Annotated in this window: 49 protein-coding genes and 1 pseudogene (1 of these 50 cut by a window edge); 16 read left to right on the forward strand and 34 right to left on the reverse strand. The window is 55.9% G+C overall.

Going from position 1 to position 57,259, the window contains the following annotated elements:
• The 6 genes and pseudogenes from AACY09_RS20985 to AACY09_RS21010 form a co-directional block, all read right to left on the reverse strand.
• Positions 1-205, reverse strand: a pseudogene (locus AACY09_RS20985) (C4-dicarboxylate ABC transporter); the annotation flags it as partial.
• A 128-nt stretch (positions 206-333) separates the two neighbouring features.
• A complete protein-coding gene (dctP, locus tag AACY09_RS20990; RefSeq protein ID WP_339490820.1) occupies positions 334-1,320 on the reverse strand; it encodes a C4-dicarboxylate TRAP substrate-binding protein DctP in 987 nt (328 codons plus the stop codon).
• A 335-nt stretch (positions 1,321-1,655) separates the two neighbouring features.
• Positions 1,656-3,041, reverse strand: coding sequence for a sigma-54-dependent transcriptional regulator (locus AACY09_RS20995; protein ID WP_339490821.1), 1,386 nt, complete (start codon positions 3,039-3,041; stop codon positions 1,656-1,658).
• A gap of 69 nt (positions 3,042-3,110) precedes the next feature.
• Positions 3,111-4,934, reverse strand: a complete 1,824-nt coding sequence (locus AACY09_RS21000) for a sensor histidine kinase (RefSeq protein WP_339490823.1) — start codon at positions 4,932-4,934, stop codon at positions 3,111-3,113.
• Between the two features lie 75 nt (positions 4,935-5,009).
• Positions 5,010-5,861, reverse strand: a complete 852-nt coding sequence (gene yghU / locus AACY09_RS21005; RefSeq protein ID WP_339490825.1) for a glutathione-dependent disulfide-bond oxidoreductase — start codon at positions 5,859-5,861, stop codon at positions 5,010-5,012.
• Positions 5,862-5,910: 49 nt separating this feature from the next.
• Positions 5,911-6,594 (reverse strand): haloacid dehalogenase type II, encoded by a 684-nt coding sequence (locus AACY09_RS21010; protein WP_339490827.1) that lies wholly within the window; start codon positions 6,592-6,594, stop codon positions 5,911-5,913.
• Positions 6,595-6,727: 133 nt separating this feature from the next.
• Here AACY09_RS21010 and AACY09_RS21015 point away from each other — a divergent pair, with 133 nt between their 5' ends.
• Positions 6,728-7,327 carry a TetR/AcrR family transcriptional regulator gene (locus AACY09_RS21015; RefSeq protein WP_339490828.1) on the forward strand — a complete coding sequence of 200 codons (600 nt, stop codon included), beginning with the start codon at positions 6,728-6,730 and terminating at the stop codon, positions 7,325-7,327.
• Positions 7,328-7,361: 34 nt separating this feature from the next.
• Here AACY09_RS21015 and AACY09_RS21020 read toward each other — a convergent pair whose 3' ends face one another.
• The 5 genes from AACY09_RS21020 to AACY09_RS21040 all read right to left on the reverse strand — a co-directional run bounded on the left by AACY09_RS21020 (position 7,362) and on the right by AACY09_RS21040 (position 12,411).
• Positions 7,362-8,450, reverse strand: a complete 1,089-nt coding sequence (locus tag AACY09_RS21020) for a DmpA family aminopeptidase (RefSeq protein WP_339490829.1) — start codon at positions 8,448-8,450, stop codon at positions 7,362-7,364.
• Entirely contained in the window at positions 8,443-9,303 is an 861-nt protein-coding gene (locus AACY09_RS21025) for an ABC transporter permease (RefSeq protein WP_339490830.1), read from the reverse strand. The genes AACY09_RS21020 and AACY09_RS21025 overlap by 8 nt, the downstream gene beginning before the upstream one ends.
• Positions 9,300-10,190 carry an ABC transporter permease gene (locus AACY09_RS21030; protein ID WP_339490831.1) on the reverse strand — a complete coding sequence of 297 codons (891 nt, stop codon included), beginning with the start codon at positions 10,188-10,190 and terminating at the stop codon, positions 9,300-9,302. Before AACY09_RS21030 ends, AACY09_RS21025 begins: the two co-directional genes overlap by 4 nt.
• Positions 10,187-11,305: an ABC transporter ATP-binding protein gene (locus AACY09_RS21035; protein WP_339490832.1), complete on the reverse strand. Its 1,119-nt coding sequence runs from the start codon at positions 11,303-11,305 to the stop codon at positions 10,187-10,189. Before AACY09_RS21035 ends, AACY09_RS21030 begins: the two co-directional genes overlap by 4 nt.
• A gap of 68 nt (positions 11,306-11,373) precedes the next feature.
• Positions 11,374-12,411 (reverse strand): polyamine ABC transporter substrate-binding protein, encoded by a 1,038-nt coding sequence (locus AACY09_RS21040; RefSeq protein ID WP_339490833.1) that lies wholly within the window; start codon positions 12,409-12,411, stop codon positions 11,374-11,376.
• A gap of 243 nt (positions 12,412-12,654) precedes the next feature.
• On the opposite strand from AACY09_RS21040, the gene AACY09_RS21045 reads away from it, so the two are divergent.
• The 3 genes from AACY09_RS21045 to AACY09_RS21055 all read left to right on the forward strand — a co-directional run bounded on the left by AACY09_RS21045 (position 12,655) and on the right by AACY09_RS21055 (position 16,634).
• The gene (locus AACY09_RS21045; protein WP_339490834.1) at positions 12,655-13,488 is read left to right on the forward strand and encodes a MurR/RpiR family transcriptional regulator; all 834 of its coding nucleotides are present in this window, start codon (positions 12,655-12,657) and stop codon (positions 13,486-13,488) included.
• 238 nt (positions 13,489-13,726) lie between these two features.
• Positions 13,727-14,968: an OprD family porin gene (locus AACY09_RS21050; RefSeq protein WP_339490835.1), complete on the forward strand. Its 1,242-nt coding sequence runs from the start codon at positions 13,727-13,729 to the stop codon at positions 14,966-14,968.
• A 67-nt stretch (positions 14,969-15,035) separates the two neighbouring features.
• Complete coding sequence (locus tag AACY09_RS21055) at positions 15,036-16,634, forward strand: argininosuccinate lyase (protein WP_339490837.1); 1,599 nt, start codon at positions 15,036-15,038, stop codon at positions 16,632-16,634.
• A gap of 104 nt (positions 16,635-16,738) precedes the next feature.
• Here AACY09_RS21055 and AACY09_RS21060 read toward each other — a convergent pair whose 3' ends face one another.
• Complete coding sequence (locus AACY09_RS21060; protein ID WP_339490839.1) at positions 16,739-17,950, reverse strand: cation:dicarboxylate symporter family transporter; 1,212 nt, start codon at positions 17,948-17,950, stop codon at positions 16,739-16,741.
• Between the two features lie 125 nt (positions 17,951-18,075).
• Between AACY09_RS21060 and AACY09_RS21065 the strand changes: the two genes are divergently transcribed.
• On the forward strand, positions 18,076-19,065 hold the full coding sequence (locus AACY09_RS21065; RefSeq protein ID WP_339490841.1) for a LysR substrate-binding domain-containing protein: 990 nt from the start codon (positions 18,076-18,078) through the stop codon (positions 19,063-19,065).
• Positions 19,066-19,073: 8 nt separating this feature from the next.
• Here AACY09_RS21065 and AACY09_RS21070 read toward each other — a convergent pair whose 3' ends face one another.
• The 3 genes from AACY09_RS21070 to AACY09_RS21080 all read right to left on the reverse strand — a co-directional run bounded on the left by AACY09_RS21070 (position 19,074) and on the right by AACY09_RS21080 (position 22,473).
• Positions 19,074-20,201 carry a glycerate kinase gene (locus tag AACY09_RS21070; protein WP_339490843.1) on the reverse strand — a complete coding sequence of 376 codons (1,128 nt, stop codon included), beginning with the start codon at positions 20,199-20,201 and terminating at the stop codon, positions 19,074-19,076.
• Positions 20,202-20,304: 103 nt separating this feature from the next.
• A complete protein-coding gene (locus AACY09_RS21075) occupies positions 20,305-21,390 on the reverse strand; it encodes a sugar diacid recognition domain-containing protein (RefSeq protein ID WP_339490844.1) in 1,086 nt (361 codons plus the stop codon).
• 156 nt (positions 21,391-21,546) lie between these two features.
• The gene (locus tag AACY09_RS21080) at positions 21,547-22,473 is read right to left on the reverse strand and encodes a LysR family transcriptional regulator (RefSeq protein ID WP_339490845.1); all 927 of its coding nucleotides are present in this window, start codon (positions 22,471-22,473) and stop codon (positions 21,547-21,549) included.
• 121 nt (positions 22,474-22,594) lie between these two features.
• Between AACY09_RS21080 and AACY09_RS21085 the strand changes: the two genes are divergently transcribed.
• From AACY09_RS21085 to AACY09_RS21095, 3 genes are all read left to right on the forward strand, one after another.
• Positions 22,595-23,653 (forward strand): tartrate dehydrogenase, encoded by a 1,059-nt coding sequence (locus AACY09_RS21085; protein WP_339490846.1) that lies wholly within the window; start codon positions 22,595-22,597, stop codon positions 23,651-23,653.
• A gap of 238 nt (positions 23,654-23,891) precedes the next feature.
• Positions 23,892-25,163 (forward strand): SLC13 family permease, encoded by a 1,272-nt coding sequence (locus AACY09_RS21090; RefSeq protein WP_339490847.1) that lies wholly within the window; start codon positions 23,892-23,894, stop codon positions 25,161-25,163.
• Between the two features lie 328 nt (positions 25,164-25,491).
• Entirely contained in the window at positions 25,492-27,120 is a 1,629-nt protein-coding gene (locus AACY09_RS21095) for a methyl-accepting chemotaxis protein (RefSeq protein WP_339490848.1), read from the forward strand.
• A gap of 187 nt (positions 27,121-27,307) precedes the next feature.
• Here AACY09_RS21095 and AACY09_RS21100 read toward each other — a convergent pair whose 3' ends face one another.
• The gene (locus AACY09_RS21100; RefSeq protein ID WP_339490849.1) at positions 27,308-28,666 is read right to left on the reverse strand and encodes an aldehyde dehydrogenase family protein; all 1,359 of its coding nucleotides are present in this window, start codon (positions 28,664-28,666) and stop codon (positions 27,308-27,310) included.
• A gap of 61 nt (positions 28,667-28,727) precedes the next feature.
• A complete protein-coding gene (locus AACY09_RS21105) occupies positions 28,728-30,209 on the reverse strand; it encodes a flavin-containing monooxygenase (protein ID WP_339490850.1) in 1,482 nt (493 codons plus the stop codon).
• 320 nt (positions 30,210-30,529) lie between these two features.
• On the opposite strand from AACY09_RS21105, the gene AACY09_RS21110 reads away from it, so the two are divergent.
• Positions 30,530-31,117: a TetR/AcrR family transcriptional regulator gene (locus AACY09_RS21110; RefSeq protein WP_339490851.1), complete on the forward strand. Its 588-nt coding sequence runs from the start codon at positions 30,530-30,532 to the stop codon at positions 31,115-31,117.
• A 27-nt stretch (positions 31,118-31,144) separates the two neighbouring features.
• On the opposite strand, the gene AACY09_RS21115 is transcribed toward AACY09_RS21110, so the two are convergent.
• From AACY09_RS21115 to AACY09_RS21130, 4 genes are all read right to left on the reverse strand, one after another.
• The gene (locus tag AACY09_RS21115; RefSeq protein ID WP_339490852.1) at positions 31,145-32,077 is read right to left on the reverse strand and encodes an SDR family NAD(P)-dependent oxidoreductase; all 933 of its coding nucleotides are present in this window, start codon (positions 32,075-32,077) and stop codon (positions 31,145-31,147) included.
• Positions 32,078-32,261: 184 nt separating this feature from the next.
• Entirely contained in the window at positions 32,262-33,824 is a 1,563-nt protein-coding gene (locus AACY09_RS21120) for a class I adenylate-forming enzyme family protein (RefSeq protein ID WP_339490853.1), read from the reverse strand.
• Position 33,825: 1 nt separating this feature from the next.
• The gene (locus AACY09_RS21125) at positions 33,826-34,980 is read right to left on the reverse strand and encodes an acyl-CoA dehydrogenase family protein (RefSeq protein ID WP_339490854.1); all 1,155 of its coding nucleotides are present in this window, start codon (positions 34,978-34,980) and stop codon (positions 33,826-33,828) included.
• 12 nt (positions 34,981-34,992) lie between these two features.
• Entirely contained in the window at positions 34,993-35,811 is an 819-nt protein-coding gene (locus tag AACY09_RS21130; RefSeq protein WP_339490855.1) for an IclR family transcriptional regulator, read from the reverse strand.
• Between the two features lie 287 nt (positions 35,812-36,098).
• Here AACY09_RS21130 and AACY09_RS21135 point away from each other — a divergent pair, with 287 nt between their 5' ends.
• The 3 genes from AACY09_RS21135 to AACY09_RS21145 are packed head-to-tail and all read left to right on the forward strand — an operon-like array spanning position 36,099 to position 40,207.
• Complete coding sequence (locus AACY09_RS21135; RefSeq protein ID WP_339490856.1) at positions 36,099-36,869, forward strand: enoyl-CoA hydratase; 771 nt, start codon at positions 36,099-36,101, stop codon at positions 36,867-36,869.
• Between the two features lie 3 nt (positions 36,870-36,872).
• On the forward strand, positions 36,873-38,390 hold the full coding sequence (locus AACY09_RS21140) for a 3-hydroxyacyl-CoA dehydrogenase (protein WP_339490857.1): 1,518 nt from the start codon (positions 36,873-36,875) through the stop codon (positions 38,388-38,390).
• A gap of 47 nt (positions 38,391-38,437) precedes the next feature.
• A complete protein-coding gene (locus AACY09_RS21145) occupies positions 38,438-40,207 on the forward strand; it encodes an acyl-CoA dehydrogenase C-terminal domain-containing protein (protein ID WP_339490858.1) in 1,770 nt (589 codons plus the stop codon).
• 56 nt (positions 40,208-40,263) lie between these two features.
• On the opposite strand, the gene AACY09_RS21150 is transcribed toward AACY09_RS21145, so the two are convergent.
• The 9 genes from AACY09_RS21150 to galB form a co-directional block, all read right to left on the reverse strand.
• On the reverse strand, positions 40,264-40,425 hold the full coding sequence (locus tag AACY09_RS21150; RefSeq protein ID WP_339490859.1) for a DUF2986 domain-containing protein: 162 nt from the start codon (positions 40,423-40,425) through the stop codon (positions 40,264-40,266).
• A gap of 288 nt (positions 40,426-40,713) precedes the next feature.
• A complete protein-coding gene (locus AACY09_RS21155; RefSeq protein WP_339490861.1) occupies positions 40,714-41,964 on the reverse strand; it encodes an OprD family porin in 1,251 nt (416 codons plus the stop codon).
• A gap of 117 nt (positions 41,965-42,081) precedes the next feature.
• Complete coding sequence (locus AACY09_RS21160; RefSeq protein ID WP_339490862.1) at positions 42,082-43,404, reverse strand: TRAP transporter large permease; 1,323 nt, start codon at positions 43,402-43,404, stop codon at positions 42,082-42,084.
• Positions 43,401-43,928, reverse strand: coding sequence for a TRAP transporter small permease (locus AACY09_RS21165; RefSeq protein WP_339490863.1), 528 nt, complete (start codon positions 43,926-43,928; stop codon positions 43,401-43,403). The genes AACY09_RS21160 and AACY09_RS21165 overlap by 4 nt, the downstream gene beginning before the upstream one ends.
• Before the next feature lie 46 nt (positions 43,929-43,974).
• Positions 43,975-45,030 (reverse strand): TRAP transporter substrate-binding protein, encoded by a 1,056-nt coding sequence (locus AACY09_RS21170; RefSeq protein ID WP_339490864.1) that lies wholly within the window; start codon positions 45,028-45,030, stop codon positions 43,975-43,977.
• A gap of 559 nt (positions 45,031-45,589) precedes the next feature.
• On the reverse strand, positions 45,590-46,486 hold the full coding sequence (locus AACY09_RS21175; protein ID WP_339490865.1) for an NAD(P)-dependent oxidoreductase: 897 nt from the start codon (positions 46,484-46,486) through the stop codon (positions 45,590-45,592).
• Positions 46,483-47,577 (reverse strand): 4-oxalomesaconate tautomerase, encoded by a 1,095-nt coding sequence (locus tag AACY09_RS21180; protein ID WP_339490866.1) that lies wholly within the window; start codon positions 47,575-47,577, stop codon positions 46,483-46,485. The genes AACY09_RS21175 and AACY09_RS21180 overlap by 4 nt, the downstream gene beginning before the upstream one ends.
• A gap of 2 nt (positions 47,578-47,579) precedes the next feature.
• On the reverse strand, positions 47,580-48,296 hold the full coding sequence (locus tag AACY09_RS21185; protein WP_339490867.1) for a 4-carboxy-4-hydroxy-2-oxoadipate aldolase/oxaloacetate decarboxylase: 717 nt from the start codon (positions 48,294-48,296) through the stop codon (positions 47,580-47,582).
• The gene (galB, locus tag AACY09_RS21190) at positions 48,293-49,027 is read right to left on the reverse strand and encodes a 4-oxalmesaconate hydratase (protein WP_339490869.1); all 735 of its coding nucleotides are present in this window, start codon (positions 49,025-49,027) and stop codon (positions 48,293-48,295) included. The genes AACY09_RS21185 and galB overlap by 4 nt, the downstream gene beginning before the upstream one ends.
• Positions 49,028-49,164: 137 nt before the next feature.
• Here galB and AACY09_RS21195 point away from each other — a divergent pair, with 137 nt between their 5' ends.
• Complete coding sequence (locus tag AACY09_RS21195) at positions 49,165-50,370, forward strand: LysR family transcriptional regulator (RefSeq protein WP_339490870.1); 1,206 nt, start codon at positions 49,165-49,167, stop codon at positions 50,368-50,370.
• 38 nt (positions 50,371-50,408) lie between these two features.
• Here the strand turns inward: AACY09_RS21195 and AACY09_RS21200 are convergent, their stop codons facing one another.
• Together AACY09_RS21200 and AACY09_RS21205 are read right to left on the reverse strand one after the other, a co-directional pair.
• Entirely contained in the window at positions 50,409-51,680 is a 1,272-nt protein-coding gene (locus AACY09_RS21200) for a gallate dioxygenase (protein ID WP_339490871.1), read from the reverse strand.
• 9 nt (positions 51,681-51,689) lie between these two features.
• Positions 51,690-53,045: an MFS transporter gene (locus AACY09_RS21205; RefSeq protein ID WP_339490872.1), complete on the reverse strand. Its 1,356-nt coding sequence runs from the start codon at positions 53,043-53,045 to the stop codon at positions 51,690-51,692.
• Between the two features lie 1,125 nt (positions 53,046-54,170).
• On the opposite strand from AACY09_RS21205, the gene AACY09_RS21210 reads away from it, so the two are divergent.
• Positions 54,171-54,452 carry a type II toxin-antitoxin system Phd/YefM family antitoxin gene (locus AACY09_RS21210; protein WP_339490874.1) on the forward strand — a complete coding sequence of 94 codons (282 nt, stop codon included), beginning with the start codon at positions 54,171-54,173 and terminating at the stop codon, positions 54,450-54,452.
• A gap of 11 nt (positions 54,453-54,463) precedes the next feature.
• Positions 54,464-54,748, forward strand: a complete 285-nt coding sequence (locus AACY09_RS21215; protein ID WP_339490875.1) for a type II toxin-antitoxin system RelE family toxin — start codon at positions 54,464-54,466, stop codon at positions 54,746-54,748.
• A 234-nt stretch (positions 54,749-54,982) separates the two neighbouring features.
• Here the strand turns inward: AACY09_RS21215 and AACY09_RS21220 are convergent, their stop codons facing one another.
• Positions 54,983-55,747, reverse strand: coding sequence for a 3-oxoacyl-ACP reductase family protein (locus AACY09_RS21220; RefSeq protein WP_339490876.1), 765 nt, complete (start codon positions 55,745-55,747; stop codon positions 54,983-54,985).
• Between the two features lie 120 nt (positions 55,748-55,867).
• Here AACY09_RS21220 and AACY09_RS21225 point away from each other — a divergent pair, with 120 nt between their 5' ends.
• A complete protein-coding gene (locus tag AACY09_RS21225; protein ID WP_339490877.1) occupies positions 55,868-56,788 on the forward strand; it encodes a LysR family transcriptional regulator in 921 nt (306 codons plus the stop codon).
• Positions 56,789-56,898: 110 nt separating this feature from the next.
• Here the strand turns inward: AACY09_RS21225 and AACY09_RS21230 are convergent, their stop codons facing one another.
• On the reverse strand, positions 56,899-57,259 hold the end of the coding sequence (locus AACY09_RS21230; protein WP_339490937.1) for a LysR family transcriptional regulator. Its footprint extends 536 nt past the window's final position; 361 of the gene's 897 nt are visible here — the last part of the coding sequence; its start codon lies beyond the right edge, outside the window; its stop codon occupies positions 56,899-56,901.

The raw sequence follows: 57,259 nt of genomic DNA on the forward strand, positions 1-57,259 counted from the left end.
TCATGGACTGGGCCATGTCGAGAATGTGATCACCGATCCAGAACAACGTCTCGCTCCCGCCTTCCCAGTGGTCTGCCCAGCTGTAGAAGAAGGTGTAGAGGTTGTTGAGGATTACGTAGGTAAAGGTAACTAGCGTCATCGCCCCTAATAGAAAGGCGATAAAGCCTTCTTCAAAGTGGTCCCAAACGCGCCGCAAGGCGTTCATCAATAAGATCTCCAAAGGTGAGGGGCGAAGACCGTGGTGACCGCGGTCTTGCGTAAAACCCCGGTAGCGCATGCCCGTTGAGCAGTGCGCTACCGGGTTCCGAGCCGCAGGGCGGCTAAGTCACCTTATTAGTTGGATGCTTCAGCGGCTTTGATCAGGTCAGCGCCGATGTCGCCTTCAAACTTCTTCCAGACAGGCTTCATAGCATCGCGCCACTCAGCACGTTGCTCTGGAGTCAGAGTGATGATTTCGCTGGTTTTAGCGTCGATGATACGCTGCTTGTCACCCTCGTTGAGGACTTCAGCTTGCTTGTTCACTTCCGCTGTTACTTCAACCAGGATTTTATCCAGCTCGGTGCGGACGTCGTCCGGCAGGCCGTTCCAGAACTTGGTGTTGGTGATCAGCATGTAGTCCAGTACACCGTGGTTGGATTCGGTGATGTACTTTTGAACTTCGTTGAACTTCTGGCTGTAGATGTTCGAGTACGGGTTTTCCGCACCGTTTACAACGCCAGTTTGCAGGCCTTGGTAAACCTCGGCAAAGCTCATTTTACGTGGGTTGGCACGTACGGCTTTGAATTGCTCTTCGAGCACAGCAGATGCCTGTACACGGAACTTCAAGCCGCGAGCGTCTTTTGGTTCGTGCAGTGGCTTGTTAGCCGACAGCTGCTTCATGCCGTTGTGCCAGTAGCCCAGGCCGGTGATGTTTTTCGATTCCATCGAAGTCAGCAGTTCCTGGCCTTGCGGGCTTTGCTGGAACTTGTCGACTGCGTGAATATCGTTGAACAGGAATGGCAGATCGAAAATCTGCAGTTTTTTGGTGTATTGCTCGAACTTGGCCAGCGATGGAGCGATCAACTGCACGTCACCGAGCAGCAGAGCTTCCATTTCTTTGCCGTCACCGAAGAGTGATGAGTTCGGGTAAACCTCTACCTTTACTTTGCCTGGCAGACGTTCTTCAACCAGTTTCTTGAACAGGTTGGCGCCTTGGCCTTTGGGCGTGTTGTCGGCTACGACGTGGGAGAATTTGATCACGATCGGGTCGGCCGCTTGGGCCATACCGGCGATGCTCAGCGACAGGGCACATGCGAGCGCCTTGGCAGTCATTTTGAACATGCGAATACTTCCTCTTGTTGTGTTTATAGCGTTGAGCGCTCTAGCGCAAAAAACGGGCGAACAACAACAAGTCTAGGCTGCTTGTCAGAAAATGACGGGCGCATGGCAGAGATTACCTGGCTTGTATTTGTTGTATCGCCTGCAAAGAATAGAGCAACGCTCATGCCAGAGTGTTGTTTGTGCGAAAAACAGCCATCCAATTTTCAGTTTTTGTCACGAACTGCCCGTTTTTAAGGGCTTGCACGGAATGCTGCAGTATAAGGGTGAATTTATTGCTGTGCATTTCATGCATAGAAGCAAATGGTTATTTACGGGTTCTGGCGGTTTTCCGCCAGTTACTCAGGGTTATCTGGCGAGCTTTCGCCAGTGTCCGCGAAACTCAGCCCGTGCTTGCGCAATTTGTCATGCAGGGTTTTGCGTGGCACACCCAAGGCTTCGGCGAGGCTGCGCATTGAACTGTGGGAACGGTTGAGTTCGGCGGCGATGATTGAGCGTTCAAAGCGCTCCACCTGTTCACTCAGCGAATCACCTTGCACGCCCAGTGCTGGCGGCTCATCGAGCACCTGTTCAAGTCCAAGGCCGAGGCCGAGGGCAAAGCGCTCGGCAGCGTTCTGCAGTTCGCGCACGTTACCCGGCCAGGTGTGACGGAGTAACTGTGCAGACTGTGCTGGCTGCAGTATCCGATTGGGCAGTGAATGGCGTGCGCTGGCGTTATCGGCAAAATGCTGGAACAGTAACAAGGTATCGTCGGCACGTTCGCGCAATGGCGGAATGCTCAACGGCGCTACGTTAAGGCGGTAGTAAAGGTCGGCGCGGAAGCGGCCGTGGTCGGCAGCCTGACGCAGGTCTTCCTTAGTGGCCGCGATGATGCGGATGTCCAGCGGGATTAGCTGATTGCCCCCCAGGCGTTCGACCACGCGCTCTTGCAGCAGTCGCAGAAGTTTGACCTGCACATCCAGGCTCATGCTTTCGATTTCATCGAGAAACAGGGTGCCGCCATTGGCAAACTCAAACTTGCCGATGCGGCGTTTTTGCGCGCCAGTGAAGGCGCCGGGCTCGTGGCCAAACAGCTCGCTTTCGACCACCGATTCGGCGAGTGCCCCGGCGTTGATCGCCACAAATGGCCCATCGCGACGATTCGACAGGTCATGCAGGGCGCGTGCGACCACCTCTTTGCCGGCGCCGGTTTCACCCAAAATCAATACATCAGTGCTGATGCTGGCGAGCGCACCGATCTGTTCACGCAGGCGTTGCATGGCCGGTGATTGACCGACTAGGCGTGCAGTCAACTGGTGCTGGTCGGTCAGTGCCAGCCGTAGACTGCGGTTATCCAGCACCAAGCGGCGCAGAGCCAACGCCCGGCGCACACTGTCGAGCAGGTCCTCACTGGCGAAGGGTTTTTCCAGAAAGTCATAAGCGCCCGCGCGCATGGCTTGAACCGCGAGCGGCACATCACCATGGCCTGTGATCAACAAAATAGGCAGCTCTGAGTCTTGCTCTTGCAACTGCTTGAGCAGTTGCAAGCCGTCGATGCCGGGCATGCGGATGTCACTGACCACAACGCCCGGCCAATCGCGGGCTATGTGCGTGGCGATGTCTTGCGCATTAGCCAGGCTGGTGACCTGCAAGCCCGCGAGATCAAGAGTCTGGCTTAGGGCTTGGCGCAGATGAGGATCGTCATCAATCAGCAAAACCTGAGTACGGGCGTCGAGGGTGGTCATGGAGCAAAACCTCAGGGTTGGTCATTATCGACTTGTAATAACAGGCAGACAAAAAATCTTAAAAAGTCTTCAGCTTTCGTTATCGGGCTGATGCGGTCTGTTCATCGTGCTACCACTGCGCAGCAGGTGCAGGGTCAGCACGGCGCCGCCATCTTTATGATTGGCCAAGCGTAACTCACCACCCAGGGCGCGGATTAGGGTTTCGCAAATGGCTAAACCCAGACCTAGGCCCTGGGCGCTGGTCTTGGTGGTGAAAAATGGCTCCAGTGCCCGCTGCAGAGACTCTTCGCTAAAACCGGGGCCATTATCACGCAAGTGTAGGTCCAGGGTCGTTTCGGTTATTTCGGCGCTGATCCAGATGCGCCGCGGTTGTGGGCGCTCACTCAAGGCATCCAAGGCGTTAGCCAGCAAGTTACCGAGCAGTTGACGCAGGCGGGTTTCGCCAGCCTGCACCCACAGTGTTGCGTCGGGCAGGTCGCGAATCAGTTCTACATCCATGGCTCTGCGTCGTTTGGCGAGCAAGGCAAGTGCGTCATCGATTGCCGGTTGCAGGGCTACTGTTTCCGGCGCATGCCGGTCGCGTCGAGCGAAGGCGCGTAAGTGCGCGATGATCGAGGCCATACGCTCAGTCAGCTGGCTGATCAGCTTGAGATTGTGCCGGGCGTCATCGTTGCGCTGGTGATCAAGCAATACCCCGGCATTTTCTGCGTAGCTGCGGATAGCCGCGAGCGGCTGGTTGAGTTCATGGCTGATACTCGCCGACATGGTGCCAAGGGCCGATAACTTACTGGCCTGAACCAGTTCATCTTGGGCCCGTACCAATTCTTGCTGGGCGTGTTCACGCTCAAGTACTTCGAGGCGCAGGCGGCTGTTCAGTTGCTCAAGGTCTTGGGTGCGCTCGAGTACGCGTTGCTCTAACTGCTGGCGCGCGTGGGCGTCGAGTGCAATACGCTCCAGGTAGTGGCGACGCCGTTGGATCAGCAGGCCGAGCAGTAATATCAGCATCAGCAGTGCGGCGCCACCGACCGCAACCGCGCTCCGTACCGGGCGGTCGAGGAGGGCGCGGGGGGCAAGAATGCTGACAGTCCAACCGATATTGTCGAGGACGCGCGATTGCTGCATCCAGGCGTCTGGCTGGAGGTTCAGCGGTGGCGGAGACTGGATCTGGTAGGGCTGGGTGTCGGCAATTGCTGCGCGCTCGGCATTATCCAGCGTCCGCGTTGAGTGAAACCGCCAGCCCGGATGCGAAGTCAGAATCACCACGCCATAATTGTCCGTCACCAGCAAGCGCTCCGGGCGATCGCCCCAGAGTGTTTCGGTGTGGTCAAGATCGACCTTCACTACCAATACGCCAATGACTCCGGTTGCATCACGCACGGCAGCCGCGAAGAAGTAACCGCGCTTACCGGAGGTGGTGCCTAAGCCAAAGAAGCGTCCCGGACGGCCCTGCAAGGCTTCACGGAAGTAGGGTCGATACGAGAAGTTACGGTCGACAAAGGAGTCATCTTGTTGCCAGTTGGAAGCGGCCAGGGTTTGACCGTTGGGCGCCATCAGGTAAATAACATCGGCGCCGGTTTGTTCCTTCAAATCGTTGAGCAAACGGTTGGCACTGTCACGCTTGATCGCCGAGTCGCTCTGGGCCAAGAGTTGGCGCAAAGTGGGTAGCTGGCCGAGAATCGGCGGCAATACTTCATAGCGGCTGAGGGTGCCCAGAAGGTTGGCAACGTAGAGGTCGAGAATCTGCTGGCGTTGATCAGACAGCTGTTGGCGGTAATAACGCTCGATGACAATTTGCAGCGGCCACAGTAACGGCGCGAGCATAAGCCCGAGCAGAACTAGGCTGCGCCAACGCAGGCGGCGGGGAACAGTTGGATGTGAAGGGGTTAGACTCATGCTGCGCATTATGCACAGAGCGCATTAAAAGCGCTTGCTCAGGCAAGTATTTCTGCCTGCCTGAGCCGCCTGTGGTCAAGCGATGTTATCGAAGTCGCTGGCGTCGTGACGCTCGCGCAGTTGCTCCGCTGGCTCACCCCACGTGCGATTAACCATACGGCCGCGTTTTACCGCCGGGCGGCTGGCAATCTCTTTGGCCCAGCGTTGCAGATTGGTATAGCTCTTGACGTCCAAGAACTCAGCCGCTTCGTATAGCCCGCCCAACGCCAGCACGCCGTACCACGGCCAAATGGCAATATCGGCAATGCTGTATTGCTCGCCAGCGATATAGCGGTTATTGGCAAGTTGCCGGTCAAGTACATCGAGCTCGCGTTTAACTTCCATGGCAAAGCGGTCGATGGGGTACTCAAGTTTGCTTGGCGCATAGGCATAGAAGTGGCCAAATCCGCCGCCCAGATAAGGCGCGCTGCCCATCTGCCAAAATAACCAATTGAGCGCTTCTGTACGGCTTTTCGACTCGGCTGGCAGCAAGGCACCAAATTTTTCCGCCAGGTGCAGCAGAATAGAACCCGACTCGAACAGGCGGATTGAGGTGGCGTCGCTGTGATCCATCAATGCCGGAATTTTCGAGTTAGGGTTGACCTCGACAAAGCCGCTGGAGAACTGGTCACCTTCTGAAATGTCGATCAGCCAGGCGTCGTATTCAGCACCTGAGTGACCCAGGGCCAAGAGTTCTTCAAACATCACTGTAACTTTCACACCATTGGGTGTGGCCAGTGAGTAGAGTTGAAAGGGGTGCTTGCCGACGGGTAGAACCTTGTCGTGAGTCGGTCCGGAAATAGGTCGGTTGATGCTCGCGAACTTGCCGCCACTTTCTTTATCCCAAGTCCAAACAGCAGGTGGGGTGTAAGCAGAGTTATCTTCCATTACGGGTTCCTCTTTTGCGCAGTAAGTTGAGAGCAGGCGCTCGATTCAATCAGCCTGCCTGAGTAATAATTTGCTCGGCCAGTTCGCTTAATTGACCCGCGCTAAAGTCGGGCTCGGGCACGCCGTCCGCTGGCAGCATCGCATTGTGCGGACGCTTGAGCAGGGCACCTTTGCAGCCCGCAGCTTGTGCACCAATGGTGTCCCAAAGATGACACGCGACCATGATCAACGCGCTGGGCTCTACCTGCATCTGATCGGCCACCAGTTGGTAGGTTTCCGGGGCGGGTTTGAATTTTTTTACTGCTTCAACGCTGAACGACTGTTCAAAGAACTCGCTCAGGCCGGCCAGTTCCAGGGCTGTAGGTGAAGGACTGCTGGCTGAGTTGGTCAGCGTTACCAGGCGAAAGCCGGCTTCGCGCAACCGCATCAGAGCCGGCGCCACATCGGCATGGGCTGGCATGGTGCTCAGGCGATGTTTCAGTTCACCAGTGTCGGCGTCGCTGATGGTTTTGCCATAAATCAGTCCAAGCATCTGTAACGCGCCAGCACCCAACTCGCTGAAAGGTTGGTAGAGGCCGCTGAGGGTCATGGTTTGTGAGTACAGAACTAGCTGGGCAAACCATTCACGCAGCACGGCTTTGTCATTGAATATGCGCTCGAACAGTGGCTCCAGGGTGGTGATATCCAGCAGTGTTTCGTTCACATCAAAGACGATGATGGGTTTCTCAGGCATTGGGAGTCCTCCTGCTGAATCCTTCTTGAAGGATCGTTCAAATATAGGTCCACGGTAATTGAGAGCTTGCCCTCGTTCAAGCTATAATTGAACGATTGCTCAAAATCAGTTTTCTCGAATTCCAAGGACCATCATGCCCCGTGCTGCCCGTTTTGATCGTCAAGTCGCCCTGGATCGTGCTGTTGAGCTGTTCTGGTCGCGCGGCTATTACGCATCATCGATGAAGCACATTGAACAGGCCCTGGATATGCGTCCAGGCAGCCTCTACGCGACCTTCGGCAGTAAGAGCGGTCTGTTTATCGAGGCACTGGATGCCTATGTCGCGCGCACCGGTGACAACTTTCATATGATGCTCGATTGCTCGCCGACTGTTCTTGATGGGTTAGCGGGCTATTTGCGCTCCGTTGTGCGCTCCTGCGATGGCAGCTCTGAGGCGCCAGCACAGGCCTGCATGCTGGTTAAGACCTTGCTTGAAATCAATCCGGAAGATGCCGAACTCCTGGCCAAGGTCGACGCTGTTCTGGCGTTGGTCGAACAGAGGATTTGCACTGCACTGGAGCAAGCCAAGGCGGCGAACGAGTTGCGCCCTGATGTCGATTGCCCAAGGCTGGCACGGCTGCTGCAGGCACAGATTATTGGTTTGCGCGTGTTTGCCGAACGCGATGTACCCGACGCACAGATCAATCAGCTCGCCGATGACATGACGAGCATGCTTGATGCCTACCGGGTTTGAGCGGCGCACCTGGGTCAAGGACGGCCGCTTGGATTCAGGTTTTTGCTGCTTGCATCATTGCCATCAGGCGTTGGCCATCGATCGCCTGACATAGACCTTGAGGTTTTTGCATGGGCGCATCTTCAGCGGCGAGCATGGCATTGAGAATGGCTTCTTCGGTGGCTTGCACCGCCGCCAGGTAGATTGCATCGAAGCACTCATCATTGAGGTAATCGAAATTCAGTTTGGTCGGCGAAAGCTGCGGCAATGGCCGTGGATTCGCCACACTGAAGGCGAGAAAAATATCCCCCGAGTTATTGCCGCCAGGTGTGCCGCCAAGTGCGATACCAAGACCGGCGCGCTGCGCCAGGCGCTTTAACTGATGGGGCAGCAAAGGTGCATCGGTGGCAATCACCACGATGATTGAGCCACGCTCGCGTTCCAGCCCTTCTGGTACGGCATCATCCCAGCGTTCGCCGACGGGCGTACCGAGCACTTTGAACCATTTGCGCTGGCCGTGATTGGCTTGCACCAAAACGCCGAAGGTATAGGTCTGGCCGTCTATCTCAAGACAACGCGAGGCGGTGCCTGTACCGCCCTTGAATCCATAGCAGATCATGCCGTTGCCACCGCCGACATTGCCTTCAGCGATCGCCCCGCTTGCGGCAGCGTTGATCGCGGCGAGGGCATCACTTTCGCCCACATGCTGGCCATTGATGTCGTTGATCACACCGTCATAGGTTTCGGCTACGACCGGCATGGCCCACAAATGCTCGGCTTGCCAGGCATCGGCAAAATGATTGATGGTCCAGCGCGTTGCGGCATGGTGGACGATGCCGACGCTGTGCGAGTTGGTGATGCACATGGGCCCAACAAAGTAGCCGCCATGCTCGATCCAGTGGGTGCCGGTCATTTCGCCATTGCCGTTGAGCGCATGAAAGCCCGCCCAGACAGGCTGCGGATCGGACTCGAAGCCGCGAGGTAAAATGGCCGTGACGCCGGTTTTCACCTGCTTGCCGCTGGCCACCACAGCATTAATGGTTTGGTAGCCAACCTTCACCCCAGGTACATCGGTGATTGCATTGTTCAGGCCGGTTTTGCCGGGCATCGGTAAACCGAGTTCGCGGGCGCGGAGCTTAGCCATGAGCGTCTTCCTTGGTTGTCGCGGGTTGACGACTGCGCAGGTATAAACCGCCTGCAGCGATAATGAATGAGGCAACAAGTAGCAGGGTGGCGATGGCGTTAATCTCGGGTTTGATACCCCGGCGGATCATGCCGTAGATGTACACAGGCAGGGTTGTGGAGTCGACGCCGGAGATAAAGTAGGTAATTACCAGATCGTCCATCGAAATGATGAACGCCAGCAAAGCGCCGCCAATGACACCTGGCAGAATCAACGGCAGGGTGATGCGGCGAAACGTGTGCAATGGCGATGCGCCGAGGTCTGCGGAGGCCTCTTCGAGGCGGTTGTCCATGCCGGCCAGGCGTGCGCTCACTACCAGAAACACATAGCTGATAAGAAAGGTGCAGTGGCCGATGATAATTGAGGTTTTGCCCAACGGCATGCCGATCCCGACGAAGAAAATAAGCAGTGCAATGCCGAGCACAATGTCGGGCATCAGCATTGGCATAAACATCAGCACGCGGTAGAACCCTTGCAGACGAAAGCGATATCGCGCCAAGGCAAGAGCCATAAAGGTGCCAGCAATCGTTGAAATCGCAGTCGTGCTCATTGCGATGGCCAGGCTGGTGCGCAATGCCGCCAGCAACTGGTCGGTGGACTCAACGTACATCTTGCTTGAGCCGAGTTCGTTGGACAGCCCAAACAGCGAGCGGTACCAGTCGAGCGAGGCCCCGCTCCAGATCATCATATTGATTGGGTTGGAGTTAAACGAGTAGACCACGATCAAGCCGATCGGCAGGTACAGAAACACAAAGAAAGCCAGGCTATAGCCACCCAGCAGGCCACGACCTAAGCGCGCGAGAAGGGCATTCATTGTGCACCTGCCTTGTTCCGGTTTTGCGCAACCACGTTGAGGATCAGGCACACCAACACCGCGACCATCAACAGCATCGCCAGTGCCGCGCCAAAGGGCCAGTTGCGTGCGGCCAGAAACTGTTGTTCAACCAAACTGCCGATCATCAACACCTGTGCGCCGCCGAGTAATGACGGAACGATAAAGTTACCGAGGCTGGGGATAAATACGATGATCGAACCTGCCGCGATACCCGGCAGCGTCATCGGAAAAATGATTCTCCAGAAGCTCTGCCAACGGCTGGCCCCCAGGTCGGCTGAGGCTTCAAGTAAACGACGGTCTAGCTTCTCGACACTGGCGTAAACCGGCATAAACATAAACGGGATAAAAATGTAGGTCATGCCGATCAACACGGCAGTTTCGGTGTAGATCAGGTTGATCGGGGTATTGATGCCCAGCGCCAGTAGCGTGGTATTAATAAAGCCGCTCGGGCGTAAAATCAGCACCCAGGCATAGAGGCGCACAATCAAGCTGGTGAAAAACGGCAGGGTGATCAGGAACATGCAGAAGTTGCGCATCTTCTCAGGCTGGCGGGCGACCCAGAATGCAGCGGGATAGCACACCAACAGCGTCAGCACGACAGTGATTGCCGCGAGCTTGAACGAGCGCAGAATGATCTCCAGATAAACCGGGTCGAACTCTTCAAGAGTGCCATCGGCCCAACCGAGGACACGACCGAAGTTATCTGGGTAAAAACTCCACTCGACGCCGCCGTAGAGGCCGGGTTCAAGCAGGCTGTAGGTTGCCATAATCGCCAGCGGAGTGAGGAAGAACAGGCCAATCACGAATGTCGCAGGGCTCAGCAGACCAATCAATTGCAGGCGTCGACGACCGGCTAAGCTGCTCATGGCCTGGCCTCGTCAATCAGATGTACGGCGGTCAGTGCATAACTTAATTGCAGGCTACTGCCCGGTTGCAGGCGGTGCAGGTCATGGCGGCCTGTATCGCGAATAACAGCCTTGACCTGAGTGCCATGCGCGGTGCGCAGGCTCACTTCAAAGTCTTTGCCGATAAACAGGGTTTGTTCCACTCGGCCTTCCAGTTGAGCGCTATCTGCGCCGTGGCTGTCGAGCTGAAACTGCTCGGGACGTAACATCGCCTGTAGCTTTTGCCCCACCTGCAGTTGCCTGGCGGGTACTCGCAAAAGGTCACCTTGTTCGTTGCGTAGCTCAGCCATATCTGCACAGATCGCGCTGACGCTGACGTCAAACAGGTTGCTCTCACCAATAAAACCTGCAACGAAGGCGTTTGCCGGACGATCGTAAATCTCTGTAGGTGTGCCTATCTGCTGAATGTGGCCGCCATTGAGCACGACAATGCGGTCCGACATGGTCAGCGCTTCTTCTTGGTCGTGGGTGACGAAGACAAAGGCGATGCCCAGCTCATGCTGCAGCTTCTTTAATTCGCGCTGCATGCTTTGCCGTAGCTGGCGATCAAGGGCCGACAAAGGCTCATCGAGCAGCAGCAGCGCCGGGCGATCTACCAATGCCCGGGCCAGCGCCACGCGTTGTTGCTGACCACCAGAAAGTTGCCCTGGTTTGCGCCGTTCCAAGCCTCCAAGACCGACCAGCTCAAGTGCCTCAGCAGTTCGCCGGCGCCGCTCGGACTTGCCAACGCCCTGTACTTCGAGTGCGTAACCGACGTTGTCGCCCACGCTCATGTGCGGGAACAGCGCGTAGCTTTGGAACACGGTGTGCACCGGTCGCTGATGAGCTGGCACATTGTTCATGGGTTCGTTTTGGATCAGCAGTTCACCGCCGTCCAGTTGCTCAAACCCACTGATGGTGCGCAGCAAGGTGGTTTTGCCGCATCCCGAAGGGCCGAGTAGGGTCACGAACTCGTTGGCGCCGACACTCAGGTCAACGCCATCGAGTGCGCGAACCAAATGACCTTCAGGGGCACGGTAGTGCTTCACGGCGCCACGGATCTCGACGACCGGCGCAATACGGGTGTAAACGCTCATGGATAACTCCGTCCCGGCCTCATGGCCGGGATTCACAGCGGGCGATCAGGCAGTGGACAGCCCTGGACTTAGTTGGCAGTGCGTACTTTGGTCCAGGTGCGGTCGTACAATTTCAGGCCTTTGCCGATATCTTGAAAAATTTGCAGCTTGGCCATTACATCCGCTGGCGGGTTGATCTGCGGGTCCTCGCGCAACTCGGCCGGGAGCAGCTTGAGCGCCGCTTTGTTTGGCGTGCCATTGGTTTGCTGAGCAGTGTTGAGTGCGGCGATTTCAGGCTTCAGGAAGAATTCCATGAAGCGTTTGGCGTTAGCCTTGTTCGGCGCATTCTTGAGCACGCACATATCTTCTTGATATAGGGTCGCACCCCCTTTTGGAATCACGTAGGCGAGCTTGTCCGGCTCTTGTTTGACGTACATTTCAGCACCGACGAAATACTGCGCGGCCACCGCATCACCCGACTGAACCATGGGCACGCTGTCATAAGTGAAGGCGGAGATTAACGGTTTGCGCTCCAGCAACCAGTCAGCCGCCAGTTTCAGGTCGTCACGGTTGATGCTATTGACCGATTTACCGTTCTCGATCAGGCCAACGCCAAGGGTTTCGCGCATGTCGTCGAGCATGATGACCTTTTTGCCTGCCTTGGCTTCGGCGAAGAAGTCATCCCAGGTCTCGATCGGTTTGGACACTTTGGTTTTGTTGTAGAAGATACCGACTGTGCCCCATGCGTAGGGCATGCAGTACTCGCCCTTTGGATCGGATTTAGCACGCAGGAATTGCGGGTCGATATTGGCAAAAGCCGGGCTCTGGTTGATGTCGGTCTTTTCCAGCAGTCCCAGGGCAGCCATGCTGTCGTGCATGTGCACTGAAGGGAAGACTATGTCGTAACCACTGGCACCGGCTTGCAGCTTGGCAAGCATTTCTTCGTTGCTGCCATAGGTGTCGAGTGACACTTTGATTCCGGTTTCAGCAGTGAAGCGATTTAGTACTTCAGGGTTGATATAGTCGCCCCAGTTATACAAGTGGAGCTCTTCAGCTGCCTGCGCAGCATTGACGACGAGAAGTGCGCCGAGCGCGGCGCAGAGGGTGGTTTTACGCAGTGCGAGCATGTTCCTGTTCTCCGTTTTGGGTCGCGCTGATTGAGCTTGACCCTGTAATTGTTGTTGCGGCAGGAAAAGCGAGACGGGTTGGTAGCAGGGTGTTGCGTCTTGTTGAGCTGCGCAGACTTACCCATGAAGCTGTTGACCGGTGTCTCTTTGCGTTACGCCTTGAGAGTAGAATATATTTATTCCAAAGATCAATAGTCTGACATATTGATTCCAGAACTTTTTATCATAACCAGGGACACCAGCATGCTCGACAGTAAGATGGAAGGCCTTGAAGGCAAGCTAACCCCAGCCGAGCGAACGCTGTGGGCCTATATCCAAGCCAACCAGGAAAAGCTTGCCTTTGAAACTGGCGCTACGCTTGCGAGCAAAAGCGGCGTCAGCCCGAATACGGTCAGCCGTTTTTTGCGCCGACTGGGTTACAAAGGCCTGAAAAGTCTCAAGGAAGAGCTCCGCGACGAAGTGCGGGTGCAGTCGTTGCTCAACACCACGCTGATCGAGCGGGTTCAGCAGCCGGAAGATTTGGTCTCTCACCTGCATCAAGAAGTGGCTGCACTCAACGAATTTGCCGACCAGTTAGCCAGTCAATATTGGCGCGATACCGTGGCCAAAGTCAGTCAAGCCGAGCGGGTGTTTGTCTGCGGATTTCAGACCATCCGCGGTTTGGCGGAGGATTTCGCCAACCGCCTCGCGCTGGTGCGTTCCGGTGTCGAATTTCTGGATTTGTACAGTGGCGTGCTTGGCCACTGGATCGACAGCCATGACCAGCGCTGCTGTGTGATTCTAATCGACATCGCGCCCTATGCTGATGCTGGAATTTCCTTCGCCAACAACTGCCTGAGGCAGGGTACAGACTTGGTGGTTTTTACCGACGAATACGGCATCGCCCGGCACATCGACACGCCCAGCATCATCACCATGAAGACTAAAACCGGGTTGATTCTGGAGTCGACTGGGGGCTTGACCAGTGCCTTGAATGTGCTGTTGCACTGTGTCGCAGCGCAGCACAAAGGCCAACTCAAGGAGCGTTTGGATGCTTATCGGGAGCGGGTAGCCAGCCTCAAGCTATACCGAAGCTAGTCCGAGGCAGTACCCGAAACCTCGGCTCGCAAGCGGATCACCCGCGTGAAATTTTTTACCATTACTCAGCCCATTCAAGGGCGGACCTTTGTTTGAGCGCAGTTTTATATGAATACTTAATAAGTATTGAATAGATACTTTACATATATTTTTAATCTCGATTGATTGTCTCTAGCATCTTGTTTGCTGCCACTTGCCTGACAGCTCAAATAAAAACAATCAAAAACGAGGCAACACCATGTCGAGATGCCAATCGCGTTTTCAAGCCGCGCTTGCCGCCAGTACGGCCCTTGCTGTTCCGCTTACTGCCAATGCGGCTTTCTTCGAAGACAGCAAGGCTACAGTCGAGCTGCGAAACTTCTACCTCAATAGTGATTACCATCAGGAAGGTGCAAGCCAATCTCTGCGGGATGAGTGGGCTCAAGGTTTCATCTTGGATTACAAGTCGGGATTCACCGAGGGGCCGGTAGGCTTTGGCGTGGATGCCATTGGTTTGCTCGGGGTCAAGCTGGACTCTGGACCCGACCGGCAAAACACTGGTTTGCTGCCAGTAGGTGATGATAAAGCACCGGATGAATACAGCCAGTTAGGTGCGGCGGCCAAGGCACGTATCTCCAAGAGTGTGCTGCACGTCGGCACCCTGATCCCGAAAATCCCCACTGTACTGCCCAATGATTCGCGGTTGCTACCGCAGACATTTCAAGGCGCGCAGTTGCAGTCTAAAGAGGTCGACAACCTGACGGTGGACCTCGGCCGTCTGACCCAGAACAGCTTGCGTAACTCCAGTGCCAACGATGACATTGCCGTTGCAGGTAAAGGCATCAAGGGTGGCCAGGACAGTGATGAATTCAACTTTGCCGGTGCCAATTACAAGTGGGATAAAAACCTGACCACGGGCTACAACTACGCGCACCTTGATAAAAACTACCGGCAGCACATTGCCAATATCAAATACAAATATCCTCTGGGTGACACGCAGTCATTTGAGACTGACATTCGCTATGCCTACTCCAGCAATGACGGCAAAACCAATGTCGACAACAAGGCCTTCGGTGCCAAGTTGATTTACAACCTTGGCGGCCACTCTTTTGGCGTCAACTACCAGGAAATGAATGGCGAAACCGGCTTTCCGCACATCGAAGGCACCAATTCATATCTGGTTAACTACGTGATGATCTCTGCCGACTTCGCCAGCCCGGAAGAGCGTTCCTGGCAGGCGCGTTACGACTACAACTTTGCGGCAGTTGGCATTCCCGGCCTGACTTTTATGACCCGTTATACCAGTGGTGACAACTTCGTTCGTTCACCCGGTCGCGAGGGCAAGGAGTGGGAGCGCAATACCGACATCGGTTATGTGGTGCAGAGCGGCCCGCTCAAGGATTTCGGCATCAAATGGCGCAACGGCACCTACCGCAGCAATGGCGGCAACGATATTGATCAGAACCGTTTGATCTTCAGTTACACCCTCGCACTGCTTTGAGCCGCGCCGCTATTGGCTGCCAGTCAGCTGGCCCTGATTTAACCGCTTTGTTCGGAAGGAATGCACCATGAAATTCAGAAAGAACCTGATCCACCTCGCTGTTGCCTATTCGCTTTTTATCTCGTTCGGCGCTCAGGCTGCCAATACTGCGGATCTGCCTTGTACAACCACCGCTGAATGCGCGGCGCAGGCCGAGAAGATCGGTGCAACGGTGGATAAGCACAGTGCCAAAGGTGGCGCCTACGAGGAGCAGTTCAGCTGGATGAACCGCATTAACAAAGCCTCGATTGTGATGCTTACTGAAGAAGGCATTGTCACGCCCAAGCTTGGTCATTTGATTGCCGGTGGGGTTCAGCATGTGATTGATCAGGCCAAGCAGCCTGGCGGCAAACGTCCGAGTGATGTATTGCAGGTCGAAAAAATCATGGTCGATAAAATCGGCCCTGAGGCTTCGTTGATTCACTCTGGCCGTAGCCGACAGGATATGTACGCCACCTATCGCCTGGCCGTACTGCGTGCTCAGGTTTTGGACTACAGCGATGCCTTGAACAAGGTGCGCGCGCGCATTCTGAAAATCGCCGAGAAGAATGTCGACACCCTGGTCCCGGCGTATACCAACGGTGTGCAAGCGATGCCAATCAGCTATGCGCATTACTTGTTGGCATTTGAAGCCTCGTTTGAGCGTGATGCTCAGCGCATCCATGAACTTTATGCACGTTTGAACCTGAGCCCGATGGGCACTGCCGTATTGGCCAATTCGGGTTGGCCGCTGAACCGTGAGCGTCTGGCCGATCTGCTGGGCTTTGATGGCTTGCGCGAAAACTCGCTCGATGCGGGCCAGGTGTCGACCTATGACATTCCGTTGGAAGCCGCAGGGATTGCTTCATCTTCGGCGATTAGGGTGGGCGCCATGATTGGTGATATCCACACCCAGTATCACCAAACGCGCCCTTGGCTGCTGCTTGAGGAAGGTTCAACCTACACCAGCAGCGCCATGCCACAGAAGCGTAACCCAGGGCTGCTGATGCGCACCCGCGAGTCGGCATCTGATGTGGTCGGCCTGGCCAACGCCACCACTGTTCGTGCGCATAACGTGACCACCGGCATGACGGACTACAAAGCAGCATTTGACTCGCTTGGGCTGTTTACTTCTGCCGTGCAGATGTACAAGCGTTTTGACAGCGTGCTGGCTGCTCTGGTGATCAATCCGGAGCGGGCGATGGAAGAGTTGGATGCCGACTGGACCACGTCAATGGAGTTGGCCGACACCCTTGAACGCGAGTACAAAGTGCCGTTTCGTATTGGCCACAGCTTTGCCTCATTGATTGTCGAGGAAGCGCGCCAGGAGGGTTATTACCCGAAAGACTTCCCTTACGCCGATGCACAAAAGCTCTTTACCAAAGCGGCCCAAAAGTACAAATGGGATTTGCAGAAATTGCCCTTGGATGAAGCGGCTTTCCGCGCGACCTTGTCGCCACGGGCCATGGTTGAGTCCCGCAAGGGCACTGGCGGACCTCAGCCAGCCGAAGTGAAACGCATGCTGGCTGAATCGCAGAAGACCCTCAAGGCGGATCGCGACTGGATGACCGATCACCGCCAGCACTTGCTGGATGCTGACGCGGCTCTGGACAAGGCCTTTGCTAAGTTGGTGAAAGCGTCCAACTAAGCGGCTGACCATGCAAAACGACCGGCCACGTGCCGGTCGTTTTGCTTTATAGGTCTGGTTGAGGCTGGCTATGGAATGGCGTGCGCCAATACCGCTGACAGCAGCTAACCCAACGCCTTTGCCAGTTTCTGTTGATCCAACTCCTTGTGCCAACTGGCCATCGTCAAGCAGGCGACGCAGTTGCCCAGCACGTTGGTCAGCGAGCGGCACTTCATCATGCGTTCTACTCCGATGAGAATCCCGATGCTTTCCAAGGGGACGATCTGCAGCATGCTGAGGGTGGCGGTCAGGGTGATAAATGCCGAGCCGGCGACGCTGGTGGAGCTTAGCGAGGTCAACAAGCTGACAAGCAGCACGGTAAGCAGGAGCTGTCCGTTCAGGTCGACATGAGCTGATTGGGCGAGAAAGATCACGGCGACCATCAGGTAGATATTGGAGCCATTGAGGTTGAAGCTGTAGCCGGTGGTCAGGGTTAAGCGCACGAGCTTGCTGTTGCATCCTGCAGCTTCGAGTTTGTCGATCAATCGGGGCAGCGCCGCCACAGAAGAACCCGTCGATGCGACCAAAAAGAGCTCTTCTTTGATATAGCCAATCAGTCGCCATAGGCTAATACCGCTTAACCTGAGTGCCAGCGTCATCACGATCAGGATATACAGCAGGCTCGCGGCGTAGGCGGTTGCGACGAACTTCGCCAGCGGGATAGAGGCGCCGGCGCCGTATACGCTGATGGTGAATGCGATGGCGCCGAACGCAGCCAGAGGGGCAAAACGAATGATGAACTGCATGACCCGAAACACCAGGCCAACAGAGGCATTCAGTGCCTGCCTGAGTCGAGTTGCCTTGTCGCCTGCGAGGCCGAGCACCAACCCCGCAACCAAGGCCGCGAGCAATACCTTGAAGATTATGCTGTGTTCGAATGCAGCACCCAGCAAGGCAGGAATCTGTGTAACTGAAATGCTTTTAACCAGCACCGTCGCATGCTGCATGCTTGGGTCCGCAGTGGGCATATCAACCCCAGGCTGCAACAACAGGGCGACGTACAAGCCACACACAAGCGAAAGCAGTGACATTAACTGCCAGTAACCGAGTGTTGTCAGGCTTAGCCTCAGGCTGGTGCTGTAACCGCGCAACCCGGCAACGCTCGAGGCAATAAGGACGAACATAACCAGCGGCGTAATGAGGCGTACCGCAGCAATAAACAGGTCGCTGAACAGCTTCATTTCGATCGCCAGACTCGGCTTCCAGACACCCAAAAGGCTACCAAGCGTTACAGCCAGCACCAGTTGAGCAAGACCTGATCGAGCAACTCTGAACATCAGTAATTCTTAATTATTATTAGTTTGAAACCCCAACGCCACTCGGGGCTTCGTATCCTATCCCATCACTGATGGATTCGGTATCGTGTGGCGCAGCAACTCACTCGACACATGGTGAACTGGTCATGGAATTGCGTCATCTTCGTTACTTCGTCATGGTCGCAGAAGAGCAACACTTCACCCGCGCTGCCGCGCGGCTGAACATGCAGCAGCCGCCGTTGAGTCAGCAAGTTCGTGCGTTGGAACAGGAGCTTGGTTTTGATCTCTTTGTCCGCCACCCCAAGGGTGTCGTTCTAACGGCTGGTGGGAAGGTCTTCCTGGGTGAGGCCAAAGAAATTCTACGCAAGGTTGAACTTGGCTCACTCAAGGCGGCGCGAACGGCACAGGGTATTGAAGGTACGCTGAGTGTCGGCTTCACCAGTTCGGCGGCTTCACATCCGCTGATTCCGCAGATAATCCGCAGCTATCGTGAGCGTTATCCGGGTGTGGATATCATCCTGCACGAAGGTAACGCCAGCGAGCTGACGGACAATGTGATGGCCGAGCACACCGACATAGGCATTCTTCGCGCGCCGATCGCGCACCCCAAACTGGCGCAGTATCACCCTTTGCTCAATGAAGAATTGTTGCTGGCGCTTCCGGATGGCCATGGGTTACTCAAAGGCAAGTCACCTTCGAGTGAGTTTAGTGTTTCCCTGGCCGAGTTGGTGAACGAGCGCTTTATTCTGGTTCGCCGTCCGGGGGCACCCGGTATGTACGCCAATCTTGTGCAGGCTTGTCGTAACGCCGGATTTGAACCGATCATCGCCTTTGAGGTGGAGCGGATGCTGACCAACGTCAGTCTGGTCGCGGCGGGCGCTGGCATCTCGGTGGTGCCGGCTTCAATGCGGGGTTTCCATGAGGGCAGCGTGGTCTACTGCCGCATCCGCGATGCCAAGCCCCGACTTGTCGCACCAATCACGCTGCTGTGCCGCAGCTTCAATCAGTCCCCGCCGATCATCAACTTTATCGAGCTGGCGCAGCAGCTCAGCACTCACTACCGCAAACGGCCGAGCCAGGGCGTGCGCGAGCTTGGCGATCAAGGCGTCGCCGCTTGCGCACAGCCGGGTGACTAGAAGTTGCCTTACAACTTGAGTACCCGAGCAATATCCCGTGCCCGCTCGCGCAACAGTTGTGGCGCCTGACTGCAAGCGTCCGCCAGCGACATGGGACCAGATGTGATCGAAAAAGCCGCATCAATGCCTTGGGCGTAGATATCGGCATATCCTGCACCAAGGGTGCCCGCCAAGACTATTACCGGCACCTGCTGTTGTCGGGCGATGCGCGCTACACCCAGCGGCGTTTTGCCATGCAGGGTCTGGGCATCAAAGCGGCCTTCGCCGGTGATGACCAGGTCGGCTCCGGCAACATGCTGCGCAAGCTGGGTCAGCTCCGCCACTACTTCAATGCCCGGCCTGAATTTGGCTTTGAGCAATGCACGTGCGGCAAAACCAATTCCACCTGCTGCGCCACTGCCAGGAAAATCGCGATGATCCTCGCCCAGTTGCTTCTCGATGCAATCTGCAAAATGCCCCAGCGCATGATCAAGGCTGCGAATCTGCTCATCACTCGCGCCTTTCTGGCCGCCGAAAATGTAGGACGCGCCATTCGGACCGCAGAGCGGGTTATCGACATCGGCCGCCAACTCGAAGCTTACTTCCGGCAAGCGCGAGTCCAAGCCTTGTAAGTCGAGTTTCTGCAGCGTTGCCAAGGCGGCTCCACCGGGCGGCAGCGCGGCACCTTGCGCATCCAGCAAGCGCGCGCCTAATGCTTCCAACATGCCCGCGCCGGCATCATTGGTCGCGCTGCCGCCCACGGTAAGGATGATGTGTTTCGCGCCCAGATCCAGCGCCTGGCTGATCAGTTCACCAGTGCCTCTGGTTGTGGTGACGCAGGCATCTCGCTGCTCGACAGCCAGCAATTGCAAGCCACTGGCTTCGGCCATTTCGATAATCGCCGTGTGCATTTCCGGCAGCCAGCCCCAGCGCGCCGCAACGGTATCGCCCAAGGGTCCGGTTACCTGACTAATCCGCTGCTCACCCGCAACAGCCGCGAGAATGGCGTCAACCGTACCTTCGCCACCGTCGGCCATGGGGCATTTGATCAGCTCGGCGTCAGGGTAGATTTCTTGCAGACCAAGCGCGATGGCATTGGCGACTTCGGCAGCGCTCAGGCTGTCTTTGAATGAATCGGGTGCGATTATTATTTTCATGGGTAACTCCAACTTAGGCGTGTCGCCATGCTGACACGCCTTTGCGGGCGTCGCTTTAGTAATACGAACAAAGCAATCATCGTTTCATTGTGCAAATGGACAGTTAATCGACGGGCAACAACTCTATGCCAAGGTAAAGTTCGACCAACTCGCTTAAGCGATTCACATCTTTACCGCTCAACTCAGCGATGCGTTCCAGCCGATACCGCAGGCTATTGCGGTGGATGCCCAAGGCGTCTGCACAGGCTTGCGGTTGCCCATTATGGGCGCACCAACTGCGCAGCGTTTGCAGCAACTGGCCATTGCTGTCCTTGGCTTGAATACCGCGCAGTGGCGTCATCAGCGCGGCCACTACATCGTCGTCACGCCGCGCCCACAGCACAGCCTGCATACGGTACTGACCAAGTGCCAGAATCGTTACATCCGGCTTTACCGTTTGGCCGTAATCGAGCAAGTTGATGGCGTGTTGGCAGCCCTCGCGCAGGCGTCGAAGGTCCTGCGCCGGGGCCCCTGCAACCATTCGGGTAATGGCCCAACCTTGAGCGTTTAGGCGATCAATAAAGGCCGTCAGCTCGATCTTTACATTCGAAGGGCAGCACCAGAGCAATGTGCCCGGCGACAACGGCGTACACCAGCTGTCCGAGTAGCGAGTCTGTAAATAGTCCGCCTTGGCTTCGCTTTCAGCCTCGATGATATAGGGGGTGCGCGAGAGGTTAGGTTTCAGCCCCAGTTGATGAGCCTCTTCAATCTGGCGTTTGCTGCCGCCATTTTCTGCAAGCAATGAGGCGATCAGATCATCACAGCGTTGACGACGCCACTGGCGCTCGGTCTGCATGTGGCTCTGATCTACCAGCATCTCAGCCGTCATCCGCACCAGCTGGGCAAAGGTGCGCAACTCAAGGGGGTTGCCCGAAAGGCCCAATACACCGATCAACTGGTCATCATGCATCAGCGGCAAGTTAATACCCTGCTGCACACCTTTGAGGCTCTGCGCGGCCTGCTCATCAATCTCAACAATGCGTCTGTTGCTCAGAACTAACTGCGCACCTTCATGGCGGGTATCAATTCGATCCTTTTCACCGCTGCCTAGAATCAGGCCTTGGCTGTCCATGACATTGACGTTGCACGGCAGTATGGCCATCGCACGATCAACAATGTCTTGGGCAAGTTCATGGTTAAGTTCAAACATAGGACTGACTTCCAGTGCGGCGTTCTGGTCTGAATATAGTCACAGATTAGCGCTCAGTGCGCTTGTTCAAAAGTACAATAATTTCGTTTTGATATTGTGAGTATGAACAATGCTTAGTGCTTTCAGCACCTTGCATATTTTTATTCAACCAAGGCGCTAGACGGCGTCAGCTCCAACAGCGGGTTCTAAGTGATCAATTTGCTTAAAGCGCTCGACCAGAAAATCAATGAAGTGGCGAATCTTCGCCGATAACTGATGTTGCTCTGAATAAATGGCGTATACATCGGCTGGAGCAGGCTGCAGATCGTCCAATACCAGGCGGAGCCGACCACTGCGCACGTAGCGTGCTATGTCCCATTCGGCCCGAAGCAATATGCCCCGCCCTTCAAGTGCCCAGTTCAACACCACCTCTCCATCGTTACAGCTAAGATTGCTGCGTACTTTCACGCCACGTGTACGGGAGCCTTCCACAAAATCCCAGACACCATGCGTACCGTCGTTTTGTCGTAGAAAAATACAGTTATGACTGGCCAAATCCTGAAGCCGTTCGGGCGTGCCGAATCGCTCCAGATAGAGCGGCGAAGCGCACAGCATTCTGCGATTGCTGGCGATTCTTCTCGCATGGAATCCTGCATCTGGCAGGGTACCGAACCGGATAACAATATCCAGGCCATTAGCGGCTAAATCCATTGGCCGGTCTGACAAGATCAACTGCGCTTCGACATCTGGGTGGAGGTCAATAAACGCCGCCAATGCGGGGCCGATATAGCGCCGGCCAAATCCCATGGATGCATTGACTCGCAGCAGGCCTTTGGGCTGGCGACGGCTGCTGGTTATCAATTCTTCGACCGCATCAATATCGCCAATAATGCGGCTTGCATGACGGAAATAGATTTCCCCTTCGGGCGTCAGGCTCAGTGAGCGCGTCGTGCGATTGACTAACCGCACGCCCAAACGCTGCTCAAGCGCAGCCAAGCGCTTACTCACGGCAGACGGCGTGATTCCCAGTTCGCGAGCGGCCGCTGCGAGGGTTCCTTGCAAGGCAAGAACGTGAAAAAACGTTAGATCCTGAGGACGACTCATTATTAACCTGAATTCACTAAAGTAGTTATTTTAACTCAATCTCTTCGTTTATTTCACCACATATACTCGGGCCATCACTACCGAGCGGGCTACCCGCTACAAAACAAAAACGGAGCGCTTTATGACGACTTACAAAATTGCTGCTATTCCAGGTGATGGTATCGGAACCGAGGTTATTGCTGCGGGTTTAGAGGTGTTGCAAGGACTTTCCGATCGTCTGGGTGGTTTTAAATTCGATGTCACTCATTATCCTTGGGATTCTGAGTACTACTTGAAGCATGGCCACTATATTCCTGACGGTGGCTTGGCCGAGATCAAGCAGTCTGACGCTATCTTCTTCGGCGCCGTAGGCAGCCTGAAAGTACCGGATCATATTTCGCTTTGGGGCTTGCGCCTGCCGATTTGCCAAGGCTTTGACCAATACGCAAACGTACGTCCCGCCCGTGTTCTGCCAGGCGTAAAAAGCCCACTGACTAATGGTGAGGCCATTGATTGGGTGATCGTCCGTGAAAACTCCGAGGGTGAATACTCAGGGAGTGGTGGTCGCGTTCACCAAGGCCTGCCGATTGAAGTCGCAACTGAAGTGTCGACCTTCACCCGGGTGGGTGTAGAGCGTATCCATCGCTTTGCTTTTGAACTGGCACGCAGTCGCCCGGCCAAACACCTGACGTTAGTTACCAAGTCCAACGCTCAGCGCCACGGTATGGTGCTTTGGGACGAAATCTTTGCCGAGGTCGCCAAAGATTTCCCAGATGTACGCACCACACGCGAGTTGGTTGATGCCGTCACCACCACCATGGTGCTCAAGCCCGAGCGTCTGGATGTGGTGGTTGCCACCAATCTTCACGCCGACATTCTTTCGGATTTGGCCGCAGCGCTCTCCGGTAGCCTGGGTATTGCACCTACCGCTAACCTCAATCCCGACCGAACCTTTCCGTCAATGTTCGAACCCATTCATGGCTCGGCATTTGATATCACGGGTAAAGGTGTGGCTAACCCAATTGCCACTTTCTGGACCGCAGCCATGATGCTTGAGCATCTGGGTGAGAAAGCTGCCAGCGAGCACCTCATGCGTGCGATTGAAGATGTTACTGCAAGCGGGCTGCACACGCCGGATCTGGGCGGCACCGCAACCACCCGCCAAGTGACTGATGCTGTTCTTGAAGTCATTAACCGCTAACGCCTGCATGACGCTGAAAGTACCGGCATACCGGTCGGTACTTTTCTTCGCGTTGTGAAACCCGATTGCAGTCCATCGCTGCACTGACTTTGCAAAGCCGTGAGTCCGGCGAAGAGATACGCATCGAAATACTTTAGCCGGCGCTCTATTGCTGCGCCTGTTCGCCGCCCTGAGTGGCGAACAGACATTCCTAAACAAAAATAATATATGGAGCCTCCCTACTCAGGGAGTGAATTGCATGAGCCACATAGAAATTACGTTGCTTTTTTTGCTATTCGCCACCGTTATGTTCGTCTGGGAGCGCATCCCTCTTGCGCTCACCTCGATCATTGTTTGCTTGGGTCTTGTGTTGACGGGTGTACTTGATGCTAAAAGCGCATTCAACGGCTTCATCAACACAAACGTCATCCTGTTTGTTGCCATGTTTATCGTTGGCGGCGCTTTGTTTCAGACGGGCATGGCCAACAATATTGGCGGTTTGGTCACCCGGTTTGCCAAGACCGAGCGTCAGCTGATTGTAGCGGTCATGGTGATTGTCGGGCTGCTCTCCGGGGTATTGTCTAATACGGGTACCGCAGCGGTATTGATTCCGGTTGTTATCGGTATCGCCGCCAAATCCGGCTTCTCGCGCTCGCGCTTGTTGATGCCTCTGGTCTTTGCTGCCGCCATGGGCGGCAACCTTTCACTTATCGGTGCCCCGGGCAATCTAATTGCACAAAGTGCGCTGCAAAAGGTTGGGTTGGAGTTCTCGTTTTTTGAGTACGCCAAAATTGGCCTTCCGTTGCTGGTGTGTGGAATCATCTATTTTGCATTTTTCGGCTACCGTCTCTTGCCTGAGGCAGACGGCAGTGGCAACAAAACGGCGGAGCAAAAAACACCCGATTTCTCGACGGTTCCAAAGTGGAAACAAGCCACTTCGCTGGTGGTGATGATAGCCACCATTCTGGGGATGGTTTTTGAAGGGGCAATCGGTATCCCTCTTCATATCACCGCTTGTATTGGTGCGGCGATTTTAGTCCTAGTCGGCGTATTAACGGAGAAGCAGGCCTACCAATCTATCGACACCCAAACCATATTCATATTTGGCGGGACGCTGGCGTTAGCCGGTGCGCTGGAAAAAACCGGGGCTGGGGCCGAAACAGCAAGCTACATCATCGGTATGTTGGGTGAGAACGCATCGCCTGTTGTGTTGTTGGTCACTGTATTTTTCATTTCCTGTGCACTTACCAACTTCATGTCAAACACCGCTACGACGGCACTCTTGGTGCCAATTGGCATGTCTATTGCGGCCAACCTCGGGGCAGACCCCAGGGCCGTGCTCATGTGTATTGTGATTGGTGGCTCATGTGCCTACGCCACACCCATTGGCATGCCTGCGAACCTAATGGTGCTCTCAGCTGGCGGGTATAAGTTCTTTGACTACGTAAAATGTGGGTTGCCATTAATCTTGGTGGCAGGTGCTGTGTCGATCCCACTTCTGCTGATCTTCTTTCCCTTCTTTCCGAGCTGATCAGTGATCTGAAATTTTCCTCGGTTTGCATTCGTTGCCCTCTTGCGTGTTCAAGAACACAAAAGAGGGCGTGCTTATTCAATGGTCACTATAAGCATCGGGCAATGCGCACCCAACGGTTGGCAGGTTTGATTCTTTTCAGCGTGTTGGTTTTTTGGGCAGGTGGGAGGGGCAAAGCGGCCGCATTTAACCCGTAAATCAGAAAGCCTCAGCCTAGGGTGCTCACGAACACCAACTTTAGTTTGGTCTGAGGAAAGTTGGCTTTTGGCGGCGTAAAGTTATGCGCCTTGGTTGCGATAGCGAGTTATCAACCAAGGAGGATACTCTGATGATTTTACGAAAACTGAATTTGGCGCCGCGCGCTGCTGTTAGCTTTGGGTTTTTTTGTTTGATTATCGTTGTGATTGGAATGCTGTCTTTGCGCCAGGCAGACAAGCTCAATGACGCAGAAACCTATGTCGAAACGAACGTGCTGGACAGCATCAAACTGGTCAGCGATCTTAACCGGGAGTTTGTCGGGATCAGAGGCAACAATGCCCGGGTCAGAAACCCGCTCGAACCTGATGAGCGCAAAACCAAAGCGCTCGATGACATCCGCCAAGCAAGGTCACGCATAGAACGTGATATTAAATCCCTGCAGAGCTTTATCGTCACCCCACAGGGGCGCGAGGCTTATGAGGCATTTGTCAAAGCACGCGATGCCTATGTGGTTATTCAAGATGAATACCTAGCCACCATCGCAGCCGGGCAGCTGGAGCGTGCGGTTAGCCTGTCAAGCGGTGAGATGCGCGACTCAGCGAGACTCGTCCAGGCGTCACTGAATAAACTTACCGAGATCAATCAGGAAAAAGCCAAGCAGGCGGGTGATGAAGCGGATGTCGTTTATTTTCAAACCCAGCTGGTGGTCTGGATTTCGATTGGCATTGGCTTTGTTGCCTCGGTGATACTTGCCTTTTTGTTCACCCGCAGCCTGACCGTGCCCATTGGCTACTCACTGTCGATTGCTGAGTCTATTGCGGATAACGATCTAAGTCAGGCCATCAGCGTCGATGGCTCAGATGAAGCGGCGCGATTGGTCGCGGCGCTGGCCACGATGCAGTCCAACCTGCGCAATGCCTTATCAATGATTGGCGACTCATCCACTCAATTGGCAGCCACCTCTGAAGAAATGCACAGCGTCACCGAAAGCGCTGCAGAGACGATTCAACGCCAAGGCCATGAGATCGAAATGGCCGCGACCGCGGTGAATGAAATGAGCGCGGCAGTTGAGGAGGTCGCCAGTAATGCAACCTCGACCTCACAGATGACATCGCAATCGAGCGATGCGGCTGTAGCGGGCCGGGCAAAGGTAGATGAAACGGTGACTGCTATTAACCTGATGGTCAGCAATGTTGAGGAGACCTCCACCGAGGTGCAGGCGCTCGCCATGATGGCGACCGACATCAGCAAGGTGCTGGATGTTATCCGTGCAATTGCCGAGCAAACCAACCTGCTGGCGCTGAATGCGGCGATTGAAGCGGCAAGAGCAGGGGAGGCGGGGCGCGGCTTTGCGGTGGTGGCGGATGAAGTAAGGGCGCTTGCCCATCGCACCCAGCAATCGACTCAGGAAATCGAGCAAATGGTGGGCTCGATTCAGACCGGTACCAGCAACGCGGTTTCAGCAATGACACTAACCAGTGGACAGGCGCAGAAAACCCTCGAGATGGCCCATAGCGCAGGCAAAGCCTTGGTCGATATTACCGAGTCTTTGACTCAGATCAACGAGCGCAACTTTATGATTGCCACGGCGGCAGAAGAACAAGCCCAAGTCTCCCGTGAGGTCGACCGTAACCTGGTCAGCATCCGCGACTTTTCCAGCGAAACCTCGGAAGGTGCCAGCCAGACGGCATTGGCGACCGCTGAACTGACCACGCTAGCCACCGGATTAAACCAGCTGACCCAGCAGTTCAAGGTCTGAGCCCCGCGCAGGTTATCGCCATTTGGTTGCAATATGCTCGAAGAGCCCTTGGTAGATGCACTGTTTTATCACTGCATTTGCGCAAGGGCCCGGTTTATCAACCGTGATTTAAAGCACCCGCAATCACCGCGTCAGCCAATTCGCCGTAAGGGGCGAACATGGCGGCGACCAGGTCATTCTCGCCACGCTAGAAGATCGAGCGCAGGTTGGAGAACTCGAGGAATCCTTCATAGCCGTGGTGACGGCCGCTACCGCTTTTGCCGATACCGCCGAAAGGCAGGCACGGCATGGCCGCTTGCAGTGCTGCCGAGTTTACGCAGGCGCCGCCTGAAACGGTGCGCGCCAGCACCTGCTCGGCGATGTCCGCAGTTTCGGTAAACACATAAATACCCAACGGACGCTCGCCCGCATTGATGTAATCAATCGCTTCGCTGATGTTGGCGTAGGTTTTGATCGGCAGGATGGGGCCAAAGATTTCGTTTTGCATCAGCAGCATGTCGTCGCTGGCGTCGAGCACCAGCGTCAGAGGCATGCGCCTGCTGCCTTGCTCCATCTCGCCGCCCAGTTGCACCAACGTCGCGCCCTTGGCTGTCGCATCATCCAGATAGCTTTGCAGGCGCTGCAGGTGGCGCTGATTGATGATGCCCGTGGTGTCTTGGCGCTGGCTGTAGTCCGGCAGATTTGCGTGCATATGCTCGCTGACCATAGTGACAAACTGATCGCGCTGTTGCTGGCTGACCAAGGCGTAATCGACCGTCACGCACATCTGCCCATTCTTGATGGTCTTGCAGCCGACAATCTGTTCAATGGTGCGCGGGTTCAGGCCGTCTTCGGCGATGAGCGCTGGGCATTTGCCGCCCAGTTCCAACGTCACAGGCACCAGGTTCTGCGCCGCAGCCACCGCGACACTGCGCCCGACTTCGGTGCTGCCGGTGTACATCAAGTGGTCCCAGTTCAAGGTCGGGAATACCTTCGCCAGCTCCAGCCCCCCGGCTACCGCAGCGACTTGGGCTGGGTCGAAGGTATTGCGGATCATCTCCAGAGTCAGCTCGCTGCATGCCGGTGTCAGGTCGGAGGGTTTGATAATTACCCGGTTGCCTGCAGCCAGCATCTCGATCGCCGGGCCGATGCCAATATCGAACGGAAAGTTCCAGGGCGCCATATTGCCGACAACGCCTTTTGGCTGCGCCAGTACGCATGCGCGGCCAGTGCCATACAGACCGCTATCGGCGCTGCGTTGTTGGGCTTGCATCCAGCCTTCCAGGTGCTCTGCGACATGCTGCGCGCGTCCTGCCACGCCCAGGCATTCCACAAGATCGGCGAACTGGCGGGGGTGCGAGGAGAAGTCGGCGGCGAGCGCCTCTTGGATTTTTACCCGGTTGACCAGCATCATATTTGCCAGCGCGCCGAGCAGTTCCAGGCGTTGCGTTAGATCAGGAATTGGTTGTTCAAGAAAAGCTTTTTTCTGCAGGGCAAATAGGTGGCGCAATTGCCCGATGGCAGCGTCGTCCGAGCCGGCTTGTTGTTCGCGTTGGATAAAGGTCATGGCGCTATCTCCGGTTGTGCATGAAGTCGCCCTGCCACTGGCAAGGGCTGCTGGCTAGCCACTACGCGCTGCGTTTAAGCGCTTTGTCGGGGCTGGAGAACTTCAAGCCCCGGTTGCTGATCGAGCCAAACTTCATATCGAGCAAGTCATGCAGATAGTTTTGGTTCTGCTGCCAAGGAGCGCTCTTGCCCTGCTTTGGAAACTGGTCGACGGCGCGCAGAATGTAGCCGGAACTCATGTCGAGCAGCGGACGTTGATCCATCTCCACGTCATCGATCACCGGCATGCATTGGCTGTAGCCTTTTTGCTCCATGCTGTTGATCAAGCGGCAGACGTACAGCGATGAGAGGTCTGCACGCAGGGTCCAGGACGCATGGGTATAGCCGACGCATAGGGCTACATTGGGCAGGCCAGACATCATCAGCCCCTTGAAGGAGAAGGTTTGCCCCGGATTTATCGGCTGGCCATCAACTTCAAACTGGACGCCGCCGCACGGCACCAGTGTCAGTCCGGTCGCGGTGACCACGATATCGGCTTCAAGTGTTTGCCCGGATTCGAGACGAATGCCGTCGGCGCTGAAGTTGGCAATGCGATCGGTGACCACCGATGCTGTTTCTTTGCGCAGCGCCTTGAACAGGTCACCGTTAGGTACTAAGCAAAGACGTTGATCCCACGGGTTGTAGCTGGGCTTGAAGTGGGTATCGACCGGGTAGCCTTCAGGCAGGCGACCGGCGATGCCTTTTCGCAGCATGCGTTTGGCAAATGCCGGACGGTGCCGGCAGAGGCGGTACATGATCATGCTGATCAGCACATTCTTGCCGCGAACAATTTTGTGCACCCACTTTTGTGGCAGGTATTTACCCAACCCCAGGGCGATTTTGTCGTTGTCCGGCAGCGACATGACATAGCTCGGCGAGCGCTGCAGCATGATGACGTGGGCGGCTTTGCGCGCGAGTGTCGGCACCAAGGTCACCGCAGTGGCACCGCTGCCGATTACCACGATGCGTTTGTTGCTGTAGTCCAGATCCTGAGGCCATTGCTGTGGGTGTACCAGCGTGCCCTGGAATTTTTCTACCCCCGGGAAGTCCGGCAGGTAACCGGCTTCGTAGCTGTAATAGCCGCTGCACAAATAGAAAAAGTTGCAGCTGTAGCGCACCGGCTGGCGCTCAGCGCCGACTTCAATATCCAAGGTCCAGCGTGCATCTTCGGAGGACCAGGCGGCGCGGATAACCCGATGGCCGTAGCGAATATGGCGGTCGATCCCGAATTCACTGGCGGTATCTCGCAGGTATTGCAGGATCTCGGCGCCGTCAGCAATCGACTTCTCCGACGCCCAGGGGCGGAACGAATAACCGAGCGTGAACATGTCCGAGTCTGAGCGGATGCCCGGGTAGCGGAACAGGTCCCAAGTGCCACCGAGGTCTTCGCGTGCCTCAAGTAGCGCGTAGCTTTTTTTGGGGCAGTTTTTTTGTAAGTGATAAGCCGCGCCAATGCCTGATAGACCCGCACCCAGTACCAGCACATCAAAGTGTTCGACTGACATCTTTAGTTGTCCTCATAGTGTCGCGATCACAATGAATTTGCGCCCGCGATTCTTCTTCCAGCCATGTCATCTGTCGGTTGCGCTGACTTTTAATAAGGTGAAAACCTTAATGGTCAGATACAGCTTGGCAACGGTTTTGCCTTATTGCCGGGCAGCGATCCAGCCGCCTGGCGAGAACCCATGGCGCATCTGCGCTGTAGCTGTATTTACCGCCTGAACACCGCTATGATGCTCTTTGAATACCTGCTTTATTAAGGTTTATACCTTAATAAAATATAGGGTCATAATCTCAGGCAATTCAATCGTTACAAGGCAAAAAGATGAAACCACGGAACACGCGCGAAAAAATCCTCGCGACCAGCCGCAAATTATTCAATGCCAAGGGTGTGTCCGTAGTCACCACAGCGGGTATCGCCGATGCGGTGGGAATCAACGAAGGCAATCTGTATTACTACTTCAAGAAGAAAGCCGACCTGATCAACGTCCTTTTCGAGCAGTTCACCGAGGAGCAAATGCAGTTGCTCGATGGCCAGCAGGATATGCACCTGTGGTTCCAGTTGATGTGGGATTGGCGCTTTTTTTACCGCGACAGTATGGCGTTGTTCACTCTGGAGCCACTGCTTCGTAAGCGCTTGCAGGAAATGTCCAATCGGGTTCAGGAGCGGGCGCTAGCGCGTCTGCTGGAGCTGGTCGAGCAGGGGCATCTGCGGGCCAGTGAAGACGAGCTGAAAATGCTGCTGGAAAACAGTTGGATAATCTCGACTTACTGGATCGAGTATCTGCATTCGCGCCACGGCATTACCCGCATCACCCGCAAGCATCTGGAGTTGGGTTATCAGCAAATGCTCGCGTTGTATCGGCCGTATCTGACGGGCAACGGTGCCAGCTTATTCGCGACGCAGAGTTAAGCGTTGGGGTGTTGGCCCCAGCGCGATTTATCTGGCTTTGACACCTTCCACCTGGTTCATCCGGGCGCGCATGATCCGTTGCATCAGCCCTGGTGACAGGCGCATCAGCAGCCAGCCCAGCCCGACTTCCTTGCGCGGCGTTACGCAGAACAATTTATCTTTGACCACTGCCTCCAGTACATCGGCCGCAACCTGGTCAGGTGATGTGCCTTTCTTGGCATAGTGCGCGACAGCTTGAGCTTGGCTGGCTTGGGCCGTGCTGCCGCTCATTTTGGTGTTCTTGATAATCGCGGTGTTGATGGTGCCGGGGCAGAGAATGGTTATGCCGACGTTGGTTCCATGGAGCTCGCCCGCCAGAGACTGCGACAAGCCGACCACGGCATGCTTGGACGCGCAATAGGGTGCCGTTCGCGGCATGGGAATAATGCCTGCGCCGGATGCGGTGTTGATAATGTGGGCAGGACCCTTTTGCTTGAGCATGCGGGGCAGGAAGTAGTGGATGCCATGCACAACGCCCATCACATTGATTTCCATGACCCACTTCCAGTCGGCCAGTTCGGTATCAACCACCGCGCCGGCATGGCCAACACCGGCGTTGTTGAACAACAGGTCGACGCGGCCTTCGCGGGCAAAAACTTCATCGGCAAATGCACTGACGGCCGCAGCATCCGCTACATCGAGATGCCGGGCGTGGGCATTGTTCAACTCACCCGCAACTCTGGTCGCGGCTGCCAGGTCGATGTCGGTGCAGTACACCTTGCAACCATTGGCGCTGAGTGCATGAGCGATGGCGCGGCCGATACCTGAACCAGCGCCAGTAACCACGGCGATCTTATTGTTGTAATAGGCCAGCTTTGACAAGGGGGCATGCTCCTGAAGTGAATTTGCACCTGCATGCACCTTAATCGTCTCAAGGTGGGGCATGGGTTCAAACGCCAAAACAGCGGTTTTGGTGAACATTATTTATTCTATAATTTTTAAGGTAAACACCTTACTTTCAGATGTTAGCCGCAAACAAACGACCATGCCATTACCTTGGGTTGTTCTAGGCTAGGTTGATACCGGCTTATCCAGCAAGGTGATGGCGGGTGCGCTGCGCATGGGGTCATTTGACCATGCGCAGGCTTTTCAGGCGGAGGGTTGCTCAGGTGTGCGAAGTCAGTCGCGCTTGCTCGGCTAACTCCGCAGCCATCGCTTTAAGCTTGTGTTTGAGGATTTTGCCGCTGGCGGCGGCCGGCAAGCCGGAAAGAACATGGGTTTGGCTGGGCCGTTTGTAAGGGGAGAGGTGCTTGCCGACAAAGGCTTGCAGTGCATGTTTATCAAAACCGTCTGGATCACTGGGCTGTATAAAAGCGATGACTTCTTCGTTGCCCGCAACACTCAGGCCGACTACCGCAGACAGTACGACCCCCGGAAAACTGTTAAGTACTGCTTCGACTTCTGGCGGGTAGACATTAAAGCCCGAGCGGATGATCAGCTCCTTACTGCGCCCGACAATAAATAACGCGCCGTCGCTGTCTTCCCTTGCCAGGTCACCGGTATTCAGCCAGCCGTCAGCGCTGAGCACCTGCGCGGTTTGTTCCGGGGCGCGGTAATACCCCTTCATCACGTTGGGGCCACGGACTAACAGCTCACCAATCTCACCCTGGGCGACGGTGCTGCCCTGTTTGTCGAGCAGGCGGATTTCAATGCCGGGAATCGGCCTGCCGACCGAGGTGTCATCGCGTTGTTCATCAATCCGCGTCTGGCTGATGGTCGGCGAGCTTTCGGTCAGGCCGTAGCCGTTATGCAGCGCGCTGTTCAGGCGTCGCTCTACCGCGCACTTCAAGGTCAGATCAAGGGGCGCGCCGCCGGCGTACATAAAGCGCAGCGCCGGGGCCAGCAACTCAATGTTTTGCTGGGTCGCGACTTCGAGCATTCGGGCAAACATCGCGGGCACGCCAAGCAGAATACTGATGTGATCCTCACGCAAGACGCGTATCACTTCTCGTGCATCGAAGCGTGCCGCCAATTGCAGGGATGAGCCGCTGTACAGCGTGGCCAAACACACTGACGCCAAGCCGAACACATGGGATATGGGCAGCACGGCGTAAATCCGGTCGGCACGGGTCAACTTGCGCATGTGGCAACCCATGCTGGCCACAAACAGCAGGTTGCGATGGGTCAGCATCACGCCCTTGGGATTACCGGTGGTGCCGGTGGTGTAGATCATCGCCGCCACTTGTTGCGCATTGTCCGCGTGCACAGGCTCAGGCTGACAGTCCGGGTTGAGCGGGCCCAAATGATAACCACCGAGCAATGGGTGTTCGCGCGGTTCAGCCCTGGCCTGGGCGGCATGTTGTGCGGCATCAACGGATATGGCACTGCTGAACAACAGGCGCCGGGCGCCGCAATGCTGGCGAATGTTTTCGATCTCGGCCGGCGACAGGCGTGCGTTGATCACCACTGCCCAAGCGTCCAGGCGACTCACGGCGAGGAGCGCGGCGACCAGCAGGCGGCAATTTTCGGCCACCAGCATGACGCGATCACCCGCACGCACGCCGTCTTGGCTTAACTGCTCGGCCAACTCAATGCTGGCTTGACGCAATTGGCTGTAACTGAGGCTGATCTCACCCTCATACAACGCGGGCCAGTTGGGCTGCTGGGTGCAGTGGCGATCGAGGAGTTGATGCAGGCGCTCAGGCAGATCGGCGAGAGGCGTCTGCATCTCATTGCCCCGCCCGGCGAATCAGATTGCGGGCGATGACCAGCTGCTGAATCTGCGTGGTGCCTTCGTAGATGCGGAACAGGCGTACGTCGCGGTAAAACCGCTCAATCCCGTACTCGCTGATATACCCGGCGCCGCCGAAGATTTGCACGGCGCGGTCGGCCACGCGGCCACACATTTCCGAGGCGAACATCTTGCAGCAGGAGGCTTCCATCGACACATCCTGCAGTTGGTCGCGTTTGCGGGCGGCGTCGATAATCATGCAGCGCGCCGCGTAAATATCAGCTTGGCTGTCGGCGAGCATGGCCTGAATCAGCTGAAACTCAGCCAGTGGCTGGCCAAACTGCTTGCGCTCCATGGCGTAGGTCAGGGCATCGCCGAGCATGCGTTCGGCGGCACCCACGCAAACGGCGGCAATATGCAGGCGGCCTTTGTCGAGCACCTTCATGGCCGTCTTAAAGCCGACACCCTCGACGCCGCCAATCAGGTTGGCGACCGGCACCCGGCAGTTGTCGAATATCACATCGCAGGTGTGCGCACCTTTCTGGCCCATCTTCTGGTCGATCTTGCCCAGTGACAGCCCCGGCGTGCCCGCCTCGACAATAAACGCAGAAATGCCCCCCGCGCCCTTGATGTCCGGATTGGTGCGCGCCATCACGGTGAAAATCCCGGCCTGAGGCGCATTGGTGATAAAGCGTTTGCTGCCATTGAGCACGTAGACGTCACCTTCGCGAACGGCGCGGGTGCTCAGCGATGCAGCATCGGAACCGGAACCCGGTTCGGTCAGGGCAAAGGAGCCAATCAACTCACCTGCAGCCATGCGCGGCAGGTAGCGTTGTTTCTGGTCTTCACTGCCGTCGATGATCAGCCCCTGTGAGCCGATGCCATTATTGGTGCCAAACAACGAACGGAACGCGGGGGATGTGCGGCCCAGTTCGAACGCGACCAGTACTTCCTCCTCCATGCTTAAACCCAGACCGCCGAAGTCTTCGGGAATGCACAAACCGAACAGGCCCAGCGCTTTCATTTCCTCGACGATGTCTTGGGGAATGCAGTCTTTCTCTGCGACTTCCGCCTCGCGCGGCACCAGGCGTTCACGGACAAAGCGCGACAGGTTATCGAGCAGCAGATTAAGCGTTTCCTGATCGTTGATCATGGGGACCTCTATTTATTGGAATTGGCGACCGAGGTTGATTTCGACGCTGCGCACCAGATGAACAAGACGCGGCCCCAGGTCGTCTTCAAGCATGTGCTGGCGCAGCACAAAGGCCGGCCCTCCCGCGCTGAAGGCAATTACACCGGAGCCGTCTGGCTTATGCAGGGGCACGCCAACGGCGTTAATGTCTTTCTGCCATTCGCTGCAGGACAAGCAAAAACCTTGGTCCTGATATTGGCGAAAGGCTTTTTCCAGTTGCTCGCGGATAACCGGCCATTGCTCGCCCGCGCGCAAGCGCAATTGGTCGAGCAACAAGTCGCGCTCGTGGTCTGGCAGGGCGGCCAAGTAGGCGCGGCCCATGGCGGTGCTGGCCAGCGGAATGCGAGAGCCAACATCCAGGCGCAGGGTCAGCGGGCCAGGTCCTTGGCAATTTTCGGTGTAGACCATGCTCAGCCGGTCACGGGCGCCCATAGACAGCGAGCTTTGCGACTGCTCGGCCATCTCCTGCATCAGCGGGCGTGCCTGACGACGGATATCCAAACCGCTGAGATGGGCGTAGCCAAGCGCCAATACGCCTGTATCGAGGGCGTACTTGCCGAGGCTGTTGACGTATTGCAGATAACCCAAACGGGTCAGGGTGTGGGTCAGGCGGGACACCGTGGCTTTGGGCAAACCGCTGCGCTTAGCCAGCTCCTGATTGCCCAGCAACTGTTCACCGGGACGAAAACAGCGCAACAGTTCCAGGCCTCGGGCCAGCGCCGTAACAAATTGCCGATCCTGATCCAGAGTCTGGTTATCGAGTTCGTTGTCGATCGAGCCGCGCTTATCCATGGGTATTCCTTATGCCTCGGGCAATGCTGTCCGAACGCCTGGTCGATGCTGGCACAGGCAAATTCAGTGAGTCAATAATTCAAAATACAATTCCGCATGGCGGAATTACGCTTAAAGCCACGGCTTTACTGGGTTAAGGCCGATCTACTGTTGGTTCGCTTATACCTTGGTATTTTCCGAGCGAGGGTGTCGGTAAAGTATTTCCAATCATGCAGGCACAGACGTAGGCTGATTGTAATTTCAAAATAAGATTCCGCACAGCGGAACAGTTATTACAGGAGTTGAGCATGAGCGAGACGCTAGTTGAACGGCCATCTACGGCTGTCGCCCTGATCCGCCTCAATCGCCCCGATGCGCGCAACGCATTGAACCAGGCGGTGCGTGAGCAACTGGCTGCGCACTTCACGGCCTTGGGCAATGATCCTGAGGTGCGTTGTATTGTCTTGACGGGCGGCGAGCAGGTATTTGCCGCTGGCGCCGATATTCGCGACATGGCTGAACGCGGTGCCATGGAAATGCACCTGCGCCAGACCCATCGTCTGTGGTCGGCGATCGCCCAGTGTCCGAAGCCAGTGATCGCCGCAGTCAATGGCTATGCCTTGGGCGGTGGTTGCGAGTTGGCCATGCATGCCGATCTCATAGTGGCCGGTCAAAGCGCCAGTTTTGCCCAGCCTGAAGTCCGTGTCGGAGTCATGCCCGGCGCCGGCGGCACTCAGCGGTTGACCCGTGCCGTCGGTAAGTTTCAAGCCATGCGACTGCTGCTGACGGGGTTGTCGGTGAAAGCCGACGAAGCGCTGCGCATGGGGCTGGTCAGCGAAGTGGTGGCCGATGATCAGGTGCAGGCTCGGGCCCTGGAGTTGGCCGAGTTGATTGCCAGCATGCCGCCGCTGGCGGTGATGCAGATCAAAGAAGTGCTGTTGGCGGGTCAGGATGCGTCGCTGGAGGCGGCGTTGATGCTGGAGCGCAAAGCCTTTCAACTGCTCTTCGACTCCGCTGACCAGAAGGAGGGCATGCACGCCTTTCTGGAAAAGCGCAAACCGGTTTATCAGGGGAAATAAAGCATGGCAGCGCGTGAAATAAGCCGCATGGCGGTGGTGGGTGCTGGTGTCATGGGTGCGGGCATCGCCCAGATCGCAGCCCAGGCGGGGATTCAGGTGATGTTGTTTGACCAGCGCGAAGGGGCGGCGGATAACGCGCGCGAAGGCATAATCACCACCTTCAGCAAGCTGCTCGCCAAGGGCCGTATAAGTGAAGAGGCTGCGCAGGCTGCAACTGCTCTGCTCAAGCCAGTGAAAAATCTGGACGAGCTGCGTGATTGTCAGTTGGTAGTCGAAGCCATCGTCGAAAACCTTGAAGCCAAGCGTGCCCTGTTTGCCGAGTTGGAGACCCTGGTGGCGGATGACTGCATATTGGCCAGCAATACATCGTCGCTATCGGTCACGGCGATTGCCGCCCAGTGCCGTCTGCCAGGTCGCGTCGGCGGTTTCCATTTTTTCAACCCGGTTCCGCTGATGAAGATCGTTGAAGTCATTGACGGTTTACAGAGCGAGCCTTGGGTCGGCGCTACCTTGCTTGCATTAGGCGAGCGCTTTGGTCATGTCGCGGTGCGGGCGCAGGACACGCCGGGCTTTATCGTCAACCACGGCAGCCGCGGTTTTGGCACTGAAGCGATGCGCGTGCTTACCGAGTCGGTCGTCGATGAGGTCGGGATAGACCGCATTCTGCGCGAACAGGCGGGTTTTCGCATGGGGCCGTGCGAGCTATTCGACCTGACCGGGCTGGATGTCTCGCACCCGGTCACCGAATCAATCTATGCCCAGTACTACCAGGAACCCCGTTACCGGCCGACGGTAATTACCCGTCAGCGTCTGGACGCCGGGTTGTTAGGGCGCAAAACCGGGCAGGGGTTCTACCGTTATGTCGAGGGTGTGGCGCAAGTACCAGTGGAGCTTCCCGCGCCGCAGGTCGACTTACCGCCGGTCTGGGTGAGTCAGGTTAGGCCGCAGGCGCGTGAACGCGTCTTGCAACTGCTGGACACGCTTGGCGCGCGCGTTGAGATGGGCGCGCAACCTAGCGATGACGCACTATGCCTGGTGCTGCCATTGGGTGACGACGCGACCAGCAGCTCCATCAGGGAAGGGCTCGACCCGCTGCGCACGATGGCGCTGGACACACTGCTGCCGTTGGAGCGTCGCCGCGTGCTGATGACCACGGTTGTCACCGAAGCGCGCTGGCGCGATGCGGCCCATTGCCTGTTCGCGGGCGATGGGGTGGCGGTGAGTGTGATCCGTGACAGCGCCGGGTTCGTCTCGCAGCGGGTGCTGGCACAGGTGGTCAATATTGCCTGTGACATGGCTCAACAGGGGGTGGCCAGCCCAGAGGATATCGATCGGGCCATCCGCCTCGGCTTGGGTTATCCACAGGGGCCACTGAGCTGGGGCGATGCGCTGGGCGCGGAGAATATCCTGTATGTGCTCAACCAGCTGCACGCCTTTTATCGCGATCCGCGCTACCGGCCGAGTCCTTGGCTGATGCGTCGCGCCTGGCTTGGCCTCTCGTTGTTGACCCGCGAATCCTGATTGCCGAAGCCAAGCAGTTGTCATTGAGCACGTCCAAGGAATAAAGCATGTCTACCTATCAAGCCCCTTTGCGGGATATGCAGTTTGTACTCGACGAGTTGCTCGACCTGGAGCAATACCGGAATCTGCCGGGTTTCTCTGATGCCAGCCCTGATGTGGTCGCGGCGATTCTGCAAGAGAGCGCCAGGCTAGCCAGCGAAGTCCTGGCGCCACTCAATGCAGTGGGGGATCAGCACGGCTGCGAGCTTGAGGATGATAAAGTGCGCACCGCCCCCGGCTTCCGTGAGGCGTTCCGGACTTACACCGAAGGTGGCTGGAGCGGTTTGACTGCACTGCCGGAATACGGCGGCCAAGGCCTGCCCCACGTGCTGGGGATTGTCGTACGCGAAATCACCAGCAGTGCCAACATGGCGTTCTCGATGTTCGCCGGGCTCAGCCATGGCGCCGCCAATGCCATAGTCAACGGCGGCACTGAAGAGCAGAAGGCATTGTTCCTGCCGCCGATGATTGCAGGGCGCTGGACCGGCACCATGAACCTCACCGAACCCCATTGCGGCACTGACTTGGGCTTGCTGCGCAGCCGTGCGCAACCGCAGGCCGATGGCAGTTACAGCATCAGCGGCAGCAAGATATTTATCTCCGCTGGCGAGCATGATCTGGCCGAGAACATCGTCCATTTGGTATTGGCCCGCTTGCCGGATGCTCCGGCGGGAGTGAAGGGCATCAGCCTGTTTATCGTGCCCAAGTTTCTGGTCAAGGCAGACGGCTCGCTGGGGGCGCGTAACGGCGTTCGCTGTGGTTCGCTGGAAGAAAAAATGGGCATCCACGGCAACCCAACCTGTGTGATGAACTACGACGGAGCCACTGGGTACTTGCTGGGTGAACCGCATCAGGGCCTGCGGGTCATGTTTGTGATGATGAACAGCGCGCGCCTTGCCGTGGGCGTGCAGGGCCTGAGTTTGGCCTCGGCTGCCTACCAAAACGCCGCGCGTTATGCCGGCGAACGTATGCAGGGCCGGGCGCCGGGCGGGGCTCAGGCGCCTGATCAGCCAGCCGATCCGATCATCGCGCATCCGGATGTGCGGCGCATGCTGTTGACTCAACGCGCCTTTATCGAAGGTGGTCGAGCGCTGGCTTATTGGGCCGGGGTGCAGGTCGATCTGGTGCACAAACACCCGGACGCCGAAGTGCGCGAAGCGGCTAACGACCTGCTGGGTTTGCTGACACCGATGATCAAAGCCTATTGCACCGACAAAGGGGTGGAAAGCACCAGCTTGGCAATGCAGTGCTTTGGTGGACATGGCTATATTCGCGAGTGGGGCATGGAGCAGTACCTGCGCGATGCGCGAATCACGCCGTTGTATGAGGGCACTAACGGTGTGCAGGCGATGGACCTGGTCACGCGCAAACTCAGGCTCAATGACGGTCGGGCACTACGGCGCTTTATCGCCTTGGTCGAAGACTTTTGCAGCACCGGATCGAGTGAGTTCGCCACGCCGTTGAGCCAGGCACTAGAGCACTTGCGCCAAGCCACGGAGTATCTGCTGGCTGATGCCAGCCCGGCCGAGACTGGCGCCGCGGCAGTGGATTATCTACACCTCACGGCGCTTGTTGCGTTCGCTCTGCAATGGGCAAAAATGGCCACCTTGGCGCAACAACGCCTGCAGCAAAACTCAGCAGAGGCCGACTTCTATCAAGCCAAGCTGCACACCGCGCGCTTCTTCTACCAACAGCAACTGCCGGAAACCACCGTGCATCTGCAGCGGATTCTGGCGGGCAGCGAAAGCCTGCTGGCGTTTGCCGCTGAGCAGTTTTAGCGAGGCGTTGCCGTCGGCAGTTTCGACGCCATCTAAAAGCAGGTAAGGCGTCAGGATCAGCCCTCGGCGGGCGTGCTTGGCTCTGGAGCGGGCTCGGTCGCGAGCTTTAGGCGGTCGGCTTTACTGATGTAGGTCGACTTCTTGCGCGGGGCCTTTTTGGCACTCGCCTTCTTGGCATGAGCAGCCAGTAGTTGCTTTATCTTTTTACGACGATTCATGTTTTCAACTCAGCCGGTAAGCGCTTCAAGGCGATCAGCTTGAATAGTAAACCAGATCCTCGTTGGTTTCTGGCTGAACGGACATGCTGCGGTAATGGCGAGCGTTCTGAAGTACCGTGAAGGTTTCACTAATTGTTGCCATTCTGTGCGCTCCACCAGTCTTTATCTAGTGGTACAAGGGCTGATCTCTTGACGCGAACGGTGTCTGAAGTTTGGCCATAAAAAAGCCCGTCATCGACGGGCCAAAGCAATCACACGTGGAGTAAAGCGTTTAAAGGAGCCGTGCAGTTACAGGATGGGTAACGGGTAGTTGAAGATGATGCGGTTTTCATCGAGATCGCGAGTGGCGAAGTCTTGGCGCAGACTGGAGTTACGCCATTTGACGTTGAGCTCCTTGAATGCACCGCTTTGTATCGTGTAGGCCAGTTCAGATTCGCGGCCCCATTCCTTGCCGTTGTCTGTTGTGGCGGTGTGTACATTATCGCCGCTGATATAGCGGTTCATCAGGGTCAGGCCCGGTACGCCCAGCGCGGCGAAGTTGTAATCGTAGCGAACTTGCCAGGACTGTTCTTTGGCATTGTCATAACTGTTGTTGAAACTATCGTTCGCAAGGGTGCCGCCGCTGGTGCCGTTGACGCGCATCCAGGCGTTATCGCCAGTGAGTTTCTGCAGGCCGACGAAAAAGGCGTGACCGCCAATCTTCGCTGAGAACAAGCCCGACATGGTTTTGTTGTCGAGGTCTCCGGCGAGTGCACTTCCGTCTTCCTTACCGATGAAATATCCAAGATTAGCGCCCAGCACCCAATCGCCCACTGGCTGGTTGTGTTGAATATTGAAGTATTGCTGATGGTATACGTCTTCGAGTTCGGCATACCAAACGCCAAGTTGGGTGCGATTCTGATTGAAAGCATATTCGCCGCCCGCGAAATTGAAGCGGTCAGAGAGGGCGCCAGCAAAGCTCATGTCATCCATACTTGCACTATCACGCGGGCTGTTTTGTCGGAACTGGCCGCCATACAGGCTTAAGCCTTCCAGCTCTTTAGAGGTCAACTGTGCACCCTCAAAGGTCTGGGGCAGCGAGCGGCCATCATCAGAGCGCAGGATCGGCAGCACCGGCATCCACTCACCGACTTTCAGCTCTGTTTTGGATATCTTGGCTTTACCCGCCACGGCCAGGCGACCGAAGTCATCCGATGGACCGTCTGGGTGAACGGGAAGGAGCCCGGTTCCATCTGTACCATTGCCACCATCAAGCTTGACCGACAATAAACCGAGGGTGTCGATACCGAAGCCGACGGGTCCTGCGGTATAACCGGATTGGGCATTTAGAATGAAGCTCTGTGTCCACTCCTGAGCCACATTCTGCTGGGCATTAGAGTCGACAAAGTTCCGGTTGATGAAGAAGTTACGTGAATTTATCGAGACCTTTGCATCGTCAACAAAACCTTCTGCGTTAGCGCTTGTCGGCACTAGTGCTGCAATGGCAATGGCCAGAAGACCCGGCGTAAAGAGAGAGTGTTGCACGAGGGTACGCGTCATTATTGTTTTCCCTTATTGCATGTTGAAAGCTGCCCTGCGCGTTGGCATGCGTTGTGAGTAATGCAGGGCAGTAGTTGTACCGCCGGTAGCGGCAATTCGGTCAGGTTGTGCGTCGGCTCAAGTCAGCCAGCGCACAAGACAAAGGGTGATCGATGGGAATAACACCAGTAGCAGAACCCGAACGAAGTCCGATAACAGGAAGGGAATGACGCCGCGGAATGCCTCACGCAAGGTCACTTCTCGGGCCATGCTGCTGATCACGTACACGTTCATGCCCACGGGTGGTGTGATCATGCCAATTTCGACCACCATCAGTGCAAGGATGCCGAACCAGATGGCTTTTTCGGTGTGATCAAGACCATAGAACTCCATGCCCATAATCACGGGGAAGAAGATTGGAATGGTCAGCAGAATCATCGACATTGTGTCCATCACGCAGCCGAGAATCACGTAGAGCAGCAGAATGCCTGCAAGCACTACGAAGGGCGGCAAGCCGCTGTTGCTGATCCACTCGACCAACGCCACCGGTAACTGTGAGATAGCCAGAAAAGCATTGAGCAGGTCTGCACCGAGAAGAATCATAAAGATCATTCCGGTGGTCACAGCAGTGCCGTACAACACTTCTTTGAACTCTGGCAGGCGCATTCCACCCATTACGACTGCAAATACGCCAGTCCCGACGGTGCCCACTGCGGCCGCTTCAGTCGGCGTGAACCAGCCGCCATATATGCCACCGAGCACGACCAGGAAAATCATGAATACTGGCCAGACACCTTTTTGTGCCTCGAGCCGTTGACGCCAGTTCAGTTTTGGTTGAGCGGGGCCAGCTTCTGGGTTGATACGCACGTAGATAGCAATGGCGATCATGTAGCCAATGGCGGCCAGAATCCCAGGGATAAAGGCGGCCATGAACAGTGAGGAAATATTTTCCTGAGCGAGAATTGCGTAGATTACCAAGACCACCGACGGCGGAATCAGGATGCCTAATGTTCCGCCAGCAGCCAGACAACCAACAGCCAGTGAGCCAGAATAGTTGTAGCGTTTTAGCTCCGGAAGAGCCACTTGGCCCATCGTTGCCGCCGTAGCGATGGATGATCCGCACACAGCACCAAATGCTGCACAGGAACCAACGGCTGACATCGCAAGTCCGCCCCGCCAGTGCCCGATCATCGCTGCTGCTGCCCGGAACAAGCCACTCGCCAACCCGCCGCGCGAAGCGAATTGACCCATTAATAGAAACAGGGGGATTACCGAAAGGTCGTAAACCGTGTATCGCGCATAGCTAACGGTTTTCAAATAGCTGAGCAATGGTGACCAGCCAGCGATGGCCACATACCCCGCAACGCCAGTGAGAAGCATGGCGATAGCGATTGGAATACGGATAACCAGCAGCACCAGAAGGATGGCAAGGAACAGTCCGCCAATTTCAACAGAACTCATGACGTTACGCTCCTGCCGGTGAAGTCTTCCCAAGCGGTATACAGAGACACTAGGGCGAGTAATGCGAAGCCCGGCGCGAAAGGCAGCATGGCCCACCAGACGGGCAGCGCCATGATGATTGACTCCTCGCCGCTACCATAAGCGTCCATGGTGCCTGCTACCGAACGCCAGGCAATTAACGCACCTGCACACCCCATCAGGAGGCCGCCGATGGCGTCGAGTAGGCCACGCATTTTAGCGGGCGCGTTCAGTGTGAAAACGTCGACGATCACATTGCCGCGGCGCATCTGACACAGTGGTAGGAAGAAAACGATGGCAATTCCACAGCCCATTTGTACAAGCTCAACGTCACCCAATAGTGGTTCGTCAAACAGTGAGCGCATGAAGATGCTGTAAGTCGTCATCAGGGTAATAGCCACCAGCAGCAGGCCGCCGATAAGTGCCAAAATTCGCGACAGACAATCAAGCACGTGGCCAAACGGATGTACTGGCGGCGGTGCCACCTGAACAACAGGGTCTTTCATTGGAGTCTCCAGGAAGCTAACGCCAGCTGGGCTGGCGTTGTTGCGGTCATTGCGGCTGAGCAGTGCTGTACTTGTCGATCAGCTGGCGAGCCTCTTGAAGCAGCGCATCGGCGTTGTCATAGCCTTTGCCCTTGACCTCTTTAACCCAGTCCTGGTCCATGCGAGAAACGGCTTTCATCCACTTGTTCTGCTCTTCGACGGGCAGTTGATAAATCTCATTACCTTGCTGCTTGGCCAGTTCGTGACCGGTTTGAATAACCTGGGTGTCGAACAAATGACCGGCTTGACGAGACAGTTCACGGCCACTGTTGTCGTCGATAATTTTTTTCAGGTCAGCAGGCAGTTTGTCGTAGCTGGCCGGATTCATCGCCAGAATCATTACCGTGTACATCAGCGCCGGTTGGCCTGGCGCCATCTCGGTGTGGTACTTCACCAGCTCGTGCAGTTTGAGGGCAGGCACTACATCCCAAGGCACAATGGCGCCATCGACCACGCCTTTAGACAATGCCTCAGGAATCTGTGGCACTGGCATCGCCACCGGTGTGCCTCCAAGGAGGGAAATCAGGCGGGTTGAGGTGCGGTTTGCCGCGCGAATCTTCAGCCCACGGAAATCGCTCATTTGCTTGATCGGTTTCTTAGTGGTATGCACCAAGGCGCCGTCGGTCACATGAGTGGCAAGCAGGTGCATGCCAGCAAATTCTTTCTGGCCGTGCGCTTGAATAAAGTCCCACATGGCCTGGCTGGTTGCCTCCGCGGAGCGACTCATGAAGGGTTGCTCGAAGGCTGAGATCAATGGGAACCGACCACTGGTGTAACCAGGTAGTGTCCAGACGATATCGGCAACGCCATCGCGTACTTGGTCAACAAGTTGTGGCGGCGTACCACCCAACTGCATGGATGGATAAAACTGAAACTGGATCCGGCCATCTGACTCTTTAGTGATTTTGTCTGCCCAGGGTTTTAGCAGGTCTGCCTGGGTGACTGAGTGAGAGGGTAAAAAGTGATGAACCTTGAGTGTAATAACGGGTTCAGCGGCGGTGGCTGCAACGCTGAATGTTGCACTGGCGAAAAGTGCCAGAAGCGTTTTGGAAAATCTAAGCATGGTAGTTTCCTCTTGTTGTTTTAAGCGTCGCTTTTGTCGCTGAAGTGCAATTTGCACAGGCATTTTTAGGCTGGATAGGCCCTGTTTGGTGTTGTGGCAGGTGTCGCAGTCAACTCAGGCGCTGACTGGCAATGACAGAAAATGGAGAGGGGCATTGGATAAAGATGTATGAGCGCATGCTGTTGTCAGCGGCTGCGGTCTGACATGTAGGAACTAGGTAGGTTGTAGCTTTCATCGAGTATCCAATTTGGTTTTATGCCTGGCAGAACGTACCCACAGCCATCTCAGTGACGTGGGAAGAAACCGGCGAGATAGACTCGTCTGCCAAGGCTGTATTGTTGTTGTTTAATGGCTTCTTCAATGGCCTTGATGCTGGCATGACAGGTCTGTCGGGGAATAATTCATAAGCCTGTCGTTGCTATGCGTTTTACTTATGGAGTTGGCGAGTAAAGTGGGGCCCAAGCAGTTTTAATATGCTCAGGAGTCGCCATGCATTTGGTGCCAGTAAAGCAGGGAGGATTAAAGGCGGTGGCGCTCGAAGAGCCTTAGGTGAACCGCGCTACTTCTTGCGGTCTCTGAGCAGTTGCGCCAGATGTTGCCAGTCGAAGGGATTGAGATCAGCATAATGTAGGTCGTGTCTGGCTAACTCATCGACAAGGGCGCGCTGGGTCGTTGCAATCGCCCGACTCATGGTCGGCTCGATTCCTGCGCCGCATACTGTTTGCGCAACCTCTTCCATTTCCTCAGCTCGACGTCGCCCATGCTCGGCCACACGGCTAATTAGGTAATGGGGTAGGTCAGCGTCCCATCCGAGCGATGGAAAACTCTTGTGCAAGGAGGCAAGTACTTCCTGTTCAGCGCCGTAGTGGCGAGCAGTGGTCAGGCACTCGGTCGTTAAGGCTTCAAGCCCTTTTATCATGACGCTACGGCACATCTTTATCGCCGAAGCGATTCCCACCTCACAAGCAACTACACGGGTATTGAAACCCAATGCATTGAGCGCCAAAGACAATTCGTCTGCCAATGCACCGCCAAGCAACATGGGGGTTTGCAGGCGCTGTGGAGGTAACGGCGCCATCACTGCAGCGTCTACATAGCAGGCACCGCTGACGTGCAATACATTGTGTGCTGCCTGTTTGGTACTTGGTGCCACGGAGTTAATGTCCATGAACACTTGCCCTGCCTGTAGCGTTGTCGCCACTGCCTGTGCAACTGCAAGTGCTGAGCCCGCAGTGACCGCCGATATCACCAGTGCGGCGCCTTGCACCGCCTCGCCAGCGCTGGTGAATAGCTGAACGCCACTCATGGCTGCTTTTTTTTCAAGTACGGCGCGTGTTTTAGGGGTGTCGATCAAGCGGTCATAGGCTTTTACCTGAACGCCTTGAACGACCAGGTCTTGAGCCAGAATGTGACCAGCCTCCCCGTAGCCGATTAGGGTCACGACGGTCAGTCTCATATTTTCTTCAAGCTGTATTCAGGCCATGCTGCCTGGGGTACACAGACCAATCCGTCGAACAGTAGGCGAGAGGTGCGTATCAGGCCGCAGCCGATCAACTGATGGTCGCGCATACGCACTTCTACGGTGAATTCGCCGCTGGGGTGTTCGACTGAAAGGTGCTTGGTCTCGCCGTTCCCGGTGCTGGCAATTGGATACGCTACCGAGCCGTCGATCAGGCAGGCAGTTGCCACACTGACAGCGCCAAATACACCAATAGACGCATGGCAGCGATGCGGAATAAAACTACGGGTCGTGATAGTCCCGCCATCGCGCGGCGCCGCTATCAAACACATTTTCGGTACATTGCGCTGGCGAACATCGCCCAAGTTCATGAGAGGCCCAGCTTGCAGTCGAATAGACTCAAGTCGTGCCTTCAATTCAATGTCGGCATCCAGCGCCTCACGGTTTTCATAGCCTGTGCGGCCCATCGCTTCGGCACTAATGAGTACGACTGGCATGCCGTTGTCGATACAGGTGATGTCAACGCCATCAATTTGATCGCGAGCATTCCCGGTCGGCAGCATTGCGCCGCAACTTGACCCGGCGATGTCCGCGAACTCAACAATCTGCGGTGCAGCGAAGCCGGGTACCCCGTCAATTTTCGCATCACCGCTGTAGCGCACTGCCCCATCAGGTGTGGGGACGTGGGCGACAGCAATTTGGCCAGTGTTCTGCATGAAAATACGCACAGGCGTTACTTCACCGGCGACCGAAACCAGACCGCGCTCGATGGCAAAAGGGCCTACCCCAGCGAGAATATTGCCGCAGTTCTGGCCGTAATCCACCCGCGGCTCTTCGACCAGAACTTGGGCGAACAGGTAGTCAACGTCGGCGTCCTTGCGAGCCGAAAGCTGAATGATTGCAGCCTTGCTGGTGAGTGGGTCGCTGCCGCCAATACCGTCGATTTGTCGTTTGTCTGGCGAGCCCATGACGGCTAGCAGCACCGAGTCCCGCTGAGTTTGATCGGCGGGTAGGTCGTTGGCTAAGAAGTATGCACCCTTGGATGTACCGCCTCGCATCATCAGGCAAGGGATCTGGATCTGGCTCATGCTCAGGCTTCCAGCTCGGCCAGACTGTCCACATAGTGCAGGCCTTTGTCAGCGAGACGCTGGCGCATATTGTAGATATCCAGACCCAACTCGCCACTGGCAAGGCGCAGGCGTTTTTGCTCTTCGAGATCTGCGCGTTTTTGTGCAGTCGCAGCTACGGGCTCAACTTCATCATGACGCACAACAACCACGCCGTCGTCGTCGGCTATAACCACGTCGCCTGGATTGATCAGTTGACTGGCGCAGAGTAACGGCAGGTTTACTGAGCCGAGCACTTCCTTAACTGTTCCTTGGGCGCTGATTGCTCGCGACCAGACATGGAAGCCCATTTGGCGCAGGGTATGGGAATCGCGCACGCCGGCATCGATTATCAGGCCAGCAACACCACGAGCCTGTAATGATGTCGCGAGCAGGTCGCCGAAATAACCGTCGGTGCAGGGAGAACTGGGTGCGACCACCAGAATATCGCCGGGACGGCACTGCTCGACGGCGACGTGAAACATCCAGTTGTCGCCTGGCGGGACCATGACGGTTACTGCTGTGCCACTAATGGATGCGCCTTGTTGAATCGGACGGATTGCCGAGCTGAACAAACCCTTACGGCCCTGAGCCTCATGCACCGTTGCAACGCCGAGTTTTCCAAGCTGTTTGATCAGCGCCTCATCGGCGCGAGGAATATTGCGCACCACTACGCCCTGTTTACCGACCAGAGCACTCATGCCAGATTCTCCGTGACCCGTGGGAATACGCTCTGGAAACCTTCAGCGTAAATGATGTTGCGCGTACTGGTGATACCTACGTTGCGCTTGGCTTGTACGCCCCGCTGAAGGGCTACGCGTGTGTAGTACTCCCAGAGATGTTCCTGACCTGCCATGCATTGGATGGCTGCGTACTTTTTTTCCCACACATCGGTGATATCAAGGAATACGTCCGGACGCCATTCGCACTGTTCTGGCTGGTGCGGCTCGAAGGCATATACCGGAGGGGCGCCAACGATTTTTTCGCCCGGGTTATATCCTTCAGCTTGAGCGATGATGCGCGCCTCTTGAGTCAGATTCATCGCCAGCGGATGGTCGTAATTGTATGGGTCTTTCAGGGAATGGCTGAGCACAAACTCTGGTTGAACGCGGCGAAAGACATCGGCCAAACGAAATAGCGTGTCTTTATCAGCGCGCATTGGATAGTCGCCGATATCAAAAAACTCGACACTGGCGCCAAGGATATCTGCTGCGGCTTGGGCTTCTTCGCGGCGTGCGTTTTTGACCTTGCTTTCATTCATATCGCCTTTTCGCCAGAGTTTTGCCGACTCCCCACGCTCGCCAAAGGACAGGCAAACAATATGAACTGCATATCCTTGTTGAACGTGTTGGGCAATTGCTCCACCGGCACGCCAGACAAAATCGGCGGAATGAGCACTGACGACCAGAGCGGTTTTTTGTTGTTTATTCATGTCGAGGTCTCCTGCTTCGATCTCAGAAGAATGTCACTCTGATGGCCGTAACCGGTAATGCCTAAAATTGCTCTGGGTATGCGTTCTGTTTATTGTTAGCCTTGAACGGGTACCCCGTAGCGCTCAGAGGCAAGACCATGGTGAGCAGTGAACTTCCTAATCTCATGCAGGTACGCGCCTTCGTGCGCGTTGCAGAGCTGGGCAGCGTATCCAAGGCTTCAGTCGCTCTGTTCCGAGCGCAATCGGTCGTCACACGGGCTATTTCTGACCTTGAAGCGCGACTGGGAGTGGTTCTCTTCGAGCGCCATACCAATGGTATGCGGCTGACCGCGTCGGGAGAACGAGTGTTATTACGTGCCAGACGTGTGTTGGCAGAACTTGAAAGCATCCCAGAAATTCTGGGTAGCCTGTCTGGGCAAAGGGTCGAGCCGTTATATCTGTATCAAACGCGACGGCTGCAACTGTTCGTCAAACTCTGCGAAACACATCACATGCAGACGGTAGCCAGCCTGTTTGGTCTCAGCCAACCTGCGGTGAGCGCCGCTTTGAAGGTGCTTGAAAATGGCAGTGGTCATGGGCTTTTCGAGCGAACACCGCGGGGGTTGCTGCCCACTCGATCCGGTTTGGATATCCTTATTCCGATTCGCCGCGCTCTGAATGAATTGCGCCATATTGCGGCCGATCTTGCGGCTATGAACGGCGCACTGACAGGTGTGGTTCAAGTCGGTGCATTGCCATTGGGACGCACCCGAGTATTACCGGAGGCCATTGTACGAGTAATGGCCGCACACCCCAAGGTGCAGGTGGTCACCAACGAAAGCCCGTTCGATTTGCTTGCAACCGAGCTGCGTGCTGGTGACGTTGACTTCATATTCGGAGCCTTGCGCTCAGCCGACTATGCAAGCGACCTAAGCGGCGAGGCCTTGTTGACTGAAGATATGACCATCTTGGCGCGCCGTGGCCATCCATTGCTGGAGCGGTCTATTGATCTTAGCGATTTGCAGCAAGCCCGCTGGGTTCTGCCAAGAGCTGGATCGCCCGCAAGAATGATGCTCGACAACTGTTTCGAAGCGCATGGGCTGACCGCGCCTTTACCGATGGTTGAAAGCGGTGATCTGGCAATTATTCGTGGTTTGTTACTGCGCTCAGACATGCTTGCAGTCGTTTCAGCGCATCAGTTGGAATGGGAAATCCGCTCCGGCGATCTGTGCTTGTTGCCATTCAAATTGGAGCAAACCAAGCGCGCACTGGGTTTGACCTACCGTAGCGCAAGTTTGCATACGCCTGCCGCTCGCGCCCTGATGGACGCAATTCGTCAAGTTATCAGCGAACGGACAGAGTAGGGCGCTCAGAGAGCCGCCCAGTATTGCTTACTGACGGGTCAGGCTTTGTCTGAGTCGGATTTGGCCGCCACAGAGTAGCGCACTTGCTGGTTACGGGTTTTCATGAATTCTTCGGTGGTCTGGCCCCGCATGGCCGCGTAGATATCTAGATTGGATATACCTAGCACGGCACCGAGTTTTTCCATGCCAAAGAAAATGGCTCCGTATTGAATCAGCCCTCGCCAATCTCGACGGCGCAGTAGATCCCGCTCTTCCTCACTAAGAGTCGCTTCTTCAAATAAGTTGTCTGGCGCTTCGAGAAAACGCTGGCGCCACTCGGGCTGGATCATATTGCGCAAGAACTTGTTAAGACGATAGCTTTTTGCACTTCGCTCAAGCGTGAAAGGGTAGGTGCCCTCAAGCTTTTCGATGCCATCCAACTGATGCTTGATGTGTTGACGGTGACGCGCGTGCATCTCGACAGGTATCGGACGGTCCTGGTTCTCAAGTACCAAAGTGGCGATGCCAGTCATTGATGGCAAGTAATAGGACTGATGGACATTGTGCACTGATGCCGACAGGGCACCCCGCATAATGAGCCAGGTAATAACCTCTGCGCCTTCTAGTCCGCCGAGAGTTGCGTACTCAGCCAAGGTGATTTCGGTTAGGCGCTCAGGGTCATTGACCAATAGATCTATGAACTGTGCGTCCCAGTCGGGGTTGTTAAAACCACAGCGTTCGCCATGCACCTGATGCGATTGACCGCCAGTCGCTACCAGCGCAACCTTCAAATCTTCAGGGTAACTTTCAATCGCTCTGCGCAGCGCGTGGCCTAACTTGTAGCAACGTGCTGCGCTAGGAATCGGGAATTGCAACACGCCAACCTGCAATGGAACAATTTGTAACGGCCAGCTTTCTTCGCAGGGCAGCAAGGCAGACATAGGAGAGAAAAAGCCGTGATCAAGCGGCTTTTCACGAAAGAAGCTCATATCAAACTCGTCAGCCATCAGGCTCTCACCGATGTGTCTGGCCAGCGCGGCATGCCCCCCGATAGCGGGTAATTGGCGGGGGTTTCCGCCTTCGTCGGCAACCTCATAGCGGTCATCAACACCGAGCGAAAATGCACCGTAATGATCGAAGAAGAACGAAGTGACGTGATCGTTGAAGATGTAGAACAGGACATCCGGTTGTTTCTCAGCCAGCCAGGCTTTTATCGGCTCGAAACTCTCGAAGATTGGCGCCCAGGCGGCATCCTGCTGTTTGTCGTGATCCACCGCGAAGCCGATAGTGGGTGTGTGGGAAACGGCTAGGCCGCCAATAATACGTGCCATGAGAAAATCCTATTTAGCAGAAACGATCAAAGCGCTGGAAGCTGGGTGAGTTTGTTTGCGGGAGCTGTAACTGTTGGCCAATATTGCCAATGCGGCAATAAATGCGGGTATACCCAGTAGCAAGAAAAGCACTGGCAGGCTTAGGCCAAACCCCAACACTATCCCGCCAATCAGTGATCCGAATATAGCCCCGAAGCGGCCGATGCCCAGCATCCAGCTGACACCAGTGGCACGAAAATCTGTGGGGTAATAACCCGGTGCAAACGCATTCAGACCCGTCTGTGCACCGCTCATGCAAAAACCAGCAGCAAGCACGCCAACTGCCAGCAGGCTTGAGTCCAGGCTGAAGGCCCCAAGCAGAAGAATGCAGGCGCCACCCAGTGCATATGCGCTGGCAATAACCCCGTTTGGATTACGCCGGTCCATAATCCAGCCGACAATGATCGCGCCAACGGTTCCGCCGATTTGGAAGAGCCCTGTGACGGATGCTGCTCGCTCAATACTGAGACCGCCATCACGCAACAAGGTAGGTAGCCAACCCATCGTCAGATAGATCACCAGCAGGCCCATAAAGTAAGTTAGCCAAAGCGTTAAAGTTCCTAGGCGATAGTTAGCAGCGAACAGCTTGCCTACGGATGCCTTATGTTGGATTTGAGGCTCGGAAACAATGAACCTTGTGGCCGCAGTGAACCGGCCACCCATCTTGTTCAGTGCTTTTGCAATTTGGCTTGCGGGTGCCTGACGAGCTGCCAAGAAGCGTGCTGACTCAGGAAGTAGCCACCAAAGGAAAGGTAGCAATAGTATTGGCAGTACTCCGCTGACCAGAAGCACAGAGTGCCAGCCAAATTGTGGGATCAACCAGGCGGCAAGAAATCCACCAGAACCTGAACCCAGATTGAAACCGGTGAACATGATGGTGATAAGCAATGAGCGATTACGCTCCGGTAGGTATTCGGAAAGCAATGTGGTGGTGTTGGGCAGTGCCGCCCCCAGAGCAATTCCGATCAGTAATCGTAAAATGGCCAGTTCGTAAGGGTTGCGTGCAAATGCGCAAACCAAACTCAAAACGCTGAAGATAGAAACTGCACCCAAGAGGACTTTCTTGCGTCCTAAACGATCAGCATAGGGGCCGGCGGCGAGTGCACCGATTGCCAGGCCGACCATGCCTGCACTCATTACTGGACCAAATGCTGCGCGTGAAAGGCCCCAATCCTGCATTAAAGATGGCGCAATGAAGCCCATGACTGCGACATCTAATCCATCGAAAAATACGATGAGGAAACACAAGGCCAGAATCAGCCACTGATAACGCGTGATCGGTTGATTGTCGATCCAGGCTTTAACCTCGACAGTCTGATTAAGCATACCCATTCCACCTATTATTTTTGTTGGAGTGGTCGTTCCGTCTGACTTTGAAACTAAGCCATCAGATGGTGAGCCACCATACCGCGTTGAGCAGCTCGACTCTAAGTCAGAAACACTGGATTGGCGTGCAGGAAGTACTTAACCAGGTATCTTTTTTATTTATGTGGTTGCCCTGCCTGAGGGAGAGGGAAGGTATCTGCCTTGAATGACCTTCAAGATGAACTCCCTACAACGAGAACACATTGACCTTGGAAGCCTGGCTCGAAAATCTAATGGGCTTGTTCAGGAACGAGGTCGGTGAAGTCAGCTGAGTGCAGTCTTGAGGGGGAACAGAACGGGCAGAGGCGATGCTGGAGCCTGAGTGAAAGCACGTGATGGTGCATTGGTTGCAAGGTCAGGCAGGTCGGGGCGTACTCACCACTTGGCGGCATTGGATAGGATGCAGTTAATACAGCGTTAGATATGAACTTTCAGCAAGCCCGCTGGATTGTGTACTGGGGTAGTTCAGTTTGTGAAATTGCCTTCCACTTGAGCACCCGCTTGCTTTCATTATGGCCATCGATTGCATCGGAATAAACCCGCACGCTTTGCAGTCGCGATTGGCAGGCGGTGTCCGGTAGGCGAGTGGTGAATACCAGAGAAGACGATTGCCAGCCGTTGATACGCCGGAGGCAATAGGACGCCGGCCTCGGTTTACTAGTCGATGCGCAAACAGGTCTGGGCCTTGGTCTACGATGTGCCTTGGGGAAAGCTGGGAGGCTGAGGCGGGCTCAAGATTTTGTTACGTCGTGGTCTGTCGTCTAATGGTCATTGTTTAGTGGTGCGTATTATTATATGGATAATTACCCGCATTGAACTGTGTATAGTTTTGTGTATAATTATTCGTGCAGAGCCGGTAGCCCCAGCAGGACGTTGTTCGAAGTACTTTAAATCAATGGGCTCCGCCGTAAAGTGCGGGACTCTCCTAACTTGCTTCAGAGTAGGCTTGGGAATTCTTCAGTAGGCGCGTGGTAACCCGCATGGCGCCAACATTAGACTGGACGGCCCGTCAAACAGAGCCGTCCCGGGCATTTTAGTTACCCGCCCGTAATCATCGCACCCTGTAATCAGGGGCAAGGGATATCAATGACCGCACTCCTTGCACGAGCTGATCAAGCAGTGTCTGCCACGGCGATGGCCAGAAGTTTTGGCGCAAATCTGAAGAGTGTCACCAGTGGGGAGCAATCCCATTTGGTCGTCTTCAAGGATAACGAACCAGCCGCAGTGCTGATGGGAATTGACGCCTTTCAAGCCATGCGGGACGAGCTCGAAGACCTTCGCGCTGACATGCTGGCTGCCGAGCGCTTGAACAGCCTCGATGAGAATAATACGCTGAGCCATGAAGACATGGTGGCTCGCTATAAATAGCGAACCCAGCAATGATCTGGAAAGTCACTTACCACGAAGCAGTAACGCAGGACTTTGATCGACTCGGCCGAGCAGAAGCCAGAAGAGTTCTGAGGGTAGTCGAGGAGAGGATTATCAACGGGGAGCCTGACAAATCCGGTAAAGCGTTGCGTGGCCTTCTTGCTGGCTGCCGCCGGATACGGACAGGCGACCTCCGTATTGTTTACCGGATCAAAGGGACTGAGCTCGTCCTATTGTTGTGTGTGGGTCCCCGTCGAGATGACGAGGTTTATGACATAGTTAAAAGTCGAGTCTGACTGCCCAAACCCCGCTTCGGCGGGTTTTTGATTTCTACCCTGGCGGGGCATGCGGACATCGACCACGGATTCCTGGTCGATGCGCAAACAGGTGTGGCTCTTGGTTTACGATTTGCTCTAGGTAAAGCTGTGAGGACGAAGCGGGCTTTCGATTTTGATTAAGTCGTGGGCTGCCGCCTAGCACACATGACGGCAAGGCTGTCATGTGTGTGGTGCAAGATAGCGAGTGATGTCTTATGCGGCGAAACCACCGTCGATCGATAGACTGGCCCCGGTGACATAACCGGCCTCAGGCCCCGCGAGATAGGCGACGAATGCGGCGATTTCTTCGGCACGGCCGTAGCGCTCAATCGCCATCAGGCCCTTCATGGTTTCTGCGAAGTCACCGTTCTCCGGATTCATATCGGTGTCCACCGGCCCCGGCTGCACATTGTTCACCGTAATGCCGCGAGGGCCAAGGTCGCGTGCCATACCACGCGTCAGCCCGACAATGGCCGATTTACTCATGGCGTAAACACTCCCACCCGCGAAGGGCATGCGGTCAGCATTGGTGCTGCCGATGGTGATGATGCGGCCACCTTCGGTCATGTGTCGCGCGGCTTCCTGGCTGGCAATGAATACGCTGCGTACGTTGACGGCCACGGTCCGGTCGAAATCTTCCAGGCTGAAATCTTCAAGCGGTGCCATCGCCAGTACACCGGCATTGTTCACCAGGATATCGATCCGTTTGAAGTGGCTTACCGTCTGGCTGACGGCAGCACGTACTGCGTCGGCGTCACCGCTGTCGGCCTTGATGGCAAGGGCACGGCCGCCGGCCGCTTCTATAGTTCGTACCAATTCGGCAGCTTTGTCCGCCGCGCTTACATAGGTGATAACTACAGCCGCACCTTCGTGGGCCAGACGCTTGGCGATAGCGGCGCCGATGCCCCGCGAGCCGCCTTGGATTAGGGCGACTTTGCCAGTGAGGTTGTGACTGCTGGGAGAGGTAATATTCGACATGCTCGTGGCTCCGATTGAACGGGCGACTTGCCCGGATGAAACGAGTATCTGCCGCCGATTGCATATTGATAAGCCATCAATCACTCTATTCACTCGATCCTTTTGGTTTATGGTGACGCCATGGAAACGCTCGTGGGGCTCGACTGTTTTGTGCGCAGCGCTGAGGCAGGAAGTTTTGCCGAGGCCGCACGCCGCCTGGGGATAACGCCCGCCGCTGTGGGTAAGAACGTGGCCAAGCTGGAGGCCAGTGTCGGTGTACGCCTGTTTCAGCGCAGTACCCGCAGCCTGACCCTGACTGAAGCTGGCGAGCGCTTTCTGCTCGAAGTCCGCGGCGGCCTGAGCACCATTCAGCACGCGGTTGCCAACCTGGCGAGCGCCGCCGGCCAGCCAGCTGGTACGCTCAAGGTCAGCATGGGCGTTACCTTTGGTCGTGATTACGTCGTGCCGATGCTGGATACCTTTCTGCAGCGCTACCCGGCGATAACGCCCGATTGGCATTTTGATAACAGCCCGGTCGACCTGATCGCTCAAGGCTTCGATGCCGCCATCAGTGGTGCGATGGAGCTCTCGCCCGGAGTGGTGGCTCGCAAGTTGGCGCCCGCCCGCCGGGTCCTGGTCGCCTCGGCCGGTTATCTGGATGCTGCTCCGCCTGCGTCGGTACCGAGCGATCTGGCGAAACATGCCGGCATCCTGCTCCGCTCGCCGCAAACGGGGCGAGTCCGACCTTGGACGCTACGCAATCACAGCAACGCAGAAGCAGCTATCGAACTGCCGGTACGCATTACCATGACCGACCCGGATGCCGCCTGCCGCACAGCGCAAATGGGGTTGGGGGTCGCCCTAGTCAGCCTGCCGCACGCCCTTCCTTATCTCGACCAAGGCAGCCTGGTGCGGGTTCTACCCAATTGGTATGTGGATGCGGGGCATATAGCGGTGTACTTCTCTGCGCATAAATTACTGCCGGCGAAAACTCGCGCCTTCGTGGACTGCTTGGTCGAGCATTTTAAATCACAGAATCTGGCTGAACGCTTTTCCTGCTGAGCAAGACATCTAGAGCAGGTCACAGCAAAGGACCTGAAGCAGTTCTTGATGAACGGCACTAATGGGCTCTAAGTGTGGAAAGGAACCTCGGTGAATTCCTATTATTCATCTCAAACTGCCAGGGCACCGGCTTGGTATGGGCTCTCTTTCAGATATTCGATTAGCAGTTCAGTAAGGACTCGAATTTTTCGTGCGGGATGCTGACCTGGCGGGCGGATGAGGTAGGCACCTGCCGGAGGCGGTGGGTAGGCTGACATGATTGGAACCAGCGTACCGGCTGCCAAATGTGCATGGGTGAGGCAATCCGGGAGATAAGCAATACCGAGACCTGCTGCTGCGGCGGCGGTGAGAGCTGTACCGTTGTCTGCTTTGAAGCGCCCCTGTGGACGAACCGCAATAACTTTATCGCCATCCATAAACTGCCACGCTTCTGTGCCTTGCATGAGCGCTTGATGGGTGACGATTTGATCC

The organism is Pseudomonas sp. EL_65y_Pfl2_R95, assembly GCF_963971045.1.
Taxonomy (GTDB): Bacteria; Pseudomonadota; Gammaproteobacteria; order Pseudomonadales; family Pseudomonadaceae; genus Aquipseudomonas.

What these genes read in the sequence shown, in the direction of transcription:
- dctP (WP_339490820.1), bottom strand. Translation starts at nt 1,320, where the DNA reads ATGTTCAAAATGACTGCCAAGGCGCTCGCATGTGCCCTGTCGCTGAGC.
- AACY09_RS20995 (WP_339490821.1), bottom strand. Translation starts at nt 3,041, where the DNA reads ATGACCACCCTCGACGCCCGTACTCAGGTTTTGCTGATTGATGACGAT.
- AACY09_RS21000 (WP_339490823.1), bottom strand. Translation starts at nt 4,934, where the DNA reads ATGAGTCTAACCCCTTCACATCCAACTGTTCCCCGCCGCCTGCGTTGG.
- yghU (WP_339490825.1), bottom strand. Translation starts at nt 5,861, where the DNA reads ATGGAAGATAACTCTGCTTACACCCCACCTGCTGTTTGGACTTGGGAT.
- AACY09_RS21010 (WP_339490827.1), bottom strand. Translation starts at nt 6,594, where the DNA reads ATGCCTGAGAAACCCATCATCGTCTTTGATGTGAACGAAACACTGCTG.
- AACY09_RS21015 (WP_339490828.1), top strand. Translation starts at nt 6,728, where the DNA reads ATGCCCCGTGCTGCCCGTTTTGATCGTCAAGTCGCCCTGGATCGTGCT.
- AACY09_RS21020 (WP_339490829.1), bottom strand. Translation starts at nt 8,450, where the DNA reads ATGGCTAAGCTCCGCGCCCGCGAACTCGGTTTACCGATGCCCGGCAAA.
- AACY09_RS21025 (WP_339490830.1), bottom strand. Translation starts at nt 9,303, where the DNA reads ATGAATGCCCTTCTCGCGCGCTTAGGTCGTGGCCTGCTGGGTGGCTAT.
- AACY09_RS21030 (WP_339490831.1), bottom strand. Translation starts at nt 10,190, where the DNA reads ATGAGCAGCTTAGCCGGTCGTCGACGCCTGCAATTGATTGGTCTGCTG.
- AACY09_RS21035 (WP_339490832.1), bottom strand. Translation starts at nt 11,305, where the DNA reads ATGAGCGTTTACACCCGTATTGCGCCGGTCGTCGAGATCCGTGGCGCC.
- AACY09_RS21040 (WP_339490833.1), bottom strand. Translation starts at nt 12,411, where the DNA reads ATGCTCGCACTGCGTAAAACCACCCTCTGCGCCGCGCTCGGCGCACTT.
- AACY09_RS21045 (WP_339490834.1), top strand. Translation starts at nt 12,655, where the DNA reads ATGCTCGACAGTAAGATGGAAGGCCTTGAAGGCAAGCTAACCCCAGCC.
- AACY09_RS21050 (WP_339490835.1), top strand. Translation starts at nt 13,727, where the DNA reads ATGTCGAGATGCCAATCGCGTTTTCAAGCCGCGCTTGCCGCCAGTACG.
- AACY09_RS21055 (WP_339490837.1), top strand. Translation starts at nt 15,036, where the DNA reads ATGAAATTCAGAAAGAACCTGATCCACCTCGCTGTTGCCTATTCGCTT.
- AACY09_RS21060 (WP_339490839.1), bottom strand. Translation starts at nt 17,950, where the DNA reads ATGTTCAGAGTTGCTCGATCAGGTCTTGCTCAACTGGTGCTGGCTGTA.
- AACY09_RS21065 (WP_339490841.1), top strand. Translation starts at nt 18,076, where the DNA reads ATGGAATTGCGTCATCTTCGTTACTTCGTCATGGTCGCAGAAGAGCAA.
- AACY09_RS21070 (WP_339490843.1), bottom strand. Translation starts at nt 20,201, where the DNA reads ATGAAAATAATAATCGCACCCGATTCATTCAAAGACAGCCTGAGCGCT.
- AACY09_RS21075 (WP_339490844.1), bottom strand. Translation starts at nt 21,390, where the DNA reads ATGTTTGAACTTAACCATGAACTTGCCCAAGACATTGTTGATCGTGCG.
- AACY09_RS21080 (WP_339490845.1), bottom strand. Translation starts at nt 22,473, where the DNA reads ATGAGTCGTCCTCAGGATCTAACGTTTTTTCACGTTCTTGCCTTGCAA.
- AACY09_RS21085 (WP_339490846.1), top strand. Translation starts at nt 22,595, where the DNA reads ATGACGACTTACAAAATTGCTGCTATTCCAGGTGATGGTATCGGAACC.
- AACY09_RS21090 (WP_339490847.1), top strand. Translation starts at nt 23,892, where the DNA reads ATGAGCCACATAGAAATTACGTTGCTTTTTTTGCTATTCGCCACCGTT.
- AACY09_RS21095 (WP_339490848.1), top strand. Translation starts at nt 25,492, where the DNA reads ATGATTTTACGAAAACTGAATTTGGCGCCGCGCGCTGCTGTTAGCTTT.
- AACY09_RS21100 (WP_339490849.1), bottom strand. Translation starts at nt 28,666, where the DNA reads ATGACCTTTATCCAACGCGAACAACAAGCCGGCTCGGACGACGCTGCC.
- AACY09_RS21105 (WP_339490850.1), bottom strand. Translation starts at nt 30,209, where the DNA reads ATGTCAGTCGAACACTTTGATGTGCTGGTACTGGGTGCGGGTCTATCA.
- AACY09_RS21110 (WP_339490851.1), top strand. Translation starts at nt 30,530, where the DNA reads ATGAAACCACGGAACACGCGCGAAAAAATCCTCGCGACCAGCCGCAAA.
- AACY09_RS21115 (WP_339490852.1), bottom strand. Translation starts at nt 32,077, where the DNA reads ATGTTCACCAAAACCGCTGTTTTGGCGTTTGAACCCATGCCCCACCTT.
- AACY09_RS21120 (WP_339490853.1), bottom strand. Translation starts at nt 33,824, where the DNA reads ATGCAGACGCCTCTCGCCGATCTGCCTGAGCGCCTGCATCAACTCCTC.
- AACY09_RS21125 (WP_339490854.1), bottom strand. Translation starts at nt 34,980, where the DNA reads ATGATCAACGATCAGGAAACGCTTAATCTGCTGCTCGATAACCTGTCG.
- AACY09_RS21130 (WP_339490855.1), bottom strand. Translation starts at nt 35,811, where the DNA reads ATGGATAAGCGCGGCTCGATCGACAACGAACTCGATAACCAGACTCTG.
- AACY09_RS21135 (WP_339490856.1), top strand. Translation starts at nt 36,099, where the DNA reads ATGAGCGAGACGCTAGTTGAACGGCCATCTACGGCTGTCGCCCTGATC.
- AACY09_RS21140 (WP_339490857.1), top strand. Translation starts at nt 36,873, where the DNA reads ATGGCAGCGCGTGAAATAAGCCGCATGGCGGTGGTGGGTGCTGGTGTC.
- AACY09_RS21145 (WP_339490858.1), top strand. Translation starts at nt 38,438, where the DNA reads ATGTCTACCTATCAAGCCCCTTTGCGGGATATGCAGTTTGTACTCGAC.
- AACY09_RS21150 (WP_339490859.1), bottom strand. Translation starts at nt 40,425, where the DNA reads ATGAATCGTCGTAAAAAGATAAAGCAACTACTGGCTGCTCATGCCAAG.
- AACY09_RS21155 (WP_339490861.1), bottom strand. Translation starts at nt 41,964, where the DNA reads ATGACGCGTACCCTCGTGCAACACTCTCTCTTTACGCCGGGTCTTCTG.
- AACY09_RS21160 (WP_339490862.1), bottom strand. Translation starts at nt 43,404, where the DNA reads ATGAGTTCTGTTGAAATTGGCGGACTGTTCCTTGCCATCCTTCTGGTG.
- AACY09_RS21165 (WP_339490863.1), bottom strand. Translation starts at nt 43,928, where the DNA reads ATGAAAGACCCTGTTGTTCAGGTGGCACCGCCGCCAGTACATCCGTTT.
- AACY09_RS21170 (WP_339490864.1), bottom strand. Translation starts at nt 45,030, where the DNA reads ATGCTTAGATTTTCCAAAACGCTTCTGGCACTTTTCGCCAGTGCAACA.
- AACY09_RS21175 (WP_339490865.1), bottom strand. Translation starts at nt 46,486, where the DNA reads ATGAGACTGACCGTCGTGACCCTAATCGGCTACGGGGAGGCTGGTCAC.
- AACY09_RS21180 (WP_339490866.1), bottom strand. Translation starts at nt 47,577, where the DNA reads ATGAGCCAGATCCAGATCCCTTGCCTGATGATGCGAGGCGGTACATCC.
- AACY09_RS21185 (WP_339490867.1), bottom strand. Translation starts at nt 48,296, where the DNA reads ATGAGTGCTCTGGTCGGTAAACAGGGCGTAGTGGTGCGCAATATTCCT.
- galB (WP_339490869.1), bottom strand. Translation starts at nt 49,027, where the DNA reads ATGAATAAACAACAAAAAACCGCTCTGGTCGTCAGTGCTCATTCCGCC.
- AACY09_RS21195 (WP_339490870.1), top strand. Translation starts at nt 49,165, where the DNA reads ATGGTGAGCAGTGAACTTCCTAATCTCATGCAGGTACGCGCCTTCGTG.
- AACY09_RS21200 (WP_339490871.1), bottom strand. Translation starts at nt 51,680, where the DNA reads ATGGCACGTATTATTGGCGGCCTAGCCGTTTCCCACACACCCACTATC.
- AACY09_RS21205 (WP_339490872.1), bottom strand. Translation starts at nt 53,045, where the DNA reads ATGCTTAATCAGACTGTCGAGGTTAAAGCCTGGATCGACAATCAACCG.
- AACY09_RS21210 (WP_339490874.1), top strand. Translation starts at nt 54,171, where the DNA reads ATGACCGCACTCCTTGCACGAGCTGATCAAGCAGTGTCTGCCACGGCG.
- AACY09_RS21215 (WP_339490875.1), top strand. Translation starts at nt 54,464, where the DNA reads ATGATCTGGAAAGTCACTTACCACGAAGCAGTAACGCAGGACTTTGAT.
- AACY09_RS21220 (WP_339490876.1), bottom strand. Translation starts at nt 55,747, where the DNA reads ATGTCGAATATTACCTCTCCCAGCAGTCACAACCTCACTGGCAAAGTC.
- AACY09_RS21225 (WP_339490877.1), top strand. Translation starts at nt 55,868, where the DNA reads ATGGAAACGCTCGTGGGGCTCGACTGTTTTGTGCGCAGCGCTGAGGCA.